The following is a 55,705-nucleotide window of genomic DNA, read 5'->3' as shown; positions in this document are numbered from 1 at the left end:
CGCCGCTCGGGGTCACCGCGAACCAGGTGCCGCCGACGCCCTGGCCCTTGGTGTCGCCGGGCTTGGTGTCCGGCGAGTAGCGGTAGACCGGCCAGCCGTTGACGGTGACCTGCTTGGTGCCGTCGGAGCGGGTGACGGTTCCGACGAGCTTGCTGTCGATGCCCTTGACCGTGACGTCGCCGTTGGCGTGCTCCGGCGGCCAGATCACGGCGCAGCTGCCGTTGCAGTACGACTCCGGCGGGTTGTTCTCGTCCTGGTCGAAGCGGTAGAGCGTGAAGCCGGCACTGTCGGTGACGATGGTGCCCAGCTTGGGGTCGGTGGCGGTCTGCAGGGTCGCACTCGCCGGGGCGCTCTGGCTGCCCGACGTGCTCGGCGCGGCGGACTTGCTCCCGCCGGACGACCCGCAACCGGCGATCAGGGCGGCCACCGCGATGCCGGAGGCGGCCAGCACGGCGGCCCGGCGGGTGCGGGGTTTGCTGGACATGGGTGCCTCCCGCGGTCGGAAACGGACTGGACACCCTTCTGTACGTCCGGTGCCGACCGGCTGCTCAATGCCGGCGCCCGGGCGCCCGGGGAAGGCCGGACGCCCGCGGATCCGTCCACGGAATACCGTGCCGGGTGGCGCCGTTGTGGCGGGCACACGGTCTGTACCGCGGCCTCCGGAAGGGAAGGAAGCGCAAGATGAGCACGGTCGAACTGACCAAGGAGAACTTCGACGACATCGTCCCCGGCCCGGAGGGCAAGGACTTCGTCTTCATCGACTTCTGGGCCGGCTGGTGCGGTCCCTGCCGCCAGTTCGCCCCGGTGTACGAGAAGGCGGCCGAGCGCCACTCGGACCTGGTCTTCGCCAAGGTGGACACCGAGGCGCAGCAGGAGCTGGCCGCCGCGTTCGGGATCCAGTCGATCCCGACGCTGGCGATCATCCGTGAGGGCGTGCTCGTCTTCTCCCAGGCCGGTGCGCTGCCGGAGGCGGTGTTCGAGGACCTGATCGGCCAGGCCCGCGGGCTGGACATGGTCGAGGTGAAGCGCAAGGTCGCCGAGGAGCAGGCGGCCGGCGGCCAGGCCTGAGGCCGGGCCGGTCGGCGAGGGCCCGGGGAGCCGGTGTCTCCCCGGGCCCTCGCCGCACCCGCGGCCCGCCCGATCCGGCGACGCCCGTCGCGCTCCGCCACACCCGTCCCGATCCGCTCCTAGAGTCGTGTCAGCGGCCCCCACCGGGGTCTCCGCGGAGGTACCACCGACGAAGGAGTGATCGCCATGAGCACGTTCGTACTGGTCCCCGGATTCTGGCTCGGCGCCTGGGCGTGGGACGACGTGGCCGCGCCGCTGCGCGCCGCCGGGCACCGCGTCCACCCGGTCAGCCTGCCCGGGGTGGCCGAACGCGCGGTCGAGTCCGGTGGGTTCGGGCTGGAGGACCACATCGCCGACCTGGCCGACCTGCTGGTCCGCGAGGACCTGTGGGAGGTCGTGCTGGTCGCCCACAGCGGCGCCGCCGCCCCGGTGGGCGGGCTGGCCGACCGGATGCCGGAGCGGATGCGCCGGGTGGTCTACCTGGACAGCCGCCCGATGCCCGACGGCTCCTCGGTCTACGACCTCTGGCAGCCCGGGTTCCGCGAGGAGGCCGACGCCACGGTGACGGACGGCCGACTGCCGATGCCGCCCTGGGACTTCCTGTCCTCCCAGGGGGCCGGCCTGGACGGCCTGGACGAGGCCGCGCTGGCCCGGATCCGGGCACGGGCCACCCCGCACCCGGAGGGCGCGTTCCGGGACCGGCTGCGGCTGACCGGCGCCGGGGACGCACTGCCGCAGGCGATGGTGTTCTGCTCCTTCCCGCTCGCCACGGTGCGCGCGCTGATCGACTCCGGGGATCCGGGCTTCGCCGCGCTCGCCGGGCCGAACTGGGAGCTGCGCGAACTGCCCACCGGGCACTGGCCGATGTTCTCCCGCCCGGCCGACACGGCGGCGGTGCTCGCGGAACTCGCCGCGCTCTGAGACCGCCCGGCCGTCCCCCGCGCGCCCCGGTGCTGTCCCCTGCGCGCACGGATGTGTCCCGTGCGCGTCCTGGGCGTGTCCGTCCGTCGCGCGGGCGCGCCCGGCCCGGCAGGATGGGCCCCACACCGTACCCGAGCGGAGAGCGACCCCATGAGCGAGCAGCCCGGCCGTACCGAACCACCCGCCGCCGGGCCCGAGTTCCGGCGGGTCACCACCGCCCTGGTCACCGGGAGCGCCGCCGACGCGCCGTACCACGTGGACGTCAGGGCCGGCACCCACCCGCTGACCTCCGACGAGCCCACGCGGCGCGGCGGCTCGGACAGCGGGCCGGAGCCGTTCGCGCTGCTGCTCTCCTCGCTCGGCTCCTGCACCGCGATCACCCTGCGGATGTACGCCGACCGCAAGAAGTGGCCGCTGGAGACGGTCCGGGTCAGGCTCGGGTACGAGACCGACGGCAGCCGGGGCCGGATCTCCCGCCGGGTCGCCCTGACCGGCGGCCTCGACGGGGACCAGCGCGCCCGGCTGCTCGACATCTGCGACCGCACGCCGGTCACCCTCGCCCTGCGGGCCGGGGTGGCCATCGAGACGACGGAGGACCGGGCATGACCAGCACCGCCGAGGAGTACGACGTCATCGTCCTGGGGGCCGGCCCGACCGGCGAGAACGTGGCGGACCGCACCGTCGCCGCCGGTCTGCGCACGGTGGTCGTGGAGGCCGAGCTGGTCGGCGGCGAGTGCTCCTACTGGGCCTGCATGCCGAGCAAGGCGCTGCTGCGCCCGGTGGCGGCGCTGACCGAGGCCCGCGCGGTGGCCGGCTCCCGGGAGGCGGTCGGCGACGGCAGGCTGGATCCGGCCGCGGTGCTGGCCCGGCGGGACTCCTTCACCTCGCACTGGAAGGACGACGGCCAGGTGAAGTGGCTGCGGGACACCGGCATCGACCTGGTCCGCGGCCACGGCCGACTGGCCGGGGAGCGGACGGTGACGGTGGAGGCCGAGGACGGCAGCGAGCGGGTGCTCACCGCCCGGCACGCCGTCGTGGTGTGCACCGGCAGCCGTCCGGTGCTGCCCGGACACGTGCCGGGGCTGGCCGAGGCCGCGCCGTGGACCAACCGGGAGGCCACCGGCTCGTCGGCCGTCCCCGGGCGGCTGGCGGTGGTCGGCGGCGGCGTGGTCGGGGTCGAGATGGCCACCGCCTGGCGGGCGCTCGGTTCCGAGGTGGTGCTGCTGGTGCGCGGCGGGGGGCTGCTGCCGCGGATGGAGCCGTTCGCGGGCGAGCTGGTCGCCGAGGGCCTGCGCGGGGCCGGGGTGGACGTCCGCTTCGGCGTCGAGGTCGTCGCGGTGGAACGGGCGGACGGCTCCGGGCCGGTGACCCTGACGCTCAAGGACGGCGGCGAGCTGACCGTCGACGAGGTGCTGTACGCGACCGGCCGGGCCCCGCGCAGCGCCGACATCGGGATGGAGCAGGTCGGGCTGAAGCCGGGCGGCTGGCTGGAGGTGGACGACAGCTGCACGGTGCTCGGGGTGGACGGCGAGTGGCTGTACGCCGCCGGGGACGTCAACCACCGGGCGCTGCTCACCCACCAGGGCAAGTACCAGGCCCGGATCGCGGGCGCGGCGATCGCCGCCCGCGCCCAGGGGCGCCCGTTGGACACCGCACGCTGGGGCGCGCACGCCGCGTCCGCGGACCTCGCGGGCGCGCCGCAGGTGGTGTTCACCCAGCCGGAGGTCGCCGCCGTCGGCCTGACGCTGGCCGCCGCCGAGGAGGCCGGGCTGCGGGTCAAGAGCGTCGACCACGACCTCGGCGCCGTCGCCGGGGCCTCGCTGTACGGCGACGACTACCGCGGCCGGGCCCGGGTGGTCTTCGACCTGGACCGCCAGGTGCTGGTCGGCGCCTGCATGGTCGGCCCCGGGGTGGCCGAGCTGCTGCACTCGGCGACCGTCGCGGTGGTCGGCGAGGTGCCGATCGACCGGCTCTGGCACGCGGTGCCCGCGTACCCGACGATCAGTGAGGTCTGGCTGCGGCTGCTGGAGGGCTGCCGGGGGTAGCCCTCCGGGCGGACCGACGGACGACGGGTGAACGGACGGACGGGTGAACGGACCGCCGGGCGAACGGACCGCCGGGCGAACGGACGGCCTTCCGGGTGATCGGCGCGGCGAGGTGTGACCACCGGTGGACGGCGGGACACTGGCAGTCGGGGACCGTCCCGGGGGGCCGTGCTCGTGGACCAGGTGGTGTGAGGCATGACCGAGGTGCTGTTGGCCGTCGGAACCGAGAAGGGCCTCTTTCTCGGCCGCAGCCGCGACCGGCTGACGTGGGAGTTCAGCGGGCCGCACTTCCCGATGAACGCGATCTACTCCGTCTCCGTCGACCGCCGGGAGGGCCGCACCAGGATCCTGGTCGGCGCCGACAGCAGCCACTGGGGCCCGTCCGTCTGGCGCTCCGACGACCTCGGCGCGCACTGGTACGAGCCGCCGCAGCCGGCCATCCGCTTCCCGGAGTCCACCGGCGCCTCGCTCACCCGGGTCTGGCAGCTGCACCCCGCTGGAGCGGAGGCCCCCGGTGTCGTCTACGCCGGCACCGAGCCCGCCGCGCTGTTCCGCTCCACCGACGGCGGCGAGACCTTCGCCCTGGTCGAGTCGCTCTGGGAGCACCCCCAGCGGCCGCAGTGGGGCGCCGGCTACGGCGGCCAGGGCCTGCACACCGTCCTCACCGACCCGCGCGACCCGCAACGGCTGCTGGTCGCCGTCTCCAGCGGCGGCGTCTACCGCAGCAAGGACGGCGGCGACAGCTGGGAGCCCTCCAACACCGGGCTGCGCGCGGAGTTCTTCCCGCAGGAGCGCCAGTACCCCGAGTTCGGCCAGTGCGTGCACAAGATCGCCCCGGACCCGGTCCACCACGACCGGCTCTACCTGCAGAACCACGGCGGCGTCTACCGCAGCGACGACTGGGGCGACAGCTGGCGCTCGATCGTCGACGGGCTGCCCGCCGAGTTCGGCTTCGCCGTGGCCGCCCACCCGCGACGCGGCGGCACCGCGTACCTCTTCCCGCTCGGCGGCTCCGACGACCGCATCCCGCCCGGCCGCCGCTGCCGGGTCTTCCGCACCACCGACGGCGGCAACAGCTGGCGGCAGCTCGCGGCGGGCCTGCCCGGCGAGGACCACTACGGCATCGTGCTGCGCGACGCGCTGCGCACCGACGACGCCGACCCGGCCGGGATCTACTTCGGCAACCGGACCGGCGACGTGTACGGCAGCCGGGACGAGGGCGAGAGCTGGTCGCTGCTGAAGTCCCACCTGCCGGACGTGCTCTGCGTCCGCGCGGCGGTGGTGGCCTGACCCGTCCTCGGACCTGCCGCCGGACCTGCCGCCGGGTCACCGACCACCTGATCACCGGCCGCCGGAAAACCGCTTGCCCGGGCGCCGCGTTCCGACGAGCATGGGCCGCCGACGAACGATCCCGCGGGAACGCACGAAAGGGGTGGGCCGTGGCGGAGGCCGACTGGGTGGTCAGGCACGACGGCGAGGGCACTCCGGTGCTGCGCTACCAGCCGGGCGAGCGGGCGGGCCGGCCCTGGGCCGACCTGCTGGAGGTGCTGGACGGGTCGGTGGACGCGGCCGGGTACATCCGCGCCGAGCTGCCCGGGTGGGTGGTCTCCGGCAGCCCCGAACTCGGGCGGCGACTGGTCGCGGACGGTGCGACGGTGCTGCGGCACGCCCACACCTTCCGTCGGGACCTGCGCGCCGATCCCCCGCCCGCCGACTGGGCCGGGGCGCCACTGCGCGAGGGCCTGCGGGCGGCGCCCTGCGACCGGGCGCCCGAGGAACTGTTCGAGGCCTGGCGGGCCGCCTTCGGTCCCGGGCACGTCGACCACTTCCCGGGCGACGACGCGCAGGCGCTCTCCGAGCGGCTCGCCCTGCTGCTCGCCGGGAACGCCATCGGCCCGGTCCTGCCGTCCAGCGTGCTCGCCGTGGACGCGGAGGACCGCGTGGTCGCCGGGTTGGTCCTGACCGACCGCGACGGCCTGCCGTGGGTCGGCGACGTCTTCCGCCACCCCCATCGCGGCTACCGCGGCCTCGGCGCCGACCTGCTGCGCCTGACGGTCGCGGACGCCGCCGCCCGCGGCCTCGCCGACGTGCACCTGGTGGTGACCGAGGGCAACCCGGCCCGCCGCGTCTACGAGGCGCTGGGCTTCCGCCTGAAGGACACCACGCTGACGGTGATCGTGCCCGACGCCGGCTGAGCCCCCGGACCCGCCCGGCCAACGAACGGCTACGGCCACGGCCGGGCGGGTTCCGATGTCGACGGCTCCGCGGGGGCGTCACCCCGGCCCGCGCGCACCGACGTCACGGGGCGGGCCGGTGCCCGCCCTCGATCCGGGCGCCGCGCACCACGATCATGGTCAGGCCGACGGCGACGAGCAGCTCCGCCCAGAAGAAGGCCGCGTAGTCCAGCACCGAACCGATCGGCGGGCTGCCGGGCGCGGCGTTGCGCATGCCGACCAGGGCGAACAGCGTGGCCGCCATCCAGCCGAGGGCGGGCCAGACGATCCCGCGCCGCTGCCGCACGATCAGCCAGGCCGCCACCAGGACGGACAGCGCCAGCGCCCACATCGCCGCCATCATGAACCAGGCCAGGATGAAGGTGCTGCGCGAACGGCTGATCCGCTCGGTCACCGCGACGGCGCCGCCCTCGCTCTGCCGGGACTCCTGGGCGAAGGCGAAGAACGGGTCGGCCTCCTCGATCGCGATCACCACCGGGGCGGGCTGCCCGCCGATGGTGGCCCGGAAGCCGATCAGGGCGTGGTAGCGGTCGAACGGGTAGTCGGTGACCCGCCCGCCGTACAGGTCGAACGCCACCGTGCCGGTGGCGATCTGCTGGCCGGCCGGGTACCTGAGCGCGGTCTGCTCCAGCGAGGTGGTCTCCAGCAGCACGTCCTGCGCCGGGACCAGCGGGTTGCCGTTCATCTCCAGGGCGCCGTACGGCCGGACCAGGACCTTCGTGGTGAGCGTCTGCGCGGCCGCGTCGACCCGCTGGAGCAGCACGTGCACCTCCAGGTGGTCAGGTCCGGGGGCGGTGCCCACCACCTGGGTGCGGCCCCGGCTCGACCGCTCGTCGAGGTAGAACAGCAGCCCGGCGACGACGAGCAGCACGATGGCCGTCGCCACCGCGTACGCGCTCCAGGGCCTGACCTTCGGCCGGGTCGCGCCGACGGCCCGCTCCCGCGTGCGGACGCGCACGCGCGGCCGGGCGCCGGGACGGGGTGACCGGGTGGTGGCCCGGCGCTGCGGCGTGCTCATCGACCTGCTCCCACGGTCGGCGGCGGCACCGAACGCCGCCCGTCCCGCCAGCCTCGGCACCGCACCACCCGCCCCGCAAGCCCGGACGGCCGATCGGGGCCCTGCGGACACGCGGGAAACCGGCTGGTCGGAGGCGGTGTGTAGGCTCAACGGTCATGGCGAGGGTGACACGGGACGATGTGGCGCGGGCGGCGGGGACGTCCACGGCCGTGGTGAGTTATGTGATCAACGACGGGCCGCGGCCGGTGGCACCGGCGACCCGGGCACGGGTGCTCGCGGCGGTCGAGGAGCTCGGCTACCGGCCCAACAGGGTCGCCCAGGCGATGGCGCGGCGGCGGACCGACCTGCTCGGGATGGTCGTCCCGGACGCCCGCCAGCCGTTCTTCGCCGGGCTCGCGCACGCCGTCGAACAGGCCGCCGCCGACCACGGCCGGCTGCTGCTGATCGGCAACTCCGACTACGCCGACGAACGCGAGGCGCACTACATCCGCGCCTTCCTCGGGATGCAGGTGGACGGCCTGATCCTGGTCACCCAGGACCCGGCCACCCCCGGACTGACCGGCTTCGACGTGGCCGACGGCACCCCGGTCGTGCTGCTGCACCACCGCGCGGAGAGCGCCAACGGCGTCGCCGTGGTCGCGGACGACGAGGGCGGCGCCCGCGAGGTGGTCCGCCACCTGCTCGGGCACGGGCACGCCGAGGTGCACTGCTTCGGCGGCACCCTGGCGCTCAGCCCGCACGACCCGGTCACCGCGCGGACGGCCGGCTGGGCCGCCGCGCTGGAGGAGGCCGGGCTGCCCGTCGAGGGGCGGCTCGCCCCGGCGCCGTTCGACCGCGTCCGGGCGCACGCCGAGGCGCTCGCCCTGCTGGCCCGCCCCGACCGGCCGTCCGCCGTGTTCTGCGCGACGGACGACCAGGCGATCGGCCTGCTGCGGGCGGCCGACGACCTGGGGATCCGGGTGCCGGAGGACCTCGCGGTGGCCGGCTTCGACGACATCGCCGAGGCGGTGATCGCCGGGCCGGCGCTGACCACCGTCACCACCGCGCAGGACGAGATGGCCCGCGCCGCACTGGAGCTCGTCCTCGGCGGGCCCGAGAGCCGCGCCGCGGGCGCCCGGACGTTCCCGGCCCGGCTCGTGGTGCGGCGCTCGTGCGGCTGCCCGGCACCGGACCGGTCGGCCTCGGCCCGAGCCTCGGCCTGACGCCGTCCCGCCCCCGGCCGGGCGTCGGTTCAGCCGGAAGCCGGGCGTCAGTTCAGCCGGAACGTGGCCTCGACCGGGTAGTGGTCGCTGGGCGCGAGGGTGTCGAGCTGCCCCGGCGTCCAGCCCGCCTGCGGGTCGAAGTCGACCTTCACCGTCGACATCCCGGCCGGCACCGGGCGGCCCGGGGCGTTGAGGTAGCCGATGTAGTCGAGGTCGTCCCGGTAGTCCTTGGGGAACGTCTCGACGCCCGACATGTACTGGCACCAGGCGGAGACCGAGCAGTCCATGGTGGTCAGGTTCTGGCCCGGGTCGGTGGCCGGGGTGCCGAGCACGCCGTTCACCGCGTTCTGGGCGTTGGCGTAGTCGCCCCGGCCCTGCCCGTGGACGTACTCGACGTTGAGGTCGCCGCCGATCAGCACCGGGGCGCTGCTGCCGACGATCCCGTCCACCCAGGCGCGGATCTCGGCGAGCTGGCCGAGCCGGGTGGCCTGGGTGGTGTCGGTGGAGACGTCCGACTCGTCGGCCTGCAGGTGGGTGCCGACCACCCAGGCGGTGCTGCCGTTCTTGGTCACCTTGACCAGGTCCGCGCCCTTGTCGGCGTGGTAGTCCCAGGTGCCGTACGTCGAGTTGGCGAAGACGTGGGCGTACTGGGCGGCGATCGGGTACTTGGAGAGGATCATCGTGCCGCCGTTGATGACGAACCACGAGCTGGAGCAGTTGCCGCTGATCCCCGTCCAGCCGCCGCCGGAGCAGGTGCCGCCGACCACCGGGGTGCGGTACGGGTAGAGGTCGGCCAGCTTGGCGTTGATGTCGGCGGTCGAGCTGTTGTTGAACTGCTCGTCCAGGATGACCACGTCGGCGTTGTGCTGACGGACGATCTGCTCGATCACCGGGGTGCGGCGGGCGGCCTGCTCGTTCTGGGTGCTGTCGACGACGGCGGTGCCGAGGTCCACGTTGAAGGCGAAGACGGACAGCGTGGTGGGGCTCGCCGGGGCACCGGCGTTGGCGACCGGGGCGGTGCCGCCGAGCAGCAGTGCGGCGGCGGCCGCCGAGGTGAGGGCGGTGGCCGTGCGACGCGAGAGCATGGGCGTTCTCCTGGGTTCGTCTACCCTGCGGGGCCCGGTGCCGGGGTGACCGGCATCGGGGATGGCGGAGGAACGCTAGCTACCGACCGGTACGTCGGGGAGAACGCCAGGAGATCAGTTCCGACCGATCATGTGGCCATGAGATGTCTGTACAGCTCTGGGCGGGTGGGCGACAAGATGTCTGTACACCCTCGCACCACTGCGGAACCGCCCGCCCGCCCCCACCGAACGGCCTTCAGCCGTCGAGCAGTTCGTCCGCGAGCAGGTCCATCAGCAGGTTGTCGTGCCAGGTGCCGTCCGAACCGCGCTCGTACTGGCGCATGGTGCCGACCGGGCGGAAGCCGACCTTGGCGTAGCAGCGGATCGCGGCCAGGTTGTCCGCGGCCGGGTCGATCACCAGCCGGTGGTAGTGGTGGTCGTGCACCAGGTACCGGGCCATGGTGCGCACCGCGTCCGTCCCCAGGCCCAGGCCGTGCACCGTCGGGTCGAGGTAGAGGTCCATCCCGGCGTGCCGGTACTCGTCGTCGTTGTTGGCGTACCACTGGATGGCGCCGACCACCTGGCCGCCCAGGTCGATCGCGAAGGTCTCCGTGTCGGGCGATTCCAGGTCGTTGGCCACCTCGGCCGGCAGGTCGTCACCGCCCCGCCAGCGGGCGAACACCTCGGGCGTGCCGCGGATGGCCGCCAGGGCCGGGATGTCGTCGGTGGTGGCCGGTCGCAGCGTGACCAGGGCGCCGTGCAGAATCGTCCCCATATGGGGCATGTTGGCACGGAAACCCGGCTCCGGCGAGCGCTTTTACCGCATTGCCCGCACCCATCGCGACCAGGGATGATGCTCCGCCGTGACATACCTCATCCTCGGCCTGCTGATCGTCGGCGGGTACGCCGCCGTCCTCAAGGCCCGGCAGACGAAGGCCCGGAACTGGGCACTGACCGGGTTCGACGCGCCCGCGTACGGCCTGACCCCCCGCGACCGGCTCGACCCGCGCCGCGCCGGTCCGCCGCCGCCCCCGCACCGCCGCCGGGAGTCCCAGGCGGTGGCCGATGCCGCCTGGGCCGGGAACTGGAAGCCGGCCGCCGCGCACGTCGAGGCCGCCGGACGGGACTGGGACGAGCGCTGGTCGCGGCTCGAACTGCTGGACTCCGTCGCCGACCGCGACGAGGGCTGGCTGAAGGCCTGGCGCGCGGCCGACCCGGGCAACTGCGACGCGGCCGCCCTGGAGGCCCTCCGGATGGTGCACGCGGCCTGGGCGATCCGCGGCTCCGGGTACGCGCACGAGGTGCCCGAGGAGGACATGCGGGCCTTCCGGGCCATGCTGCCCGCGGCCGTCGGGGCCGCGAGACGGGCCGCCCTGCTGGACCCGGCCAACCCGGCCCCCTGGGTGGTCATGGTGAGCGCCGCGCGCGGCGCGCGGTACACGCCCGAGCAGTTCGAGGAACTGTGGCGCGGACTGGTCGACCGGGCGCCGTTCCACTACGCGGGCCACTGGCAGGGCCTGCAGTACTGGTGCGCCAAGTGGTTCGGCTCGGACAAGAAGATGCTGGCCTTCGCGAAGCGGGCGATGAAGGACGCCCCGGCCGGCAGCCCGCTGCCCGGCCTCTACCTGCACGCGCTGCACGAGCTGGAGCTGCGCGGGACCCTCGGCACGACGCTGGACGGCGAGCTGGGCAAGCAACCGGTGCGGAAGGTCGCGGCCGCGCTGGCGCAGGTCCGCCCCGACGACGACCGGCTGCCGCTGCTGCGGCACCGGCTCGCGTACTACGCGGGCAAAGCCGGGCTGCACGGCATCGCGCTGGAGCAGTTCCGGGCGATCGGGCCGTGGTGCGGCTGCCCGCCGTGGACCGACACCGACGACCCGGCGCTGGCCTTCCACCTCGCCCGCGGCGCCGCCGTCCGGCTCTCCGGCGCCCGGCCGCTGCCGCCGGAGCTGCGGCCCAAGGCGGCCCAGGCGTAGGACGGCCCAGGCGTAGGACGGCCCAGGCGTAGGGCGGGCACGGCGGGCGCAGCGGCAGGGCGCGCGCGGCAGGAGGGCGGGGCGGCGCTACGCGGTGGGGTGCGCCGGGTCGCCGAGGGGGCCGAGCCAGACGGCGGTGACGGCACTGACGTAGCGGGCACCGCAGTGGTCGTCCGGGACGACGAGCTGCGGGCCGACGGCGTCCAGCCGGGCGCCGTCCATGCTGGTGGCCAGCAGGATCCGCCGGCCGCCGAAGTCCGGGTCGATCTCGGCCCAGGAGACCACCGCCCGGTGACCGTCGGCGCCGACCACGGAGAGCAGGAAGCGCAGCCGCTGCTTGCGACCGGAGAAGTCGATCCGGGGCCGGGCCTCGCGCAGCACGTCCAGCAGCGCCGGGCCCTCGTAGCCGTGCCGCTGCTCGCCCTCCGTCCGGCAGTCGAAGCTGACCTCGACCCGGTGCGCGGGCAGCGCCCGCAGCTGGTCGACGGTCAGCTCGGCGGGCCGGTCGAGGTGGCCGTGCAGCCGGACGGTGGGTCTCGCCGGGGTCATGGTGCACCCTCCTCCCGGACCGCTGCGCCGCAGCCCGGGAGGAGGGCTACCCGAGCGGCGATCCCGTCATTCGCAGTTGCCGGGCTGAAAGCCACTATTCATCCGCACCTGCGATGGCCGGCAACCCGTTCCGCCCGCATCTGCGCTCAGGTCCGGTCGAACCCCGGCGCCCGGCGGACGTACCGCACGTCCCCCGGGGCGCAGCCGATCAGGACCCGGTGCTCGCCCTCCCGGGACCGCCTTCCGCCACCGCCTCCGGAGCGCCGGAAGATTTCTTCGCGGCGGGTGTCGATCCGGCGGCGACCCGTTCGACGCAGGGGTGAGAGGCGGGGAGAGGCCCCGCCCGACCCACCGAGGAGTCACCGTGCCGCGCTTCATGACACTGATCCGGATCAACGAGCAGGACCGCGCCGACTGGGAGTCGGACCCGGAGTTCGACCAGCGGATGGGGGCCCTGTTCCAGCAGATCACCCAGGCCGGGGTGATGCTGGAGACCGCCACGCTCACCCCGACCGCCGAGGGCACCCGGGTGACCTGGCACGGCGGGAAGGTCGGCCACACCGACGGGCCGTTCACCGAGACCAAGGAGGTCATCGGCGGCTACGCCGTCCTGCAGTGCAAGGACCACGCCGAGGCCCTGGAGTGGACCCGGCGCTTCCTCCAGGCCCACTCGGTGAAGTGGAACGTCGAGGCCGAGGTCCGGCAGATCGCCGACCAGCCGGCGCAGTAGCGGCGGGAACGACCGTGCCCGTGCCCGTGGTTGCCTCCCGCCCCGCCGGCTGCTCTGATGGGTGGCCGTGACGGAGAGGGCTGCAGCGAACGGGACGGCGGAGGCGGCCGTCGAGACGGTGTTCCGGATCGAGTCCGCCCGGATCATCGCCGGGGTCGCCCGGATCGTCCGGGACGTGGGCATCGCCGAGGAGCTGGCGCAGGACGCGCTGGTGGCCGCGCTTGAACGGTGGCCGCGGGAGGGTGTCCCGGACAATCCGGGTGCCTGGCTGACGGCCACCGCCAAGCACCGGGCGATCGACCTGGTCCGCCGCCGGGAGGTCTACGCCCGCAAGCTCGCCGAGGTGGGGCGGTCGTTGGAGGACGTGCCGCCCCCGGAGCCGGCCGAACCCGACGGCATCGACGACGACCTCCTGCGGCTGATCTTCACCGCCTGCCACCCGGTGCTGCCGGCGGAGGCACGGATCGCGCTCACGCTCCGGCTGCTCGGCGGCCTGGCCACCCCGGAGATCGCCCGCGCCTTCCTGGTGCCCGAGCCGACGGTGGCGCAGCGGATCGTCCGGGCGAAGCGGGCGCTGGCCAAGGCGTCGGTGCCGTTCGAGGTGCCGTACGGGGAGGACCGGGCGCAGCGGCTGTCGTCGGTGCTGGAGGTCATCTACCTGATCTTCAACGAGGGGTACTCGGCGACCGAGGGGGGCGACCTGCTCCGCCCCCAGCTGTGCGAGGACGCGCTGCGGCTGGCCCGGGTGCTGGCCGCGCTGATGCCGGCCGAGCCGGAGGTGCACGGACTGGCCGCGCTGCTGGAGTTCCAGGCCTCGCGCACGGCCGCCCGGACCGCGGCGGACGGCCGGCCGGTGCTGCTGGCGGACCAGAACCGGGCGCGCTGGGACGGGCTGCTGATCCGGCGCGGCTTCGACGCCCTGCAGCGGGCGGGCACCGGGCCGTACTCGGTGCAGGCCGCGATCGCCGCGTGCCACGCGAAGGCGCGGCGCTACGCGGACACCGACTGGGCGACGATCGCCGCCCTCTACGAGCGACTGCTGGCGCTGTCGCCGTCCCCGGTGGTGGCGCTGAACCGGGCGGTGGCGGTGTCGATGGCCGAGGGCCCGGCCGCCGCGCTGGAGGCGGTGGACGCGTTGGCGGCGGAGCCGGCGCTGCGCGGCTACCACCTGCTGCCGAGCGTCCGGGGTGATCTGCTGGCCCGACTGGGGAGGGCGGCGGAGGCCCGGACGGAGTTCGAGCGGGCGGCGGGACTGACTCGCAACGAACGGGAGCGGGAGCTGCTGCGGGAGCGGGCCGCCACGCTCGGAGGGGGCCAGGCCTGAGCCGGCCCGGAGCGTGGGCTTGGTCCGGCCGGCTCGGGCACGGGCGAGCACGGGCGGGCACGGGCGGGCCGGCTCGGGCGCGGGCGGGCCCGGGCGTCCCTAGGGGGTCTCGTCCAGGCGGAGCCGGGCGCTGACCTCGCCGAGGCCCTCGGCGAGGACGGCCAGCTGCTCGCGGCTGAGCACGTCGATCAGCAGCTCGCGGACCAGGGCGACGTGCCCGGGTGCGGCCTGGCGCAGCATCTCCCGCCCCTGGTCGGTGAGTTCGGCGAAGACCCCGCGCACGTCGCTGGGGCAGGAGCGGCGGGCGACCAGGCCCATCCGCTCCAGCTGGGTGACCTGGTAGGTCAGGCCGCTCTTGGAGGTGACGAGCTTGTCGGCGAGTTCGGTCATCCGCAGCGAGTCGCCGGGGGCGGCGGACAGGTGCACCAGGATCTCGTACTGCTGGTGCGAGAGGCCGGAGTCCTCCTTGAGCTGGCGCTCCAGCCGGCGATTGAGCAGGTTGCTCGCGGTGACGAAGCCCCGCCAGGCGGCCATCTCGTCCGGGTCCAGCCAGCGGGGTTCGTTCAGTGGGGGCATGGGGCCAAGCCTACTCCTGTTGTTCAAATTCGAACGAAGGTGTACCGTCGATCGGAGTAGAGGTTCAAATTTGAACTATCAGTGGATGAACAGTCCGAGGAGGACGCCATGAGCGCCGCGGCCGCCGAGCGCATGCCCGCCCTGTACCTGTCGCACGGCGCTCCGCCGCTGGCCGACGACCCGGTCTGGCCGGGCGAACTGGCCGCCTGGTCCGCCGACCTGCCGCGACCCAAGGCCGTCCTGATGGTCTCCGCCCACTGGGAGGAGGCGCCGCTCGCCCTCGGGGCCGTCACCACCGTCCCGCTGGTCTACGACTTCTGGGGCTTCCCCGAGCACTACTACCGGGTCCGGTACGCCGCCCCCGGTGCGCCGGAGCTCGCCGAGCGCGTGCGCAAGCTGCTGCACGCCCCCGGGACGCCCGTCCAGGACATCCCCGACCGCGGGCTCGACCACGGCGCGTACGTCCCGCTGGTGGAGATGTACCCCGAGGCCGACGTCCCGGTGCTCCAGGTCTCGCTGCCCACCCTCGACCCGCAGCGGCTGCTGGAGATCGGCCGCAAGCTCGCCCCGCTGCGCGACGAGGGCGTGCTGATCGTCGGCAGCGGCTTCTTCACCCACAACCTGCGGGCGCTCAGCAGCGACGGCCGGGTCACCTCGGTGATGGCCGAGTTCGACGACTGGGGCCGGCGCGCCCTGGAGGCCCACGACCTGGACGCGCTGCTCGACTTCGAGCACAAGGCCCCCGCCGGACGCCTGGCCCACCCGCGCACCGAGCACTTCGCCCCGCTGTTCGTCACCCTCGGCGCCGGCGAGGCCGACCTCGGCAGTCAGCGCAGCGTCATCGACGGGTTCTGGATGGGGCTGGCCAAGCGCTCGATCCAGCTGGGCTGAACCCCGCACCGGAAGCAGCCGAGGCACGTGGCCGGGCCGGCCACGTGCCTCGGCTGCGTACCGCGCTTACGCGTCGCCGGTGGCGGCGCGCTCCGTCCGGCTCCGCTCGACGCAGAACTCGTTGCCCTCCGGGTCTCCCGACACACAGAACTGGATGTTCTGGAGTGTGAGAGATGGCAGCGGCATCTGTGCAGGTCAGGGGCTCGGAGTGCGGTACTGGGAAATCTGCCCCCTCCCCACGCAGTATGGAAGACTCCCGCAATCCGTTGTCCGGCACAGTGTTCAACGAGACCCTTCGGGGTGTTCGTTGCGTCCGCCTGTCCGTACTGACGGACGAGACCACCAGCCCCGAGCGGCAGCGCGAGGCGGACGATCAGGCAGCCGCAGCGCTGCACATCGACTTCGGGCAGGGTGCCGCACTCCGGGAGGCGGTGGACCTCGACGTCAGCGCGTCCAAAACGAGTCCGTTCGACCGCCCGCAGCTCGGCCAGTGGCTGAGCAACCCGGAAGCTTCGATGCCCTGGTGTGGTGGCGCTTCGACCGCGCCATCCGGTCCATGGGGCACATGCACGAACTCGCCAAGTGGGCGAGGGAACACCGCAAGGTGCTGGTCTTCGCCGAAGGTATCGGCGGCGGGCGCTTGGTGTTCGACTTCCGCAACCCCATGGACCCCATGGCAGAGCTCCAGATGCTCATGCTGGCGTTTGCCGCACAGGTTGAGTCGCAGAGCATCAGCGACCGCGTGACCGGCGCCATGGCTGCCATGCGCAAGATGCCGCTTCGGTGGCGTGGCGGTGGTCGTCCGCCGTACGGCTACCTGCCCGCCCCGATGCCCGAGGAGTTCGGCGGCAAGGGTCGGACCCTGGCGCCCGACCCCGACGCGGTCAAAGTCATTGAGCGCATCGTCCGGGAGCTGCTGGAGGGTGCCACGGTGTCCGCCATCGCAGTGGGGCTCAACACCGACGACGTACTCAGCCCGCGCGACTACTGGTCCGTCAAGAACGGGCGAAAGCGGGGCGGAAAGACCGGCAGGGCGAAGGGCTCCCACGTCGTGGTGGACGTGTTCAAGTGGACTCCGGCGGTCATTACCCGGATGCTCCGCAGTGAGACGCTGATCGGCTGGAAGATGCACAACGGCGTGCCCGTGCGCGACGACCACGGCAACCCGATCATGTGCACCATGGACCCGATCCTCACCCGCGAGGAGTTCGACCGGATCGGCGCCATCCTTGACGAACGCAGCATCGAGAACAGCGACCGGTCCGACACGGATGCGCTGCTGCTGCGGGTCATCCACTGCGATTCGTGCGGCGGGCGCATGTACTTGAACGCGCAGGAAGGCAGGACCGCTACGTACAAGTGCAACCACCACGCCCGCGGCGATAAGTGCGAGGCACCGTCGAACGTCCGGGGAGACTGGGCAGATGACCACGTGGAAGAGGAGTTTCTGCGGCTGGTCGGCCCCATCCGGACGAAGACCGTCGTAGAGGTGCCCGGGTACGACCCCGAGCCGGAGCTGAACGCCACCGTGGCGGAGTACACGGCGCACCTGAAAATTCAAGGGCAGCAGAAGTCTCGGCACGCTGCGCAGGAGTGGCAGAAGCGACATGACGCACTGGACAGCCGCATAGCTGAGTTGGAGTCCCGGGAGAAGACCGAGCCCACGCGGGTGGTCACGGAGACCGGGCGGACCTACGCGGACGACTGGGCGACCGCGGACGTTGCTGGCCGGCGACGGATGTTGGTAGACGCCGGGGTCCGGCTCGACGTGCGGCGGGGTGTCCGCGGGGGGTGGCGGAAGCTGGACACGCGGCGGGTCACGTTCACCATCGCGGGTGAGCTGGACCCGGCGATCGAGGAGACGGCGGGGCTCCGCACCGAGCTGAGTGCGTCGCCGCAGACCGCCCCCGCGGCAGGCAGTCGGGTCCGCCTCGCCGAGCCCGTCGCGGCGTAGCCAGCGGGGGTGGTGATGGGCGGACGGTACCTATCCACACTTTCCCCGGGATGCGCAGGGGCGGCCTGTGTGGTCGGATGCGCCAATTGGCTTGCCAGTACGCAGTGGTGGGGCGCCAATGCCGCGAGGAACCCAGCAGATGAGCGACCCCAGGCACCCTGGCCGGCTGCTAGCCGTCGACGTGACGCCTAGACGTCCGGACGGCAGCCCGATCGATCCGCCGGTCATTCCGCCGGGCCCGTAGACCGGCTGCACGAGTCGCAAGTCCCCTGTATCAGGAACTCTACGGAATGGCTGATACAGGGGACTCGTCGGCACTACAGCGGCGCCGAGCGGCTTCGCCGGCAGATCGACCGAGCGGGCTCCGCGGTCTGCGGGCTGTGCGGCGAGGGCTTCCCCGCCGAGCTGGTCGACGTTGACCACCGGACCCCGCTCGCCCTCGGCGGCGAGGACACGGACAGCAACGTTCAAGCGCTGTGCCGTACCTGCCACCGAGGGAAGACGGCGACGGACTTCGGGGCGTTCGCGGTTGGGCCCTAACGGGACCGGCTTCGGCTTCGGCGACGCTCGGCCCTTCGCCGAGGTGCTGGGCCATGACGCCGGTCTCGCCTGCGGCGGGCCCACTCCTGCCAAAGCTCTTTGCGATCCGCGGAGTTCTGCGGCCACACGGCCTTTGCGAGTCGGACCAAGCCGAAGAACACGACCGACACCAGGACGACAGCCAGCACGGCACCCCACGGCGCCGATTCCGGCATCTTGAACACGATGAACATGCCTTCCGCGCTGATGGAAGACGGGTCACTCACGCAGCCAGTACGGCGCTCCCCAGCGCGCTGCGGCGGCGCCCGCCCCGGTAAGTACTCACGGGGAAGGCGGAGTTCGGACCTCGGGGCGTGATCTGTGGTGACTCTTCGATGGGCTCGGGCTGCCACGCCGGGACGTGGTCGGCACTAGCTCCACCGAGCAGCCGGGACAGCAGCGCCATCAGCACCAGCGCAAGGAACCCCACCAAGTAGAGGATCAGCTCCGACATGGCGAGCAAAAAGCCCTCTACGGCTACACGGCGAGCGTCCGGCGTGGCAGCCTGGGCAGCTCTTCGGCCGCATCGCGCACGGCGTCCTGGGCGCTATAGCAGGCGCGGTGGGCTGCCTCTAGCTTCGGGTTGAGGCGCTCAAAACACCAGCTCGCGTCTGCGGCCACTGACGACGCAAGGCGCTCGGCGATGGATTGGCGCACGGCGTCGGGTACTTCGGGGCACCCATCAAGGACAAGGGCTACTCGCTGTTCCAAGGTGGCGTTGGGCGGGAGTGCCTTGAACTTGGCCAGCCAGCTTTCGTTTTCCATGTCCCCTCCTCTCCAGGCATGGCCGATACTACCGGGTGCGGCTGTCCCTGAAGGTGTGCCGCACCCTGGCAGCTAGGGTCACCGCCGGCTCAGCAGAGCAACAAGGGTACTGCCGCCCGCCGTGGCAGCAGTGATGAGCCACGCTGGGATGCGCTGAACCGTCAAGTGGACTCCGCCAATGCGGAATTCGAGCTGTGGGCGATCGTCCGCCGGTCGCTGAGTCATGGGACCAACTTGACCAGTTACTGGCGCGTAATACCGATGTTCCAGGCGCCCAATGCCGCTAACGCTGCTAAAGATCTTTAAGGGGGGAGCGCATGCCCCAACAACCCCGCCCCCGTGCTCTGTCCCCGGGTGCCCCGAGCTGACCGCCCGTGGTGGTCGCTGCCCCAAGCACCAGGCCGAGGCGGACGCACAGCGAGGCACACCAGGTGGCAGCGCGTACGGTCCTCGCTGGCCCCGCATCCGTCGGGCCTACCTCTACGCCCATCCGTGGTGCGTGCTCTGCGCTCGCCTCGCGGTGGTCGCTGACCACTTCCCCGAGTTGCGCCGCTCACTGGTCGCCCGAGGCGTGCCCGATCCTGACGCTTGGTCACGGCTCCGCCCGCTGTGCACGTCGTGTCACAGCCGCGAGACGGCCGTTCACCAGCCCGGAGGATGGGCCTCGGAGCGCCAAAAGCCCATGAAAAGCCCCTGACCTGCTGGTTTACCCAGGGGGGTGACTCCCCTCCCAGGGCCCAAAGCGCGGCAGGGAGGGAAAAAACCCTCGCCGCAACTAGACCCGTTTGGCGGAGAGTCACAGATCAAGAGAGTCGCAAAGGCCCCGCCTTGTTCTCCCTCAGGGGGACAAGGCGGGGCCTTTCTGCGTTTGTGAAGAACCTCCCGTACTCAGCGCGGAGCGGCCGGGAGGTGAGCGGCCGAACGCTTGGCCACATCGCGCGCCCGGAATCCGAAGCTGATGAGGGTCACGCGTTCTCCAGCGCCAAGGGGCGTCCTACCGTGCGGGGTGATCGCCCCATCGAACACGACGCACTCGCCCGCCGCGAGATCGCAAGCACGGTAGCCGTCGGCGCCGATGAACACGGTAGTGCTCACGGTGGGAGCCGCCGCGGAACGCTCGTGCTTGAGGCACAGGATCAGGTTGGCCTCGCCGAACCCGAACTCGTCAACATGGAAGTCGAGGAACTGCCCCTCCTCCAGATAGGCGATATAGACGCCGTTGTGCGGCTGCTCGACTTCCAGGCCGGTGGACTCCGTGACGACTGCGGCGAGATCGACTTGCCCGACGAACCGGTTCGCGGCATCGCCCACGGCTGCGTTCCACTTGCCGTTGTGAAGGTAGCCGTTGATGGCCAGGGCCTCCTCGGCCTCCTGCGCCATCGCGGTGATCAGCTCGGCCGGGAACGGCTGGTCGCGCAGGTGTCGCGGGTGGACCCGCTGACGCGCGGTCAGCCCACGTACGGCGCCCCGGATAGCGGGGAAGTCCTCTGCCCACCGGTCCGGGCTGCGGGCCGTGGTGTGGGACTGGAGCCACGTGGTCCACTGACCGTTCCACTGGCGAGGCGCAGTGTCGTCCGCTCCCGGTGCGGCGGCACGGTCGATCAGCAGTTCCACCCGCGAGAGTGCTGCCTGCGTGGACCCGATCAGCTCGGTGTCGCCCTTGGCGATCCGCAGCCGCAGCGCTTCCCGGAGGTGAGCCTCTGCCCCCGCGAGGTCACCGCGCTCCATCAGATACTTCCCGGTGTGCTGGAGCGCGAAGTCCACCAGTTCCGGGTGTTGGCTCCGCGCGGTGCCCAGGGCGCTGCGGTAGAGCGCATCCGCAGTCCGCATGTCGCCGGCGTAGCGGTGGGCGTCGCCGAGGTTGAGCCCCGTGGCGACGACCGCCCTGGTGTTTCCGCTCACTGCGGCCAAGTCGAGCGACTGCCGCAGGAACGTCAGGGCCTCCTCGTGGTGGCCCAAGCACATCTGACCGACACCGATCCATCTGGTCAGGACCCGGGTGCGGGCGGGGTCGGTCCCCTCGGGCAAAGCCCGTAGGTCGTCCTGGAGTTGGCCGACCGCAGTGGCCAACTTGCTCCGGTCGGTCGGGACCATCCGCAGGCCGGCGTCTTGTGTGATGAGGTGCTGGAGCACCGGACCCTCCTCGTTCGGTTCTGCTCAGAGTGGCACTACAGCTGGTCGGTCTGCTGGCGCAGGTCAGCCAGCAGCTCCACCCCGTGCGGGGTGAAGTTCTCACTCAGGAGTTCGAGTTCGCGCATGAGGTAGCGGACGGCGGGCAGGCCCTCGTCGTAGGCGGCCTGAAAGCACGTGCGTTCGGTGGCGGTCAGGTCGTCGCGGTCCAGCTCAGTGCGGCGGAACCTCAGCAACTGGTTGTAGACACAGGTCGCGTGGAAGGACCGGTCCACCTCCCAGTACTGGTTGCGCGCGACGCCCTGACCCGCTCGCCACTTGATCTCGATCTTCGGGGACTCCTTGGACGAGTACCCGTCGGCGAAGACCTGGTGCTGAAGGACGTGGAAGCTGATCGACTGGTGCGTTCCCTCGTGGAGCAGGTTCTCCGCCAGGAACCGGGGGGACGGCTCCGGGCTGACCGTGTTCGGCGGGATGTGGTGTCGGGCCTTGTCGGAGAACACGACGATGTACGGGAGCGCCGGGTCACTGGAACTGGTCAGCGAAGAAGCGCGGACCCCGGGCTTGAGCCCGACCCACAACATCCCACGGACGAACTCGCGCACGCGGGCGAATCCCTCGGGGTGGACCAGCGACAGGCGGTCCAGCGCCTCGGACAGTGCTGCGCGGCGGTCATCGGTGTGCTCGGCGATCTCGTAGCTCGTCAGGTTGATCTCGTTGGCGATCTCGCCGGGAAGCTGGGCGTCGAACCAGTCGAAGGCCGCTCCGGCCACGGTCACGCTCTCGCTGCGCAGGGAACGGGCGTGTTGTGCGCAGGGGGTGCCGGACTTGATGAGGCGTTCCATCAAGGCGAATGGCAGAGTGCTCTCCGCTCCCTCCTCGCGCAGGCGGAGCAGGTCCGGGTCCTTCCGGCCGAGATCGAAGAAGGAGCCAGCCGGGACGCTGGTGGCGATGGTGGTGTTCACTGCGGACTCTCCTTGCTTGGGGCCGTGTGGCGATGCCGCGCGGCGGGCCGGACCGGGTGGTCGTCCGAGCCGACCCGCCATGCCGTCAACTACCCGGCATTAGTTCGGAGTTGCTGTCAGACCTCGGTGGCCACGGGCGCGAAGTCGCCGTCCGGCACCGAGTGGTCCAGCCGCCGCGTCAGGGACTCGACGCCCACCGGCGCGAAGTCGCCGTCCGGCACCGAGTGGTCCAGGCGCCGCGTCAGGTTGCTGACCTGGGTGCTGTCGGACATGGTTGTGCTCCCTCCATAGGTACTGCTGCGGATTGGTGCACCTCCCCGAGGTTCGGGGAGGAGTTCGCCGACCGGTGGCGGGTTCACCGCGTGGCTTGCGGCAGGTGTCGTCATTGCCGTGCCAGTCGACGGGAACCCCCTGGCCTGTCGGTGCAATCAGTGAACAGTCAGTCACGCTCCGGCGGTACGGTGTGAGCACACCGATCCCGTTCAACCCGTTCAAGATCGCAATTGGGGGCGACAGTTGACGGACACTAAGGCGCCGAACGAAGCACTGGCCCGGGTGATCGCGGAGGCCGGATGCACGTACCAGGCCCTGGCGACGACAGTGCGCACGGTCGCTTCGGAGGCGGGGGAGCACTTGGCCACGGCTCCATCGGCCGTCGCTCACTGGGTGGCCGGCGGTACCCCCACCGGGCGCACGCCGCAGTATCTTGCCGAGGCCCTTACCCGGAGGACGCGTCGCAAGGTAACCGTGGCGGAGATCGGATTAGGGTCGGAAGCGATCGGGGAGGTTATGAGCGCCGACCCGCTGGCCACCGCCGCCGACCTCGGGAGAGCCGTGATGCAGTCCCGCCGTGACTTCCTCGCCAGTGCGTTCGCCACCGCCGCCGTGGCGCTGCCGCTGACCTACGATCACCATGCGGTCGCAGCGACCCTGCGAGCGGGAAGGACCGGCGGCCGGGTGGGCGTCGGTGAGGTGGCCACCGTCCGGCACATCACCGGCGTGTTCACCGCCGCTGACGAGCGTCTTGGCGGTGGGCACGGGCTGAGTGCGGTGACCACCTACCTGACCGACACGGTGGTGCCGATGCTCCAGGCCGTGTACCCCTCCGAGGCGATTCGCCGGGACGCCTACGGTGTGGCGGCCGAACTGTCGTACCTCGCCGCGTGGAAGTACCACGACCTGGGCCGGGAGGGTGCCGCACAGCGGTACTACCTCCTCGGCTACCAACTCGCCTGCGAGAGCGATCCGACGGGACACGGAGCCTGGATGATGCGTGCCCTCGCCCATCAGGCCCTCAACCTCAAGCAGCCGGAGTTCTGCGTTGAACTGGCGGAGGAGTCCCTACGGCGAGCCCGCCGGAAGGTGGACCCGCAGACCGAGGCCCTGCTGCTGATTACGAGCGCCAGGGCGTACGGAGCTGTGGGGAACGGACGGAAGGCCGCAGCGGCGCTACTGGCGGCCGAGGACGCCATGCTTGACACCACGGCTCCGCCAGCGTCTTTTACGGCCGCCACCGGGCCGGTAGCGGCAACGGTCGCCTCTCACACCGCTAAGACGCTGGCCGAGCTGAAAGACCACCGGGCGGCCGAACGCCACCACCGCGCAGCCCTCGCCGGTCGTGACCCCGAGGCGTTCCGGCGCATTCACGCCCTGACGCTCGGGAACCTGGCCCGGTCTGTCGCCGCTCAGCGCCGCCACGACGAAGCTGTGGGGATTTGGGGTCAGTCCCTGGACTTCATGGATGGAGTCGCCTCGGACCGACACAAGAAGGACCTTCACAAAGTCCGTACCACGATGACGAGTTGGGCCCGGCGTGGCATTCCCGGCGCCGCAGACCTCGGGCAGCGCGCCGCCGAACTCGTCCGAGCCTGACCTGCGCCCGCCAGACCCCGCCCTGACTGGTCGCGTGAGTGCTGGGCCGTCCCGCACCACCGAGCCGTTCGCACCGAGTTGGTCTCGCCAGACAGCAAAACGCCCCGTTCGGCCAAGCGCCGGGCGGGGCTCTGTCGTTGGTGCTGACCTGCGGCTAAGCTGCACAGAACTGGTAGTCACGTGTGTTGGGGTCCGCCAGGGTGATCCAGCCGGTGCCGTCCGGCCTGCGGTGGTCGGCCAGCACGGTGGCGCCCAGGGCGACCAGCCGCTCCGCCTCCTCGTCCCGGCTGCGGTCCTGCGGCTGCAGGTCCAGGTGGACCCGGTTCTTCACCGACTTGCCCTCGGGCACCCGGATGAACAGCAGCGAGGCGCCGGCCGACTCCACCAGCGCCTCCTCGTCGCCCGGGTTGTCGTCCTCGCCGAGGGTGCCCTCCAGCGCCCGGGCCCAGAAACCGGCCAGGGTGTGCGGGTCGGCGCAATCGATCGTCACATGTCGTACCAGGGAAGCCATCCGCCTACTCTGACCCGCTCCGCTCGGATCCGTCCAGCCGTTTCCGGGAGTGCCGGTGGCCGTCCAGCGGGTAGGGCGGGAACGCCGGGACGATCTCCGTGAACGCATAGCCGCTCTTCTCCGCGACCCGGCAGGAGGCGTGGTTGTCGCCCTCGTGCAGCAGGTCGATCCGGCGCAGGCCGTCCTCGGCGAAGGCGGCGAACGCCCAGGCGGTGAGGCCCTCCACCGCGCGCGGGGCCACCCCCCGGCCGCGCGCCGGGCCCGCCGTCCAGTACCCCACCTCGGCCGTCGCCCCGCCCGGGGTGCCGCGCTTGAGCACGACGGTGCCGACCAGCTCGCCGGCGTCCACGACGGCGAAGGCGTACCGGGTGCCGGCCGCCCGGCCCTCGTGCTGCAGACCCATCCAGTGCGCGGCCTGCTCGGCGTCGTCCACCGGGGTGCGGGTGAAGCGGCGCAGGGTTTCGTCCCGGTAGGCCTCGACCAGGGCCGGCGCGTCGGTGTCCTCGAAGGGTCGCAGCAGCAGGCCGTCGGCCGTCGGGTGGGCGGCGACGGTCACCTCTCCAGCCCCTCCCAGCTCCAGCGCGGGGTCGGGCCGGGATCGCCGAGGTCGGTGCCGGCCGGGGAGGCGGAGACGTCCTCGGCGATCTTCGTGCCCCAGTCGAAGTACTCCAGCACCCGGCGGCGCAGCAGTTCGTCCGCCGGCAGCTCCCGGTCGACGGCCTCGGCCATCAGCTCCATCCAGCGCAGCCGCTGCTCCTCCGTGATCGCCAGGCCCAGGTGGGCGCGCAACAGGGCCTGGTGGCCGCCGAGTTCGTCGGTGAAGGCGGTCGGGCCGCCGAAGATCTCGGCCAGCCAGACCGCGACGTGCTCGATGTGGGTGGGGGTGAAGTCGGCGAAGACCGGCGCGAGCAGCGGGTCGGCGAGGACGCCCCGGTAGAAGGTGTGGCTGAGGCGGCGCAGCGCGTCGATGCCGCCCACGGCCTGGTAGAGGGTGTCGGGCCGTTGGTCGCTCATGGATGTGCTCCCCGTGGGTGGATGACCGTGCGTTGCGACCTTCCTAGCAGGCGGCGGCCCGGACGCCGGGCCGGCGGGCGCGTTGTTCGCGTCGGGCTCAGCAAGCGGACGGCGGTGCTCCTCTCCCCCGCCGCTCGACGCCGGTCCCCCGCCGCTCGACCCCGGCCCCTGGCGCTCGACCCCGGCCCGCCGCCGCTTGACCCTGACGCCTGCGGCAGGGTCGCAGGCTTGCCGCATGGACACTGTGAACGCAGCAGAGGACCGGGTCGTCGTGGTCACCGGAGCCGGGACGGGCATCGGGCGGGAGACCGCGCGGGCCTTCGCGGCCGAGGGGGCGCGGGTGCTCGCGGTCGGGCGGCGGCCGGGGCCGCTGGCGGAGACGGCGGCCGCGCACCCGTCGCTGATCGAGCCGTTCGCCGCCGACCTGACCGGCCCGGACGCGCCGGAGACGATCGTCGGGGCCGCGCTGGAGCGGTTCGGCCGACTGGACGTCCTGGTCAACAACGCCGGGATCGTCCGGAGCGGCCAGGGCCTCGGCGGCTACGACCGGACGGGGATCGAAGAACTGCTGGCCACCAACCTGGTCGCCCCGGTGCTGCTCGGGCAGGCCGCGCTGCCGGCCCTGGCCGACAGCCGGGGCGTGATCGTCAACGTCAGCACCGCCGTCGGACAGCGCGGCTGGCCCGCCAACGCGGTGTACGCGGCGAGCAAGGCCGCACTGGAGACCGTCACCCGCAGCTGGGCGGTGGAGCTGGCGCCGCGCGGGATCCGGGTGGCGGCCGTGGCACCCGGCGCCGTCGACACCCCGATCGCCGACCATTCCGGGTACGACCCCGAGCGGCGGGCGGCCATCCGGAAGTGGCAGATCGAGCACACCCCGCTGGGCCGGATCGGCCGGCCCGCCGAGGTGGCCTGGGCGATCGTGCAACTCGCCTCGCCGCAGGCCTCGTTCGTGACCGGCGTAGTGTTGTCCGTCGACGGGGGCGCCCTGGTGGGCTGACCAGTGGGACGGACGGAGAGGGCCGTACGGGTGCGGATCGGCGAGCTGGCGCGGGCGACGGGGGCGACCGTCCGGGCGCTGCGGCACTACGAGCAGGCGGGGCTGATCGACTCCGCGCGCGAGCCGAACGGCTACCGCGACTACGGAGAGTCCGCGGTCGTCCGGGTGCGCAACATCCGTGCGCTGGTGGGCGCCGGCCTCACCCTGGAGGACCTCCGGCCGCTGCTGGGCTGCCTGGACGGGGACGTGCTGGCGAACCGGCCGTCCGAACGGGTGCTGGCGATCGCCCGGGAGCGGCTGTCGGTGCTGGAGCGCCGGATCGCCGCCCAGACCGAGGCGCGGGACCGACTGGCGGCGGCCCTCGCCGCGGCGCTCCCGGCGGCGGTTCCGGCGGCTCCTGCGGCGGACGGGAGTGCTGCGGAAGGGTGACACCCCCGATCGGGGGTGTGCACGGGGCGCACGGGAGAGGACAGTGAGCGCATGCAGATTCCACTCTCCGTGATGGACTTCATCGACCGGGCCGAGCTGGTCTACGGCGACCGGGTCGGCATCGTCGACGAACCTGTCCAGCCGGCCGAATCCTGGGGCGAGCTGACCTACCGCCGGGTCGCCGAACTCGCCCGCGCCCAGGCGGCCGGCCTGGACCGGCTCGGCGTCGGGCCCGGCGAGCGGGTCGCGATCGTCTCGCACAACTCGGCGCGCCTGCTCACCTCCTTCTTCGGGGTGAGCGGGTACGGCCGGGTGCTGGTGCCGGTGAACTTCCGGCTGAAGGCCGAGGAGGTGTCGTACATCGTCGAGCAGAGCGGCGCCTCCGTCCTGCTGGTCGACCCCGAACTCGCCGACGCGCTGGACGGGGTGGTGGCCGATCACAAGTTCGTGCTCGGCGCGGACAGCGACGCCCTGCTGTACGACTTCGGCAACTCCCCCCGGCGCTACGCGATGTCCGAGAACGACACCGCCACCATCAACTACACCAGCGGAACCACCGCCCGCCCCAAGGGCGTTCAGCTCACCCACCGCAACGTCTGGCTGAACGCGACCCTGATGGGCCTGCACTACGGCGCCAACGACCGCGACGTCTACCTGCACACCCTGCCGATGTTCCACGCCAACGGCTGGGGCCTGCCGTTCTCCCTCACCGGGCTCGGTGCCCGGCACATCGTGCTGCGCAAGGTGGACGGCGCGGAGATCCTGCGCCGGGTCGAGCGGCACGGAGTGACCTTCCTGTCCGGCGCGCCCGCCGTGGTCCAGATGGTGCTGGACGCGGCCGCCGACTGGGACGGCCCGGTGCCCGGCCGGGACCGGGTGCGGATGATCGTGGCCGGCGCCCCGCCGCCGACCTCGGTGGTGCAGCAGGTCGAGGAGGAGCTGGGCTGGGAGTTCATGCAGCTCTACGGCCTGACCGAGACCGCGCCCATCGTCACGGTGAACCGCTCGCGGGCCGAGTGGGACGCGCTGCCGGCCGCCGAGCGGGCCGAGAAGCTGGTGCAGGCCGGCGCACCCGCGCTCGGCACCCGGCTGCGGGTCGACGACGAGGGCGAGGTGCTGGTGCGCTCCAACACCGTGCTGGACGGCTACTGGCGGCAGCCGGAGGCGACCGCCGAGGCGCTGCGGGACGAGTGGTTCCACACCGGTGACGGCGGCACCCTCGTGGACGGCCAACTGACCATCTCGGACCGGAAGAAGGACGTCATCATCAGCGGCGGGGAGAACGTCTCCTCGATCGAGGTGGAGGACTGCCTGTACGACCACCCGGCCGTCGCCGAGGCCGCGGTGATCGGGGTGCCGGACGAGAAGTGGGGTGAGACGGTGAAGGCGCTGGTCGTCCTCCGCGAGGGCCACGGGACGGTCGACGAGGCCGAGTTGATCGCGCACTGCAAGCAGCGGCTGGCCGGCTACAAGTCGCCCACCACGGTGGAGTTCCGGGACTCGCTGCCGCGCACCGCCACCGGGAAGCTGCAGAAGTTCCGGCTGCGCGAGCCGTACTGGACCGGTCGGGAGCGCCGCGTCAACTGACCGGTTCGGGCAGGCGGCCCGGGCGGACGGTTCGGGCGGACGCTTCGGCCGGACGCTTCGGGCGGGCTCAGCCCACCAGGCCAGACTCCCTTGCCGCCAGCGCAAGTTCGGTCCGATTGCGGACGCCGAGCTTGTGCATCGCGGACTTGAGGTAGCCGGTCACGGTGTTGCACGTCAGGCCCAGTCGGGCGGCGATCTCCGGGTTGGTCCGGCCGGTCGCCGCCCAGCGCAGCACCTCGTGCTCGCGCGGGGTCAACGGCCGTACGGGGGCGGCCGGTCGGCCCGGCTCCGGTCGGACCGGCTCCGGTCGGGCTGCCGCGCGGCTCCAGGCGGCCGCCCCGGCCAGCGCCCGGGCCGCGGCCCGGGCCAGCGCGCCGACGGCGGAGATCCGGACGTCCCCGAACGGCACGACGGCACGCACCGAGGCGTACACCACGCCGTGTACGGTGCCGCCGTCCATCAGCGGAACGGTGAGCATCGCGTACAGGTCCTCGGCGGCCACGGCCGCATCGTAGTGGTGCGAAATGGTCGTCGCCGCACGGTAGTCGGGCACCCAGGTGGGCGCGCGCTCGGCGAGCGCGCGGCCGCCGAGGCCGAGGCCGGCCGGGACGGCCACGTCGTGCAGCAGGTCCGCCCGGGTGCCGGCCCAGTGGCGCAGCACCATGCCGTCGTCGCCCTTCCGCAGCCCGGGCAGCGGCTCCGGCACCCCGACCAGCCCGACGTCCGCGCCGCACTCCGCCACCACCCGCCGGGCGAGGTCGCCGAGGACGGCGTCCCGCACCAGCTCGGCGGCCCGGAGGGCGACTTCGACCTCGCCGGGTCGCCCGGCATCCGGTCGCACGGCATCCGGTCGCGCGGCATCCGATCGCACGGCATCCGGCGCGGCAGCGTCGGACCGCACGGCGGCACCGGGTTTCACGACCCCGCCGGATCGCGCGGCAGCGTCACCGGCTCGCGCAGCTTGGGGAGTGTCCGCGCTTTTCATCGCGCGATTCTCACACGCGCCGCGGCCGGTGGCGAGAGTCCTGACGTGCGTGTTCCGCGGAGTGCCGGGCGCCGGTGACGGGGCGGGCGTAGGGTGCGGCCGTGACGACCGGCGGGTGGTGACCGCCTTGATCGGAGGGGAAACCGATGACCGACCCGAACACCCCGGCTCCGCCGCCGAGCGGCGTCCTCGGCGGGCTGCTGGAGGACCTGCGGGCCGAGAGCGCGGTGCTGGACGGGCTGGTGACCGGCCTGCCGGCAGAGGGCTGGGCCCGGTCGACACCCGCCGAGGGCTGGACGATCGCGCACCAGATCGCCCACCTGGCCTGGACCGACGACTGGACGGCACTGGCCGCGCGCGACGCGAAGGGCTTCGCCGCCGCACTCGACGCCCGCTTCGGCAAGCTGTCGGCAGCCGGCGCCGACCCGGTCGAGGAGGGTGCGCGGGACGGCGCGGCCACCGAGCCGACGGTGCTGCTCGCCCGCTGGCGGGCCGGGCGGGAGGAGGTGCTGGCGGCGCTGTCCGCGGCACCGGCCGACGTACGGCTGCCCTGGTTCGGGCCGCCGATGAAGCCCGCCTCGATGGCCACCGCCCGGCTGATGGAGACCTGGGCGCACGGCCAGGACGTCGCGGACGCGCTCGGCGTCACCCGCGAGCCCACCGCCCGGCTGCGGCACATCGCCCATCTGGGGCTGCGCACCCTGGGCTTCGCCTTCGGCGCACACGGCCTGCCCGCGCCGGAGCGGCCGGTCCGGCTCGAACTGACCGCCCCCGACGGCGGGACGTGGGCCATCGGCCCGGCCGACGCACAGGACGTGGTGACCGGCCCGGCCCTGGACTTCTGCCTCCTGGTGACCCAGCGCCGCCACCGGGACGACCTCGCCCTCACCGCGACCGGCCCGGTCGCCGCCGCCTGGCTCCCGATCGCCCAGGCCTTCGCCGGGGCGCCGGGCAAGGGGCGGCAGCCCGGATCGTAGGGTCGGACGGCCCCGGCGGTCCGGCCGTGCGGGTCGCGGCCGCCGCCGCGTGGCCGGCCCGCAGGCCGCGGCCGCCGGGACGTGTCGGACCCCCGGGGTTCAATGGCGGGCATGAACGACCTGATCGGCCGACTGCCCGCCACCCCCGAGCTGCGGGACCGCTGCCGCGCCCTCGCCGTGCTCGACGCGATCCTGAGCCCGGACGACTGGGGCGGCCGGTACTACTCCTTCGATTCCCGCTGGTCCGCGGACAACGCGCTCGGTTCGATGCGCGACGGCCAGGGCAACGACTGGTTCGTGCTCTTCTCCCCCGTCGGCGTCTACGGGCGGAGCTTCGACCACGAGGTGCCGACGGCGCTGAAGCCGCTCGGCGCCGTCCCCGAGGCGTTCCGCGGCTTCGTCGAGGAACTGGGCAGCGGGGACGAGGAGGAGCCGGTCGCCACCGCCTTCTTCTGGCGGACGCACCAGGACGCGGCCTGGCGGGGGGACGCCGTCGACGCGTGCGAGGCCGGCCCGTTCGGACTGCTGCTGGACCCGTCGGCCGAGGCGTACCGGGACTGGGCCGAGGAGTACTTCGAACCCGAGCAGCCGCTGGACCTCGCCGCGATCGAGCACGTCCTGGCGCTGCGCCCGCTCACCCCGGCCGTGGTCGCGGCGCTCAACCCGGACACCGACCTGGAGGAGCTCGCGAAGGACCTCGCGGAGATCGACTTCCCCACAGGCTGACAAAAGGCTGACACATCGCCACATTCCCTGACGAAGGCGGCGTTAGCGACAGAACCACTCATTCTGGCGATAGGCCCGCACATTCGGCGAGTGGTGGAATGCCCGCATGATTCGCACCCCCACCACTCGCGCCGCTCTGGCCGCCGCCACCGCCCTGCTCGCCCTCGCCGGGCCGGCCGCCGCCGCCGCCCGGGCCACTCCCCCGCAGGCCGCCCCGGCGGATGCCGCCACCGTCGTGGCACCCACCCCCGTGATCGGAGCGCCGGTGCGGGCCGGCACTCCGGCCGCCGACCGGGTGGCCGCCTTCCTGGAGGCGTACCGCGCCGCCGTGCTCGGGCAGAGCGACCGGACCCCACGACAGGTCCGCGGCCACTACCTCTCCGCGCACCTGAACCACCGGCTGGACGCCCGGGCCCAGCAGCCCGAAGCCGACCCGGTGTTCCGGGCGCAGGACGTCCCGGCGCGCTGGGCGGCCCAGGAGGTCGGGCAGGAGAAGGGCTTCGCCTCCGTCCGGCTGACCGAGTCCTGGGGCGACGGGAGCGGCCGGGACGTCTGGTACGCCGTCCGCCTCACCGATCTGCGGATCCTCGACCTGGGCGACGAGCCCGCCCTCTAGGGTCCGTCCCTCAAGCCCCCGGTCGGCCCACCCCGCTCAGAGTCCGATCCTGAGCGGGGTGAGCCGGGTGGCGATCAGGTTGGTGGCGCCCCGGTCTCGCTCGATGTGGCCGTGGACCAGCAGCCCGGCCCGGTCCAGGGCGGTACGGCGCTGGGACTCCCAGACCGGGCGGTTGCAGATCACGTTGATCAGGCCGGTCTCGTCCTCCAGGCTGAGGAAGAGCACCCCGCCGGCCGTCGGCGGCCGCTGCCGGTGGGTGACCAGGCCGCCGACCACCACCGCCGTCCCCGGCGGCACGTCCGGGAGCTGGGCGGCACGAAGCGCGCCGCCGCGGTCCAGGCGGTCGCGCAGGTGCTGGAGCGGATGGCTGGTGGCGGAGGTACCGGTGGCCCACAGGTCCGCGATGGTCTCCTCGACCGGGCTCATCCCGGGCAGCTCCGGCGCCTCGGTGCCGGGCGTGGTGCCGGGGATCAGCTCGGCCGAGATCCCGGCGAACGCCCCTGCGGCCCACAGTGCCTGACGTCGCGTCAGCCCGAAGCAGTCGAAGGCTCCCGCCGTCGCCAGCGCCTCCAGGACGGGCGCGGGCAGGCCGGTGCGACGGGCGAAGTCCTCCAGGTCCGCGTACGGCTGTCCGGCCACGACCGCCTCGGCCTGCGGGGTGCCGATGCCGCGGACGGTCTCCAGGCCGAGCCGGATGGCCGGCTGCGGACGCCCGGCGGTCAGCGGCGGTTTCGGGGTCGGCCCCCGGTACGGCTCCAGGGTGGGCCGCGCCCCGCTGGCGTTGACGTCCACCCCGCGCACCCGCACGCCGTGCCGCCGGACGTCCGCGACCAGGCTGAGCGGCGAGTAGAAGCCCATCGGCTGGTTGGCCAGCAGGGCGCAGGTGAAGGCCGCCGGGAAGTGGTACTTGAGCCAGGCGCTGGCGTACACCAGGTAGGCGAAGCTGATCGCGTGGCTCTCCGGGAAGCCGTAGTTGGAGAAGGCCTCGATCTTGCCGTAGACGTCCTCGGCGACCTCCGGCGGGATGCCGCGCTCGGCCATCCCGCCCAGCAGCCGCTCACGCAGCCGGGCGACCCGCTCGTGCGAGCGCTTGGCGCCCATCGCCTGCCGCAGCTGATCCGCCTCGGCCGGGCTGAACCCGGCGCAGTCGATGGCGAGTTGCATCATCTGCTCCTGGAACAGCGGCACCCCGAGGGTCTTGCCGAGCGCGTTCTCCATCAGCGGGTGCGGGCAGCCGGCCGGTTCGACCCCGGCGCGGCGGCGCAGGTACGGGTGGACGGAGCCGCCCTGGATCGGGCCGGGGCGGATCAGTGCGACCTCGACCACCAGGTCGTAGAAGTGGTCCGGCTTGAGCCGGGGCAGGGTCGCCATCTGCGCCCGGGACTCGACCTGGAACACGCCCACGGTGTCGGCCCGGCGCAGCATCGCGTACACGCCCCCGTCGTCGTCCGGGATGGTGGCCAGGTCGTAGCGCAGGCCGTGGTGTTCCGCGACCAGGTCGCAGGCGTCGTGCAGGGCGGCGAGCATGCCGAGGCCGAGCAGGTCGATCTTCACCAGCCCGGCGCCGGCGGTGGACTCCTTGTCCCACTGCAGGACGGAGCGCCCGGGCATCCGGGCCCACTCGGTCGGGCAGATCTCCCCGATCGGCTCCCGGGTGAGCACCATGCCGCCCGAGTGGATGCCCAAGTGTCTCGGCAGACCGTGGAGTTGGGTGGCGAGGGCGAGCACGTCGGCGGGGATGACGGCGTCCGCACCGGGGGCGGAGCGGAAGTCGGTCTGCCGGCTGAACGCGTCCACCTGCCCCTGCGGGTAGCCGAGCACCCGGGCGGCGTCGCGGATCGCCAGCCGGGGCCGGTAGGTGATCACATTGGCGACCTGCGCGGCGTGCTCGCGCCCGTAGCGGCCGTAGACGTACTGGATGACCTCCTCGCGGCGGCGGTTCTCGATGTCCAGGTCGATGTCGGGCGGCCCGTCCCGGGCGGTGGAGAGGAAGCGCTCGAACAGCAGCCGGTAGTGGATCGGGTCGACGGCGGTGATCCCGAGGGCGTAGCAGACCGCGGAGTTGGCGGCCGACCCGCGCCCCTGGCACCAGATCTCCCGGCTCCGGCAGAAGTCCACGATGTCGTGCACGATCAGGAAGTAGCCGGCCAGGTCGAGGTCCTCGATCACGTCCAGCTCCTTGGCGAGCTGGCGGCGGGCGGCGGCGTTGCCCGGACCGAAGCGGGCCGGGCCGCCGGCCGCGACCAGGGCGCGCAGGTGGCTGATCTCGGTCTCGCCCTCGGGAACGGGGAAGCCCGGCAGTTCCGGGTCCAGTTTGGCGAAGTCGAAGGCGCAGGCCCGGCCCAGCTCGACGGTGGCCCGCTGCACACCCGGGAAGCGGGCCAGCCGACCGGCCATCTCGCGGCCCGAGCGCAGGTGAGCGGTGCCGGCCGCCCTGGTCCAGCCGACCGCGTCCTGCAGGGTGCGGCGCTCGTGCAGCGCGGCGAGGCTCTGCGCGAGGCGGCCCTGGGCGGGGCCGGCGTGGTGGGCGTTGGTGGAGGCGACGACGGGCAGTCCCGCTTCGGCGGCGAGGGCGGCGAGGGCGTCGTTGCGCCGGTCGTCGCCGGGCAGCCACTGGTCGATCAGCTCGACGTACACGTTCTCGCGGCCGAACGCCTCGGTGAGGGTGCGCAGCCGGTCCCCGGCCCCGCCCCGGTCGGGGCCGGGCCTCCCGGCGAGGGCGGCGGGGACCCGGCCGAGGCGGCAGCCGGTGAGCACCGCCCAGTGGCCGCCGTGCGCCCCGGCCAGCGCCGCGAGGTCGTACGCCGGGCGGCCCTTCGCACCACCGGCCAGCTGGGCGGCGGCGATCGCGGCGGACAGCCGGCGGTAACCGACCGGGTCGCGGGCCAGGACCAGCAGGTGCTCGGTCTCCTCCGGGGAGCGGCGGTCCGCCGCGTGGCGGAGGGTCAGCTCCGCGCCGAACACGGTGGCCACACCGGTGCCCCGGGCCGCCTCGGCGAGCCGGACGGCGCCGTACAGGCCGTCGTGGTCGGTGATCGCGAGGGTCTCCACGCCCAGCCTGGCCGCCTCGGCGACCAGGTCCTCCGGGTCGCTGGCGCCGTCCAGGAAGCTGAAGGCGGAGTGGACGTGCAACTCGGCCCAGGGTTCGGCGGACTCCTCCGGGGCGGGGGGAGGCCCCTCCGGGGCGGGGCGGCGCAGCGGGACGACCGTACGGTCCGGCGCCGCGCCGGTCAGCCGGCGGTGCAGCTCGCTCCAGGGGAGGTTCGGGTGGCTGGTGAAGCCCATCGGGGGTTGCCTTCGTCGTTCTCGTGCCTGCACTCACCCCCCTCGGTCCCTTGCGGGCCCGGGCTCATTGCGGGTCCGGTCCCTTGCGGGCCCGGCCCCTCGCGGGTCTGGTCCCTCGCGGGCCCCTCCGGTTCCGGGACCGCTAGTCGTAGCCGGCCTCCAGGTACCACGCACCCCCCTCCACGGTGAGCAGCAGCGCCCGGCCGTCGCCCACCACGACCTGGAACCGCGCCCGGCGGCGGGCGAGCGACTGGTCCCACCAGTACTCGACCGCCGGCCAGGGCCCGGTCCAGCCGTCCACCGGCTCCTCCCGCCCCCGGACCACGACCAGGGCCGGACGGGCCGACACCCCCGCCCGGCCGTCCACCGTGACCGGCAGCCCGGCCTCGTCCAGCACCCGCACCGGCGTGGGCTCCCGCAGCACCACGGCCGGCCACACCTCCGGCAGCCGCCCCGGCCAGGGCGCATCGGCCGGCACCGCCGCCTCGTACGGCTCGCCCCACGGCACCTTGACCGCCTGCTCCCCCGGACCGCGCCCGCCGGCCGGCTCGATCCGGCGCAGCCCGGCGTGCCCGAGCACCGCCTGCACCCGGGCGACCGCCCGCTCCACCCGGTCGTCCGCGACCGCCTGGCCCCACAGCGCCAGCTGGCGGCCCTGGTCCGGGGAGAGGCCGTCGGGGGCCAGGCGGAGCAGGGTGAAGCCCTCCTGTCCGTCGGTGAAGGTGCCCATGCCCTGCCAGGCCTGGAGCTGCCAGCGGACCCGCTCGGCCAGCGCCGTCGCCGACAGCCGGCCCTCGTGCCGCCACAGCCGGGAGGCCGACCGACCGTCCGCACAGGCCACCTCGACGGCCACCCGGCGGCAGGTCAGCCCGGCCCCGGCCAGCCGCTGGTGCAACGCCTCGGCCAGTGTGCGGGCGACGAACACCAGCGGCTCGGCCAGCGGCTCCGGCGGGTCGAAGCGCTGCTCGACGGCGAGGTCCGGCTCCTGGTCGCGCGGCACCAGCGGACGCGGCTGCAGCCCGCGGGCCAGCCGGTGCGCGACCGTCCCGGACGGGCCGAAGCGGTCCGCGACCGCCTCCGGCGGCAGCGCGGCGAACGCCCCGACGGTGGGCAGGCCGAGCCGGTCGAGCAGCTCGGCCGGCGCCTCGTGGCCCAGCGCGCTCACCGGGTACGGGGCGAGGAACTCCGCCGTCCGGCCGGCCGGCACCAGCACCCCGGCGCGGGCGGCCAGCACGGCGGCGAACAGGCCGTCGGCGACGCCGACCTGGGCGTGCGGGGCTTCGGGGGGCCGGGGGGCCTCGGGCGCCTCGGAGGGCTTGGGGGTTTCAGGGGCCTTGGGGGTTTCAGGGGCCTCGGGGGTTCCGGAAGCTTCGGGGTTCACCGCGCCTGGGACGGCGTCCGGGACGGGCGGGCGGCCGAGGGCGTCCGCCACCGCCGTACGGACCTTGGCGGCCAGCGCCTCCTCGCCGCCGAAGTAGCGGCCCGGGCCCTTCACCGGGATCGCGCACAGGCCGGGGCGGATCACCTCCACCCGGGGCGTGAACGCCTCCACTGCCGCGACCACCGGCTCGAAGCGGCGGGTCTCCGCCTCCGGGTCGCGGTCGCGCAACTCCAGCTCCGGGCAGAGCCGCTGGGCCAGCTTGAGCCGCTGCCCCTGCCGCACCCCGGCCGCCCGGGCACCCGCCGAGCAGGCGAGGATCCGCCCGCCCTCGGTCACCGCCACCGGGTCGTCGCCGGTGACGGCCACCACCGGCCAGTCCGGGCACCAGACCACCAGCACCCGGGGGGTGCGGTCCTCGGCGGTCCCGGACGGCTCGCTGCCGGACCGCTCGTTCCCGGGCATCTCAGACCACCGCCGCGACGCGTGGTGCCGCCGGCTCCGCCACGGGCTGCGGCTGCGGGTGCTCCCGGACCGGACGCTCCTGGAACGGGCCTTCCTGCAGCGGGCGGTCCAGCAGCGGGCGCTCCTGCAGCGGGCGTTCCAGGACCGAACGCTCCTGCAGCGGGCGCACCGCGCCGTGCTCGTCCGGCAGCCAGAGCCGGGCGGTCCGGCCGCGCACCGCCGAGCCGCGGCCCTCGGCCGCCACCTCGACCTGTCGGCCGGCGAGCTGCCCGTAGCCGTCGCCCAGCCCGAACCAGCGCCCGGAGCGCACCCCCAGCCGTAGTGCCGCGCCCGGCCAGGGTCCGGCCACCAGCAGCACGCAGCCGCTGCGCCGCAGCACCGCCGCCAGCCGGGCGGCCAGCTTCGGCGGCACCGGACCGTCCGGGCGCAGCATGACCAGTTCGACCGCACCGGCCAGCACCGACACCACCTCGGCCCAGTGCGGCCCGGGGTCGTCCGCGACCAGCAGTCGGCGCAGGTCCAGCCCGTACCCCTCGGCGGCGGCGAGCCCGAGGTCCGGCAGCCCGACCGCCGCCGCCCAGCCGCCCTCGGTGTCCCGCACCCCGGCGGCGAGCGCCAGCAGCAGCCCGGTGTCCCCGCCCGCCACCGACACCGCCGTGCCGCGTCGCAGGCCGCCGTCCGGCAGCACCTCCCGCAGCGCGGGCGGCACCGGCAGCAGGCCACGGGCCTCCGTCCGTCCGTCGCCCGGCTCCCCCGGCACGGCAGCCGGGAGCGCCACCGGCCGGAGCGCGGGGCGTGCGGGCTGCTCGGCGGTGGATTCGAAAACAGATTCGAAAACGGGCACAGCCCCAGGATCGAACATTCGTTCGCAAAGATTCAAGTCCGACCCGGTAGCCCCACCCGTCACTCTCCGTGCCAGGTCGCGGCGGGTGCGGGCGGTGGGCGACCGCCGGACGGGCGGCGGGCCCGCAGTGGACGGGCAGGGACGCTCGGCCGACCGGGCGAGACCACTCGGCCGACCGGCCTACCGACAAGCGTTTTTTCCTTGACAAATTTTTTTGTCGGATAAACCCTGGAGGGGTGCTGGATGTCGCCGTCATCGAAGAACCCGCCGCGGCCGAGGCGTCCCTGGACCCGATCCGGGCCCGGATCCTCGCCGCCCTGGCCGAACCCGGCTCGGCCGCCATGCTGGCCGGCCGCCTGGGCCTGCCCCGGCAGAAGGTCAACTACCACCTGAAGGAACTGGAGCGGCACGGGCTCGTCGAACTCGCCGAGGAGCGGCGCAAGGGCAACGTCACCGAACGGGTCTACCGCGCCACCGCGGCCTCCTACGTGATCTCCCCCAGCGTCCTCGCCGCCGTCAGCCCGGACCCCGACCGCTCCCCCGACCAGCTCTCCGCCCGCTGGCTGCTGGCCCTCGGCTCCCGGCTCGTCCAGGAGGTCGGGACCCTGCTGACCGGCGCCGCCCGCGCCCGGCGGCGGGTCGCCACCTTCGGCATCGACGCCCAGGTGCGGTTCGCCTCCGCGGCCGACCGGACGGCCTTCACCGAGGAACTGGCCCAGGCCGTGGCCGCCCTCGTCAGCCGCTACCACGACGAGTCCGCCCCCGGGGGCCGCAGCCACCGGGTGGTCGTCGGACTCCACCAGATCCCCTCGGCAGCACGGCCCGCGTCCCCGACGGAGACGGCCGGGACCGACGCGCAACAGCCCGAGGACGAGCCGAACCAGGAGAACCCGCGATGACCCACCCGTTCGAGATCGAGCTGGAGACCTCCCTGCCCGCGAGCCCCGAGCAGGTCTGGGAGGCGATCGCCACCGGACCGGGGATCGACTCCTGGTTCATGGGCCGCAACGAGCTGGACCCGCGCGAGGGCGGCACCGCCGCCATGGAGGTCGGGGGCCACCGCGAGGAGGCGGTGATCACCGCCTACGAACCCGGCAAGCGCCTGGCCACCCGCACGACCACCGCCGAGGACGGCCGCTTCATGGCCTTCGAGTACCTGATCGAGGGCCGGGACGGCGTCGCCACCGTGCTCCGCGTCGTCCACAGCGGCCTGCTCGGCGACGACTGGCAGGACGAGTACGACGCGCTGCGCCGCGGCTGGCCCTTCCACCTCCACACGCTCCGCGAGTACCTCGCCCACTTCCCCGGGCGCACCGCCACCCCCATCTTCGCCGCGGCGCCGTCCACCGGGCGGCCGGAGCCGGAGGTCCGCACGGTCCTCGCCGACGCGCTGTCACTCCCCCTGCCGGTCACCGTCGGCGCACGGGCCCACGGCGGACCGGCCGACCTGCCGCCGCTGGACGGCGAGGTGGTCTGGGCGGACGACGAGCGCCTGGCGGTCCGCACCGCCGACGGGCTCCACACCTTCCACCACGGCTCGGGCCTGGTCCTGATGTTCCACCACCTCTTCGGCCCGGCACCGGCGGGGGCCGAAGCCTCCTGGCAGCAGTGGCTGAACGGCCTCCTCGCCTGACCGCTCGCCCGCCGGGCCGCTGAACCCTGGACCGCCCGCCCATCTGCACGTCTGCACGCCCCCCGATCCGCACCCGTACGAAGAACAGAGGAACCACCGATGCGCACCCTGATCAGCACCGCCTTCATCTCGCTCGACGGCGTCGTCGACTCCCCCGGCGGCGAACCCGGCTACCGGAACGCCGGATGGACCTTCCAGGACATCGAGTTCGTCCCCGAGGCGTTCGAGATCAAGGGGCGGGAGCAGGAGGAGGCCGGCGCGATGCTGCTGGGCCGGGTCAGCTACCAGGCGTTCAGCCCGGTGTGGCCGGACATGGCGGACTTCGCCCGCTACAAGACCCTGCCCAAGTACGTCGTCTCCACCACCCTCACCGAGGACGACCTGGTGCCGAACTGGGGCGAGACCACCATCCTGCGCTCGCTCGACGAGGTCGCCGCCCTGAAGGAGACCGAGGGCGGCCCGATCATCGTCCACGGCAGCGCCGCCCTGAACCGGGCCCTCTCGGACGCCGGCCTGATCGACCGCTACCACCTGCTCGTCTTCCCCGTACTGCTCGGCGCGGGCAAGCGCCTGTTCAGCGCCACGGACAAGGACGCCCAGAAGCTGAAGCTGGTCGAGTACGCGGCCTACGACAACGGCCTGCAGAAGCAGGTCTTCGACGTGGTCCGCTGATGGCCCCGCAGGGGATCGACGATCGGATCACGGCAGGACGGGATTCGGGCCTGACGATTCGTCAATTCTCCTGCACTTGGCGTGCGGTAGCGGGCGGCAGGCGGAGGGCAGCGGGCGGCGGGCGACGGCGGCAGGGGGCCGAAACCGGTGGACAGGCCTCCGCTCGTCGACAGACTGGTCGCATGACTGCGACGGACGACAAGACCGACCTCCGGATCTACCTCCAGGACGCCCGCGACGCACTGCTCTGGAAGCTCGACGGCCTCTCCGAGTACGACCTGCGCCGCCCGCTCACCCCCACCGGGACGAACCTGCTCGGCCTGGTCAAGCACCTCACCGGGGCCGAGGCGATGTACTTCGGCGACACCTTCGGGCACCCCTTCCCCGAGCCGACCCCGCTGTGGTTCATCGGCGGCACCGAGCCGAACGGCGACCTGTGGGCGCGGGCGGAGGAGGGCGCCGAGGAGATCGTCGGGCGCTACCGGCGGGTCTGGGCGCACTCGGACGCCACCATCGAGGCCCTGCCGCTGGACGCGACCGGCCGACTGCCGTTCGGCGACCGCCCCGAGCAGACCCTGCACCGGGTGCTCGTCCACATGATCGCCGAGAGCCACCGCCACGTCGGCCACGCCGACCTCGTCCGCGAACTCGTGGACGGCGCCGTCGGCCAGCGCCCCGACGGTATCAACACCGCCGAGGGCGACGCGGACTGGTGGCGGGCCCACCACGACCGCGTGGAGCAGGCCGCCCGGAAGGCCGGCGGGCTCGCCTGACCCGCGGGTCGTCCGCCCCCGGTACGGTGCCCGGATGGACCGGGTGGAGTGGATCGATTCCGAGGGCGGGCCGCTGGTGCTCGTCCCCGAGGCGGCGCTGGACGCGTGGACCGGCAGCGAAGGTGCGGACTACGACCGGGCCTGCGGGGTCGACGGTCACGTCGGGCTGCTGGACGTCGGCGGGGCGCAGGCGCTGGTCCTCGGCGACGAGCCGCTGTCGACGACCCACCTGCCGGAGCGGGGACTCCTGCTGCGGTGGATGGCGGCGGAGTCGGAGGAGGCGATCCTCGCCGCCCTGCCGCGGGCGCTGCAACTCGCCGAGTGGGAGCCCGAATTGTCCTGGGAGGTCGACAACGGGCCGGTGTACCAGATGGCGTACTGGCGGGCCCGGCCGGCCGAGCGGGGCATTGCGACGGAGGTCGCGAACGGCTTCGGCCGGGCGTACCGGTACGTGGGGCCTCCGGAGCTGCGGGAGGCCGCGGGCCCGGCGGTCGACCGGTCCGGACGGCCGACGAGCAACGGCCCGAGGCGACAACCCGCGCGGCGATGTCGGGCCGGGCCGCTAGGGTCTGGGGGTCAGGGCCGGGGAGGGGTGGGGTACGTGGGGTGTGAGCAGGTGTCGGGTTCGCCGGGCGGAGTGGTGCACGCCGAGAGCCGGGAGTTCCTGGCCCGGGAGGGGCTGCCGGCCGCGGGGGCGTTCCTGGAGTTCGGCGCGGTGCGGCCGTTCCCGGCGGACGCGGAGCGGCTGTTCGTCCTCGGGGAGACGGACTACTGCACGCCCTTCGCCGCCCTCGGCAACCTCGTCCTGCTGGACGGGGCGACCGGTGAGGTGTTCCTGGACAACGGCGGCCCGCGACGGGACCTGCTGGCCTCCGACCTGACGGCACTGGCCGGCCTGGTGCGGGAGGTGGAGGCCGTCGCCGAGGCGGCCCGGCGGCCGGAGGCGCTGGACGGACGGCGCGGCCCGGCCGTTGTCGCCGAGGTCGTGGCACGGGCCGAGCAGCGGATGCGGGAGGTCGATCCGGGCCTGTTCGCGCACGGCTCCACGCCGCCCGCGCACTGGGGCACCGCACTGCTGGTGCACGCGCTGGGCTGGGGTGCGCTGCCGGGCGGTCCGGGCGGTCCCGCGTACGAGGTCGGCCCGGAGCTGGTGGCGGAGCTCGCGGCACTGACGGACGAGGACGACGGCCCCGGCCGGGTGCACCGCTTCCGGCCCGAGCACCTGCCCGCCGCCCTGGTGCACGAGCCGACCCGGCGGCTGCTGACCGACGTCGGGCTGCCGCTGGGCGGGGCGATGTTCGGGGTGTGCGACGAGCCGCTGGTCACCATGGGCGAGGCGTACCCGGAGTACTTCGACGGCGAGGAGGACCGCCCGTACCAGCGGGACTTCATCGCCCTCGGGGACTGGCCGACGGACCTCACGATCGCCCTGGACGGCGCCACCGGCCGCCTGGAGCTGCCCGACTGGTACGACGACGGCCAGCCCGAGGCGTACCTGAACCGCGACCTGTCCGCCCTGCTCTACGCCCTCTGGACGTACGAGCGGCTGCGCGTCGAGTGGGAGCGCTGGGACTACGGCCGGGGCCACGACACCTGGGCGGTGTTCGACCCGCAGTCGCTGCTGAGCACGGTGGTGGACCGGCTGGTGGAGGCCGTCGACCCGGAGGCCTTCGCCTCGCCCGGCTGCTCCTGGCGGCTGCTCGCCGAGGACGGGCACATGGGCGGCATGCTGGGGTGACACCGCTCCCCGCCCGGTCGGCCACTGCGCAGCGACCGGGCCTACGCCGGGCCGATTTCTGATCATCCGGAAGGGCGGACGAAGATGCACAACGATACAGGGGACCTCTACCGGGGCTTCGCGGAGCGGGAGGCGCGCGGCAACTCGGCGGCCTACCAGGACCTGGCCGAACGCGTCGCCGAGGACGGGCAGGTGCGCGCGCTGCTGGACGGGCTGCCGGCCGCCAAGCGGCAGCCGAACCTGCTGTTCGGCGCCGTCCGCCACCTGGGCGGCCCGGTGACGGAGGGCTGGCCGGCCTTCCGCGCCTGGGTGACGGCCCACTGGGAGGAGGCGTCGGCCACCATGCTGGAGCGCCGGACGCAGACCAACGAGTCGGGCCGCTGCGCCACCCTGCTGCCGCTGCTGGCGACGCTGCCGCAGCCGCTCGCGCTGATCGAGGTGGGCGCCTCGGCCGGGCTCTGCCTGTACCCGGACCGGTACCGCTACCGGTACCTGCCGGCCGACGGTACGGGCGGCGTCCCGGTGGCCGAGTTCGGCGCCGCGGCGAGCCCGGTGACGCTGGACTGCGCGGTGAGCGGGCCGGTGCCGCTCCCTGCGACCCTGCGGGAGCGACTGCCGGAGGTGGTGTGGCGGGCCGGGATCGACCTCGACCCGCTGGACGTCCGGGCCGAGGAGGACGTGCGCTGGCTGGAGTCGCTGGTCTGGCCGGAGCAGACCCACCGGCTGGACCGGCTGCGCGGCGCCGTGCAGGTCGCCCGCGCCGAGCCTCCGCTGCTGGTGCGCGGTGATCTCAACGCGACGGTGCGGGAGTTGGTGGCGCAGGTACCGGGGGGGGCCACCCCGGTGGTGTTCCACAGCGCCGTGCTCGCGTACCTGTCGCCGGAAGCGCGGGAGGAGTTCGCGGCGACCGTGCGCGAGCTGCCCGGGCACTGGATCTCCAACGAGGCGGTCTCCGTGCTGCCGGCCGTCGCCCGGCGCCTGCCCCGCCCGGCCCCGCCCGGATCCGGACTGTTCGCGCTGGCCCTGGACGAACGGCCGGTGGCCTTCACCGGGCCGCACGGGCAGTCCCTGGACTGGTTCGGCGACGCGTAGGCGCCGCGGGCGGGACGTAGGCGCCGCGGGCGGGACGTAGGCGCCGCGGGCGGGACGGGCGGGATGGGCAGGGCGGGACGGGCCGCCGAGGCCCGGCTCGGGCGGGAAGCGGCCGGCTCGGGCGGGAAGCGGCCGGCTCGGGCGCGTGGCCGGCCCGGCTCTGACGGACGCCGGCGAGTCCGGACTTGAAGCTGCCGCAGCGGCAACTTCTACCGTCGTGACCACGGCCGGAAGAACCGGCCCGGTACGACGAACGTGGAACCCGGGAACGGACCCGGGAGCGAGGGAGGCGGCCATGGCCTGGCCGATCGCGGAAGTGGCCCGGATGTCCGGGGTGACCGCCCGGACCCTGCGGCACTACGACGAGATCGGCCTGCTGCCGCCGGCCCGGATCGGCTCCAACGGCCACCGCTACTACGAGGAAAGGCAGTTGCTGCAGCTGCAGCAGATCCTCGTACTGCGGGCGCTGGGCGTGGGGCTGCCCGAGATCGCCCGGATCCTGGGCGACCAGGTGGACGAGCTGGACGCCCTGCGGGGCCACCACCGGCGGCTGGTCACCGAACGCGACCGGCTGGACGCCCTGGCCGCCACCGTCTCCCGCACGATCGCCGACCTGGAACACCGTCGGAAGGACGGCACGCCCATGACCATCAATCGCCCCGAGAACCTGTTCGAGGGCATCCGGCCCGCCGACGTCGACGCCAGCCTGCGGGACTTCCCCGAGCACGTCGAGGCCACCCGGCGCGCGACGGCCGCGATGAGCCCGGAGGAGATCGAAGCCGGCCAGCGCGAGCGGACCGCACGCATGATCCACCTGGCCGAACTGCTGGCGGCCGGCCACCCGGCCGACGCCGAGCCCGTGCAGAGCACGATCGACGAGGAGTACCGGATGCTCGGCACCCTCCGGCCGGTCCCGGTGGAGGAGTACCTGGCGATCGCCCGTTCCTGCACCGAGAACGACCGGTGGAGCGCCGCGTACGAGGCCATCGCCCCGGGCCTGGCCGCGTACCAGCGGGCCGCCATGGAGGCGTACGCGGCGGCGCGACTGACCTGAGTGCGGCCGACCACGCCGGGTGAACCGAACCCGCCGGAGTGGGCCGGCCGCTCCGGGTGAGCGGCCCCCGCCGGGTGGGCCGTTCCTGCCGGGCGCCCTTCCACCGGTCGGCCGGTGGAAGGGCGCGCCGCCGGGTTCCTCCCCCCCCGTCGTCATTCCGTCCGCAGGGCCGTGACCGTCCGGGTCCGGGCCGCCCAGGTGGCGGGGAGGGCGGCGCCGAGCAGGGCCAGCGCCACGCCGCCGAGGACCAGCGGCCCCACCACCGAGGGACCGAACACGCCGAGGTCCGCGTCGGGCACACCGATCCCGGCGGCGCGGGCCATCGCGGGCATCACCCAGTGGTGCACCGCGACCCCGAGCGGTACCCCTAGCAGCCCGGCCACCAGCCCGCTGCCGCTGACCGAGGTGAGCACCATGCCGACGGTCTGCCGCGGCGACATCCCGAGCGCCTTGAGCACCCCGAGGTCGTGCACCCGCTCCCGGGTGTCCAGGAGCACCGTGTTGAGCACCCCGAGCCCCGCGACGGCGGAGAGCAGCAGGGTGAGCACCCCCGCCAGGGTGTTCATCGCCAGCACCACGATGTTGACGTGCTGCTCGCCGGGCTCGGCGCTCAGCCCCATCGGCCGGACCGCGCCGTCGAGCGCGTCGGCGTACGCCTTCGGGTCGGTGCCGGGGGTGAGGTCGATGTGGAAGGCGATCGCCTCGGCGGCGACGGCGCCGCCGAGCGGGGCCAGCGTGGCGCGGTCCACGTACACGAAGTCCTCGGTGGCCAGGACCTCGCCGGTGATCCTCGCCGGGGTGGTGCGCCCGTGGTCGGTGAGCGTCACGGTGTCACCGACCTTCGCCTGGTTGGCGCGGAGGAAGGCCGATCCGACCACGACCTCGCCGGGGCCGCCGAACCAGCGGCCGGAGACCAGCTGGTAGCCGGCCCGCGAGACGTCGCCGCTGAACGCGACCACCTCGGAGCGGCCGGTGTTCCCGGCCACGGCGGCCTGCGCCGGGACGCTGCTGTACCAGGCCCCGGTCCCCCGGCGGGCATCGATCGCCCGGGCCACGGCCGCCTCGTCCACCTGCTCGGCGGGCATCGTGCCGCCCTCGATCGGGGCCTGGACCACGACCTTTCCGCCGCGCCCGGCCTCCAGGCCCTCCTGCAGCAGGCCGAGCGAGAGCGTCAGGCCGACGCAGAGGGTGACGCCGGCCGTGCCGAGCACCACCGCGGCCCCCGTGGTCGCCGAGCGGCCCGGCCGGTTGAACGGGCTCGCCAGCCCGAGGCTCAGTGAGCGCGGCACCGGCAGCCGACCGATCCCGTTCCGGGCCCGCGCCGACAGACCCGGCACTCCGGCGTCGCCGGGTCCGCCCCGGGCGGCCAGGGCGGCGGCCCGTTTCGCGCCCGGCGCCGTCCGGCCGACCGCGAGCGCCTCCACCGTGCGCAGCCGTCCGGCCCGCAGCGCCGGCACCAGCGCGGTGCCCGTCACGGCGGCCAGGGCCGCCAGCGGGACGGCGAGGTCCACCCAGAGCGGGATGCCGAGCAGGCCGCCGCGCAGTGCCTTGCGGGCGATGCCGAGGACCGGTACGGAGAGCACGTTGCCGCCGAGCACGCCGAGCGCCGTGCCGGTGCCGGCCGGGATCAGCGCCTGGCCGACGTAGGCGCGCGCCACTTGGGCCGGGGTGAAGCCCAGGGACTTGAGGATGCCGATCCGCCGGGTGGCGGCGGTGACGGCGCCGCTGACCACGACGCCGATGATCAGCACCGACATGGCGAGGCCGAGCACCCCGAAGGCCGTGACGAACGGGACGAAGGTCGAGGCCGTCCGGTCGGCCTCCTGCTGGGCGGGCCGGTAGGAGGTCGCCCGGACGAGCGCGCCGGCCGGCACCGCGGCGGCGAGCGCGGCGTGGTCGGCCTCCACCTCGGCGTCGGTGCCGGCGCGGGCGAAGCGGTAGAGGTACTGGGCGGCGGCCGTGGTGCCCGGCGCGGTCAGCCCGGCGACCTGCTCGGGCGCGATCCAGCCGTCCGCGCTCCAGGAGACGGAGGAGGCGAGGCCGACCACCTTGAGCGTCGGGCGCCCCGGCAGGTCCGGGAACTGCATGCCGTCGCCGACGGCCAGCGGCGAGCGGCCGTCCGGCAGCACCACCTCGCCGGGGCCCGCGACCCAGCGGCCCGTGGTGATCCGCAGGCCGTCCAGCGGGCCGTCCTGCGCCCGGCCGACCAGTGTCATCGGCGGGAGCAGGCTGCCGGGCGGCGGCAGCTCGGTGCCCTCCCCCGAGCGCGGCCGGACGGTGACCGCCGGGTACGGGCCGGCCGAGGCCGTGACACCGGGCGCGTGGGCGGCCGCGGCGAGCCGGTCGGGACTCGCCGCGGTCGGGTCGTAGAGCACGTTGAGGTGCGCGCCGTGCTGGTCGGTGAAGGACCGCTGGTAGGGGCCCCGGGCGGCGACCAGCAGACCGACCGCGAGGATGCACGCCGTCACGGACATCATCGCGGTGAGCACCATGACCAGGGTCTGCACCCGCTTGCGGCCCACCCCGGCCCGGACCACCTTGCCGAGGAAACTCATGCGTCCACCCCGCTCCGCTCGCCGGGGGCCGGTACGGCCGCGCTGTCCCGGACCAGCCGGCCGTCGAGCAGTTCGATCGTCCGGTCCGCGCAGGAGTCGGCGAGCGCGGTGTCATGGGTGACCAGGACGATCGTCTGTCCCTCCGCGTTGAGCCCGCGCAGCAGGTCGCGGACGTCGGCGGCCGAGGCGGTGTCCAGCGCGCCGGTGGGTTCGTCGGCCAGCAGCACCGGCGGACGGTTCATCAACGCCCTCGCCACCGCGACCCGTTGGCGCTCGCCGCCGGAGAGCCGGCCGGGGAACGCCCTGGCGTGCCGGGCCACCCCCAGCCGCTCCAGCAGCTCGTCGGCCCGGGCCCGGGCCGGCTCCCGCCGCATCCCGGCGAGCTGGGCCGGGAGCAGCACGTTGTCCTCGACGTTCAGGTCGTCCAGCAGGTTGAAGAACTGGAACACCATGCCGATCCGCCGCCGCCGGAACTCGGCCAGCGCGGCCTCGCCGAGCCCGTGGACGGCCACCCCGTCCACCTCCACCGTGCCCTCGCTCGGGCGGTCGAGGCCGGCGATGAGGTTCAGCAGGGTGGACTTGCCGCTGCCCGAGCGGCCGAGCACGGCCAGCGCCTCGCCCGCCCGCACCTCCAGGTCGAGCCCGGCCAGGGCGGGGCGGGCGGCGTCGGATCGGTCGTACGTCCTGCTGACGCCGCGGATCCGGATGATCGGCGCGTTCACTGGCCCTCCACGGTTCTCGGTCCGGCCCCGGGCGGACCAGGACCGGCTGACGGGACACGACGCTACGAACCGGCCCGGGGGCCCGGCCAACCGTCTGGACGGCGTCTTGGGGGTGTATCCAGATACACCCCGAACTGGGTGTCCAGGCCTAGAGCGCCGGCCGCCGCGGCCCGGCAGACTGAGCCACCGTAAAGATCGGAACCGGGGTCCGCAGGGCCCGCGGGGGCTCCGGGACCGAGGGCTTCGAAGCCCCGGGCGGAGGCTCCGGGACGGCGAGGGGGCGCTTCATGGGTGTGCAGGCGGTGACGGACGTGACGGCCCGGGTGGGCCGGGCCTGCGTCGACGGCGTACGCGCCTGGTACGTGGTGACGCTGGCCGTGACGGGCCTGGTCTCGCTGCTGTCCGGGCCGCTGCTGCTGGCCTCCGCGCTGTTCGGCCCGGAGGAGTCCGGGCGGTTCGGGCCGGGCGGCCCGTTCATCCTGCTGGTCCCGTTCGGAGTGGTCGCCCTCTGGGCGCTCTGCTGGGCCACCGGGGGCGGCGGCCGGGCCGTCGGCGCCGCCCTGTTCGCCCCGGGCGCGCTCGCGGTGATGGCGACGCACCTCTACGGCGGCGCCGCGCCCGGCGGCCGGTCCGTCTCGCTCTGGCTGTCGCCCGCGCTGCTGATGCTCGCGCTGTTCGGCGCGCGCTGGATCGCGGGGGAGAGCAGGCGGGTGGTCGGGAAGTGGAGCGGGCGGCCGGTCCCGGTGCCGTACCACCGCCCGCCCGGCGTCACCGGCCCCTGGCAGCGGCTGCGGGCCGGCGGCTGGCTGGCCGACCCGGCGACCTGGCGTGACCTGCTCTGGGCGCTGCTCACCGGCTTCGCGGTGCTGCTCACCGCCGCGGTCGTCGTGCTGACCCCGGTCGCCCTGGAGGTCTTCGGCCGGAACGGGCCGTTCTTCCCGCTCGGCGTGATCTACGGGATGGGCCTGTACGCCGCGCCGGCCGCCGCCCTGTGGGCCGCCCCGTCGGTCCTGCGGATCCACGAGCAGGCCGCCCGGGCCCTGCTCGGGCCCTCCCGGCGGGCACAACTCGCCAGCCAGGTCAGCCACCTGGCGCGGACGAGGGCGGACACCATCGACGCCGGGGCCGCCGAACTGCGCCGGATCGAGCGGGACCTGCACGACGGGGCGCAGGCCCGGCTGGTGGCCCTCGGCATGCTGCTGACCGTGGCCGAGCAGCTGAAGGACGACCCGGACGCCCTGGCCCCGCTGCTGGCCGAGGCCCGGACGTCCTCGGTGAAGGCACTGGGCGAGCTGAGGGACCTGGTCCGCGGCATCCACCCCCCGGTGCTCGCCGACCGCGGACTGGCCGACGCGGTGCAGGCGACGGCGCTGGACCTGCCGCTGCCGGTCACCTTCACCGGCACCCTGACCGGCCGGGCACCGGAACCGGTGGAGTCGGCCGCCTACTTCGCGGTCACCGAGCTCCTGGCCAACGTGGTGAAGCACGCGGGCGCCTCGCGCGTCTGGATCGAGATAGGGCACAGTGACGGGCTGTTGCGGATATCGGTCACCGACGACGGGCGCGGCGGCGCCGACCCGTCCCGGGGCACCGGTCTCAGCGGAACCGAACGCCGACTGGCCGCCTTCGACGGAGTGCTCGCGATCAGCAGCCCGTCCGGCGGGCCCACCATCGTGAACCTGGAGATCCCGTGCGCGTTGTCATCGCCGAAGACCTCTTCCTCCTCCGGGACGGCCTGACCCGGCTGCTGGAGGCCAACGGGATGAAGGTCACCGCGGCGGTCGAGAACGGCGACCAGCTGCTCGCCGCGGTGGCCGCCGACCGGCCCGACATCGCCGTGGTCGACGTCCGGCTGCCGCCCGGCTTCACCGACGAGGGGCTGCGGGCCGCGCTGGCTGCCCGTCAGGCCCACCCCGGCCTGCCCGTCCTGGTGCTGTCGCAGTTCGTGGAGCAGCTGTACGCGCGCGAGCTGCTGGCCGGCAGCACCGGCGGGATCGGCTACCTGCTCAAGGACCGGGTGATGGACGGCGCCCAGTTCATCGACGCCGTCCGACGGGTCTCCCAGGGCGGCACCGCGATGGACCCGGAGGTGATCACCCGGCTGCTCACCCACAACTCCTCGGCCGGCCCGGTCGCCACCCTCTCCCCGCGCGAGCGGCAGGTGCTGGCGCTGATGGCGGAGGGCCGCTCCAACGCCGCCATCGCCCAGCAGCTGGTGATCACCGAGCGGGCGGTCGCCAAGCACACCGCGTCGATCTTCGTCCGGCTCGACCTCCAGCCGTCCGACGACGACAACCGCCGGGTGCTGGCCGTCCTGGCCTACCTCAACAACGCCTGAGGGGCCGCCGACCACGCCTGAGGGAAGCCGTCCACCGCGTCGGACGGGACCGCCGGCGACACCGCGCCCTCGACCGAGAACCGGCACTTGATCGTTCACCAACAAGTGGTGGGCGGCCCTCCGCTGCAGGGGGGTCGCCCGCCGCCGAACCAGTCATTTAAGCTGGTGAAGTGCTCATCCTTGTTCGCCGTCGCCACGTGGACCTGCTCCGCGTGACCAGCATGTCCTGTCGACGCTCCGGCTGAACCTCGCTCCACCCACCCTCAGGCGGCCCCACCACCCGGCCGCCCCCGCCTCCCGGCTCCCGGGGCACCCGCCGCACCAGGCGTGGCTCCGGCGCCCCCGGTCGACCACCGGACCAGGCCGGGACGAGACCCAGCGGATGTCACACATGACGCAGCAGTACACGCCCGTACCCGAAAACGGCTCCGGCTCCGACCTCGCGGACACCCTCCCGGTGATCGACCTCTCGCTCGCCGACGGCAGCCCGGAGGAACGCCGCCGCCTGCACGACGAACTCCGCGCCGCGGCCACCGGCGTCGGCTTCTTCCAGCTCGTCGGCCACGGCGTCACCCCCGAGGAGACGGCCGCGCTCACCCGGGCCATGCGCGCCTTCTTCGCCCTCCCCGAGGCCGACCGGCTCGCCGTGAGCAACCTCAACTCCCCGCACTACCGGGGCTACACCCGCACCGGCGACGAGCGCACCGGCGGCAGCCAGGACTGGCGCGACCAGCTGGACATCGGCGCCGAGCTGCCCCCGCACGTCCCCGGCGCCGGCGAGCCCCCGTACTGGTGGCTGGAGGGCCCCAACCAGTGGCCCGAGGCGCTCCCCGCGCTGCGCACCGCCGCGCTCGGCTGGATCGACCACCTCGGCGGGGTCGCCCGGCGACTGCTGCACGAACTCCTCACCGCGATCGGCGCCCGCCCCGACTTCTACGACGACGCCTTCGCGGGCCACCCCCACCTGCGCCTCAAGCTGGTCCGCTACCCCGGCACCGCCCCGGACGGCGCCGGCCAGGGCGTCGGCGCCCACAAGGACTACGGCTTCATCACCCTGCTGCTCCAGGACACCGTGGGCGGCCTCCAGGTCGAACGCCAGGACGGCACCTTCCTGGACGTCCCGCCGCTCGCCGGCGCCTTCGTCGTCAACCTCGGCGAGCTGCTGGAGGTGGCCACCGACGGCTACCTGAAGGCCACCAGCCACCGCGTGGTCAGCCCGCCCGGAGCCCGCGAGCGCTTCTCCGTCCCGTTCTTCTACAACCCGCGCCTCGACGCCCACATCGCGCCGCTGGACTTCCCGCTCGCCCACCACGCCCCCGGCGCCACCGAGGACCCGGACAACCCCCTCTTCGCCGACTTCGGCCTCAACGAGTGGAAGGGCTACACCCGGGCCCACCCCGAAGTCACCCGCCGCCACCACGCCGCCCTCGCCTGACCGACCGGGGCCGCCGGGAAGCCCCGGTGGCCCCGGGTTCGGCCCCGACGAACCGATGGGCCACACCCGGGCGCACTGGACCCGCCACCACCCCGTACGACGGCCCCGGGCGGGCCACCGGGACCCGCACGCAACGCCCCTGCCCCGAGCTGCCCCCGGCAGACGGGCGGGGGCCTCGCCGTACCCACCCGCCGCCTGCCCGCGCTCCCCCGCCCAACCCGGCCCCGACAGCCGACGACGAGCGCCCCACCGACCCGACCGCGCGCCATCCCGGTGGACCGGCTCCGGCCGCACTGTCACACTGCTGCTGTCACAGCAGGAGTGTGCCAGCGCGGGAGGCAGCAGATGGGGGAGCACGGTGCCGGGGCGGGCGAGGTGCGGCTGACGGTGGACGAGTTGGCGGCGCGGGCCGGGGTGACCGTGCGAACCGTGCGGTTCTACGGGACGAAGGGGCTGCTGCCGCCGCCGGAGCTGGGGCCGCGGCGGGTCGGCCTGTACGGCGCGGCGCACCTGGACCGGCTGGGGCTGATCGAGGAGTTGCAGCGGCAGGGGCTGACACTGGCGGCGATCGAGCGGTACCTGGCGCGACTGCCCGAGGACAGCACGCCGCTGGACCTCGCGATCCACCGGGCGCTGGTGGCGTCCTGGACGCCGGAGGCCGCCGAGGAGCTGGGTCGGGCGCAGCTGGAGCGGCGGGCCGGGCAGGGGTTGTCGCCGGCGCAGGTCGAGCGGCTGGCGGCGATGGGCGTGTTGGAGCGGACCGCCGACCCGGAGGTGTTCCGGGTGGATCCGGGCCTGCTGCCGCTGGGCGTGCGGATCCTGGACGTGCCGATCCCGCTGGAGACGCTGCTGGCGGCCCGCGAGGTGGTGCTGGAGCACAGCCGGGCGACGGCGCGGGAGTTGCAGCGGCTGTTCCGGGAGACGGTGTGGAAGCCGTACCGGGAGAGCGAGCCGGAGCCGGCGGAGCTGGTCCGGATGAAGGCGCTGACGGACCACATCCAGCCGATGGTGGCGCAGGCCCTGGTCACGGCGTTCCAGCGCTCGCTCCGGGAGGAGCTCGGCGAGGAACTGAACGAGGACCCGAACGAGGAAATGACCCAGGCCCCGGGCGGGTACCCGAGCGAGGAACCCGGCGAGGCCTAGGAGCCCGGGTGGGGCCGCGACGCGCGCGGCCCCACCCGGCCCCACAGGCCCGCCCCGGCCCCACAGGCCCCACCCGGCCCCACCGGCCTCACCCGGCCCCGGGCAGGCTCCCCGGTCAGTCGGTGAACGTCCGGCCCTCCGCCGCGATCCGCTCCAGCAGCGCCGGGGGCGCGAACCGCTCGCCGTACGCGGCGGCGAGTTCGCGGGCGCGGGCCGCGAAGCCGGCCGGGCCGCCCTCGTACCCGTTGATGTACTGGAACACGCCGCCGGTCCAGGCCGGGAAGCCGATGCCGAGGATCGAGCCCACGTTGGCGTCGGCGACCGAGGTCAGCACGCCCTCCTCCAGGCAGCGCACCGAGTCCAGGGCCTCGCTGAACAGCATCCGCTCCTTGAGGTCCTCGAAGGGCACCTCGGCCGGGTCGGTCCCGGCACCGGAAGCGGTACCGGAGCCGGAGCCGGAAGCAGCACCGCCGCCGGAGCCGCCGAAATGCTCCAGCAGCCCGGGCCAGAGCCGCCCGCGCCTGCCGTCCGCGCCGTACTCGTAGAAGCCGGCGCCTCCGCTGCGTCCCGGGCGGCCGAACTCGTCGACCATCCGGTCGACCACCGCGTCCGCCGGGTGCGGGGTCCAGGTGCCGCCGCCGGCCTCGGCCGCGCGCCGGTACTCGTCGCGGATCTTGCGCGGCAGGGTCAGGGTGAGCTCGTCCATCAGGGAGAGCACCTTGGCGGGGTAGCCGGCCTGGGCGGCGGCCTGCTCGACGGAGGCCGGGTGGATGCCCTCGCCGACCATGGCGACGCCCTCGTTGATGAACTGGCCGATCACCCGGGACGTGAAGAAGCCCCGCGAGTCGTTGACCACGATCGGGGTCTTGTCGATCTGGCGGACCAGGTCGAAGGCCCGGGCGAGGGCCTCGTCGCCGGTCTGCGGGCCGCGGATGATCTCCACCAGCCGCATCTTGTCGACCGGCGAGAAGAAGTGCAGGCCGATGAAGTCGTCGGTGCGCCGCACGCCTTCGGCGAGCAGGCCGATCGGCAGGGTGGAGGTGTTGGAGCAGAGCAGCGCGTCGGGGGCGACGACGCCCTCGATCTCCTGGAACACCTTGTGCTTGAGCTCGGTGTTCTCGAAGACGGCCTCGATCACCGCGTCGCAGCCGGCCAGGTCGGCGGCGTCGCCGGTGGGGGTGATCCGGGCGAGCAGTTCGTCGCGCTTGGCCTCGGTCGAGCGGCCGCGGGCGACGGCCTTGTTCAGCAGGCCTTCGGAGTAGGCCTTCCCGCGCTCGGCGGCCTCGGTGCTGACGTCCTTGAGCACGACCTCGATGCCGGCCTTGGCGCAGGCGTAGGCGATGCCCGCGCCCATCATGCCGGCGCCGAGCACGGCGACCTTGCGGACCAGCCGCTTCTCGACGTCCTTGGGGCGCCCGGCACCGGAGTTGACGGCCTGCATGTCGAAGAACAGCGCCTGGATCATGTTCTTGCTGGTCTGGCCGCAGGCGAGTTCGGTGAAGTAGCGGGCCTCGATCACCATCGCGGTGTCGACGTCCACCTGGGCACTCTCCACCGCGGCGGCCAGGACGTTGCGCGGGGCCGGGTAGGGCGCGCCGTTCAGCTGCTTGCGCAGGTTGGCCGGGAAGGCGGGCAGGTTGGCGGCGAAGGCCGGGGTCGCGGGGGTGCCGCCGGGGATCTTGTACCCCTTGACGTCCCAGGGCTGGACGGCGGTCGGGTTGGCGTCGATCCAGGCGCGCGCCCGGGTGGTCAACTCCTCCTGGGTGTCGACCAGTTCGTGCACCAGTCCGTGCTCCATCGCCTGCCCGGGGCGGTACTGGCGGCCCTGCAGCAGGAACTTCAGCAGGGCGTCGGTGATGCCGAACAGCCGCACGGTGCGGACGACTCCGCCGCCGCCGGGCAGCAGGCCGAGGGTGACCTCGGGCAGGCCGATCCGGGCGGCCGGGGTGTTCAGCGCGATCCGGTGGTGGCAGGCGAGGGCGATCTCCAGGCCGCCGCCGAGCGCGCTGCCGTTGACGGCGGCGACGACCGGCTTGCCGAGGGTCTCCAGCGTGCGCAGCGAGCGCTTGATCCGCATGGACTTCTCGAAGACGGCCTCGGCGTCCTCGGCGCGGGCGGCGGAGAGCATCCGCAGGTCTCCCCCGGCGAAGAAGGTCTTCTTGCCGGAGGTGATCACCACGCCGCGCAGCGCGTCGCCGAGGCCGGCCAGGCGCGCGACGACGGCTTCGAAGTCGGCCGTGAAGGCCTCGTTCATGGTGTTGACGGACTGGGTGGGGTCGTCGAGGACGAGGGTGACCACGCCGTCCTGGTCCTGCTCCCAGCGGATGGTGGTGGTGTCGCTCATGAGTTCAGGGTCTCCGAGGGGATCCGAGGGACGGGGGGGTCAGATGCGCTCGACGATGGTGGCGATGCCCATGCCGCCGCCCACGCAGAGGGTGACCAGGCCGTAGCGCAGGTCGCGCCGCTCCAGCTCGTCGATCACGGTGCCGAGCAGCATCGCGCCGGTGGCGCCGAGCGGGTGCCCGAGGGCGATCGCGCCGCCGTTGACGTTCACCTGGTCGTGGCGGAAGCCGAGTTCGCGGACGAAGCGGAGCGCGACGGCGGCGAAGGCCTCGTTGATCTCGACCAGGTCGATGTCGGCGGCGGTGAGCCCGGCCTTGGCGAGCGCCTTGTGGGTGGCCGGGGCGGGGCCGGTGAGCATGATGGTCGGCTCGGAGCCGGAGACGGCGGCGGAGACGATCCGGGCGCGCGGGCGCAGCCCGTACCGCTCGCCGACCTCGCGGCTGCCGATGGCGACGAGGGCGGCGCCGTCCACGATGCCGGAGGAGTTGCCCGCGTGGTGGACGTGGTCGATGGCCTCCACCCAGTGG

Annotated in this window: 52 protein-coding genes (2 of these 52 cut by a window edge); 31 read left to right on the top strand and 21 right to left on the bottom strand. The window is 73.8% G+C overall.

Features of this window, described 5'->3' with window-relative positions:
* Positions 1 to 484 carry the 5' portion of a hypothetical protein gene (locus tag ACIGG8_RS26650; protein WP_396551339.1) on the bottom strand. 77 nt of this gene lie to the left of the window's left edge, so the window shows 484 of its 561 coding nt (coding positions 1-484); the start codon lies at positions 482 to 484; its stop codon lies beyond the left edge, outside the window.
* Positions 485 to 681: 197 nt separating this feature from the next.
* Between ACIGG8_RS26650 and ACIGG8_RS26645 the strand changes: the two genes are divergently transcribed.
* The 6 genes from ACIGG8_RS26645 (at position 682) to ACIGG8_RS26620 (ending at position 6,229) form a co-directional block, all read left to right on the top strand.
* Positions 682 to 1,068: a thioredoxin family protein gene (locus ACIGG8_RS26645; RefSeq protein WP_396551338.1), complete on the top strand. Its 387-nt coding sequence runs from the start codon at positions 682 to 684 to the stop codon at positions 1,066 to 1,068.
* Between the two features lie 186 nt (positions 1,069 to 1,254).
* Positions 1,255 to 1,989 (top strand): alpha/beta fold hydrolase, encoded by a 735-nt coding sequence (locus ACIGG8_RS26640; RefSeq protein ID WP_396551337.1) that lies wholly within the window; start codon positions 1,255 to 1,257, stop codon positions 1,987 to 1,989.
* Positions 1,990 to 2,139: 150 nt separating this feature from the next.
* Positions 2,140 to 2,595 (top strand): OsmC family protein, encoded by a 456-nt coding sequence (locus tag ACIGG8_RS26635; RefSeq protein WP_396551336.1) that lies wholly within the window; start codon positions 2,140 to 2,142, stop codon positions 2,593 to 2,595.
* Positions 2,592 to 4,034 carry a dihydrolipoyl dehydrogenase family protein gene (locus tag ACIGG8_RS26630; protein WP_396551335.1) on the top strand — a complete coding sequence of 481 codons (1,443 nt, stop codon included), beginning with the start codon at positions 2,592 to 2,594 and terminating at the stop codon, positions 4,032 to 4,034. Before ACIGG8_RS26635 ends, ACIGG8_RS26630 begins: the two co-directional genes overlap by 4 nt.
* Before the next feature lie 195 nt (positions 4,035 to 4,229).
* Positions 4,230 to 5,324 (top strand): WD40/YVTN/BNR-like repeat-containing protein, encoded by a 1,095-nt coding sequence (locus tag ACIGG8_RS26625; protein ID WP_396551334.1) that lies wholly within the window; start codon positions 4,230 to 4,232, stop codon positions 5,322 to 5,324.
* A gap of 149 nt (positions 5,325 to 5,473) precedes the next feature.
* Positions 5,474 to 6,229 (top strand): GNAT family N-acetyltransferase, encoded by a 756-nt coding sequence (locus ACIGG8_RS26620; protein ID WP_350524311.1) that lies wholly within the window; start codon positions 5,474 to 5,476, stop codon positions 6,227 to 6,229.
* A gap of 103 nt (positions 6,230 to 6,332) precedes the next feature.
* Here the strand turns inward: ACIGG8_RS26620 and ACIGG8_RS26615 are convergent, their stop codons facing one another.
* On the bottom strand, positions 6,333 to 7,286 hold the full coding sequence (locus ACIGG8_RS26615) for a DUF4436 family protein (protein WP_396551333.1): 954 nt from the start codon (positions 7,284 to 7,286) through the stop codon (positions 6,333 to 6,335).
* A 155-nt stretch (positions 7,287 to 7,441) separates the two neighbouring features.
* On the opposite strand from ACIGG8_RS26615, the gene ACIGG8_RS26610 reads away from it, so the two are divergent.
* Complete coding sequence (locus ACIGG8_RS26610) at positions 7,442 to 8,488, top strand: LacI family DNA-binding transcriptional regulator (protein ID WP_350524313.1); 1,047 nt, start codon at positions 7,442 to 7,444, stop codon at positions 8,486 to 8,488.
* A 47-nt stretch (positions 8,489 to 8,535) separates the two neighbouring features.
* Here the strand turns inward: ACIGG8_RS26610 and ACIGG8_RS26605 are convergent, their stop codons facing one another.
* Both ACIGG8_RS26605 and ACIGG8_RS26600 read right to left on the bottom strand, forming a co-directional pair.
* Positions 8,536 to 9,573, bottom strand: a complete 1,038-nt coding sequence (locus ACIGG8_RS26605) for a sphingomyelin phosphodiesterase (RefSeq protein WP_396551332.1) — start codon at positions 9,571 to 9,573, stop codon at positions 8,536 to 8,538.
* Positions 9,574 to 9,808: 235 nt separating this feature from the next.
* Entirely contained in the window at positions 9,809 to 10,327 is a 519-nt protein-coding gene (locus ACIGG8_RS26600) for a GNAT family protein (RefSeq protein WP_350524315.1), read from the bottom strand.
* A gap of 88 nt (positions 10,328 to 10,415) precedes the next feature.
* Here ACIGG8_RS26600 and ACIGG8_RS26595 point away from each other — a divergent pair, with 88 nt between their 5' ends.
* Positions 10,416 to 11,528, top strand: a complete 1,113-nt coding sequence (locus ACIGG8_RS26595; protein ID WP_396551331.1) for a hypothetical protein — start codon at positions 10,416 to 10,418, stop codon at positions 11,526 to 11,528.
* Positions 11,529 to 11,615: 87 nt separating this feature from the next.
* Here the strand turns inward: ACIGG8_RS26595 and ACIGG8_RS26590 are convergent, their stop codons facing one another.
* Entirely contained in the window at positions 11,616 to 12,077 is a 462-nt protein-coding gene (locus ACIGG8_RS26590; protein ID WP_396551330.1) for a molybdopterin-dependent oxidoreductase, read from the bottom strand.
* A gap of 364 nt (positions 12,078 to 12,441) precedes the next feature.
* Here ACIGG8_RS26590 and ACIGG8_RS26585 point away from each other — a divergent pair, with 364 nt between their 5' ends.
* Both ACIGG8_RS26585 and ACIGG8_RS26580 read left to right on the top strand, forming a co-directional pair.
* On the top strand, positions 12,442 to 12,807 hold the full coding sequence (locus ACIGG8_RS26585; RefSeq protein WP_396551329.1) for a YciI family protein: 366 nt from the start codon (positions 12,442 to 12,444) through the stop codon (positions 12,805 to 12,807).
* A 67-nt stretch (positions 12,808 to 12,874) separates the two neighbouring features.
* On the top strand, positions 12,875 to 14,131 hold the full coding sequence (locus tag ACIGG8_RS26580) for an RNA polymerase sigma factor (RefSeq protein WP_396551328.1): 1,257 nt from the start codon (positions 12,875 to 12,877) through the stop codon (positions 14,129 to 14,131).
* Between the two features lie 99 nt (positions 14,132 to 14,230).
* Here the strand turns inward: ACIGG8_RS26580 and ACIGG8_RS26575 are convergent, their stop codons facing one another.
* A complete protein-coding gene (locus tag ACIGG8_RS26575; protein WP_396551360.1) occupies positions 14,231 to 14,698 on the bottom strand; it encodes a MarR family winged helix-turn-helix transcriptional regulator in 468 nt (155 codons plus the stop codon).
* A gap of 117 nt (positions 14,699 to 14,815) precedes the next feature.
* Between ACIGG8_RS26575 and ACIGG8_RS26570 the strand changes: the two genes are divergently transcribed.
* The 3 genes from ACIGG8_RS26570 (at position 14,816) to ACIGG8_RS26560 (ending at position 18,092) form a co-directional block, all read left to right on the top strand.
* Positions 14,816 to 15,598, top strand: coding sequence for a dioxygenase (locus ACIGG8_RS26570; protein WP_396551327.1), 783 nt, complete (start codon positions 14,816 to 14,818; stop codon positions 15,596 to 15,598).
* A gap of 490 nt (positions 15,599 to 16,088) precedes the next feature.
* A complete protein-coding gene (locus ACIGG8_RS26565) occupies positions 16,089 to 17,552 on the top strand; it encodes a recombinase family protein (protein WP_396551326.1) in 1,464 nt (487 codons plus the stop codon).
* 249 nt (positions 17,553 to 17,801) lie between these two features.
* Positions 17,802 to 18,092, top strand: a complete 291-nt coding sequence (locus tag ACIGG8_RS26560; protein ID WP_396551359.1) for an HNH endonuclease — start codon at positions 17,802 to 17,804, stop codon at positions 18,090 to 18,092.
* Positions 18,093 to 18,608: 516 nt separating this feature from the next.
* Here the strand turns inward: ACIGG8_RS26560 and ACIGG8_RS26555 are convergent.
* From ACIGG8_RS26555 to ACIGG8_RS26540, 4 genes are all read right to left on the bottom strand, one after another.
* Positions 18,609 to 18,896, bottom strand: coding sequence for a hypothetical protein (locus ACIGG8_RS26555; RefSeq protein WP_396551325.1), 288 nt, complete (start codon positions 18,894 to 18,896; stop codon positions 18,609 to 18,611).
* Positions 18,897 to 19,784: 888 nt separating this feature from the next.
* Positions 19,785 to 21,029, bottom strand: coding sequence for a hypothetical protein (locus ACIGG8_RS26550; protein ID WP_396551324.1), 1,245 nt, complete (start codon positions 21,027 to 21,029; stop codon positions 19,785 to 19,787).
* A gap of 35 nt (positions 21,030 to 21,064) precedes the next feature.
* Positions 21,065 to 21,991, bottom strand: coding sequence for a hypothetical protein (locus ACIGG8_RS26545; RefSeq protein ID WP_396551323.1), 927 nt, complete (start codon positions 21,989 to 21,991; stop codon positions 21,065 to 21,067).
* Between the two features lie 116 nt (positions 21,992 to 22,107).
* Complete coding sequence (locus tag ACIGG8_RS26540) at positions 22,108 to 22,263, bottom strand: hypothetical protein (protein ID WP_209414820.1); 156 nt, start codon at positions 22,261 to 22,263, stop codon at positions 22,108 to 22,110.
* A gap of 244 nt (positions 22,264 to 22,507) precedes the next feature.
* On the opposite strand from ACIGG8_RS26540, the gene ACIGG8_RS26535 reads away from it, so the two are divergent.
* Complete coding sequence (locus ACIGG8_RS26535) at positions 22,508 to 23,863, top strand: tetratricopeptide repeat protein (protein WP_396551322.1); 1,356 nt, start codon at positions 22,508 to 22,510, stop codon at positions 23,861 to 23,863.
* Between the two features lie 154 nt (positions 23,864 to 24,017).
* On the opposite strand, the gene ACIGG8_RS26530 is transcribed toward ACIGG8_RS26535, so the two are convergent.
* From ACIGG8_RS26530 to ACIGG8_RS26520, 3 genes are read right to left on the bottom strand one after another with little or no spacing between them, the layout of a single operon-like run.
* Positions 24,018 to 24,374: a VOC family protein gene (locus ACIGG8_RS26530; RefSeq protein ID WP_396551321.1), complete on the bottom strand. Its 357-nt coding sequence runs from the start codon at positions 24,372 to 24,374 to the stop codon at positions 24,018 to 24,020.
* 4 nt (positions 24,375 to 24,378) lie between these two features.
* Positions 24,379 to 24,930 (bottom strand): GNAT family N-acetyltransferase, encoded by a 552-nt coding sequence (locus ACIGG8_RS26525; protein ID WP_396551320.1) that lies wholly within the window; start codon positions 24,928 to 24,930, stop codon positions 24,379 to 24,381.
* Positions 24,927 to 25,388 carry a group II truncated hemoglobin gene (locus ACIGG8_RS26520; protein ID WP_396551319.1) on the bottom strand — a complete coding sequence of 154 codons (462 nt, stop codon included), beginning with the start codon at positions 25,386 to 25,388 and terminating at the stop codon, positions 24,927 to 24,929. Before ACIGG8_RS26520 ends, ACIGG8_RS26525 begins: the two co-directional genes overlap by 4 nt.
* A gap of 235 nt (positions 25,389 to 25,623) precedes the next feature.
* Here ACIGG8_RS26520 and ACIGG8_RS26515 point away from each other — a divergent pair, with 235 nt between their 5' ends.
* The 3 genes from ACIGG8_RS26515 to ACIGG8_RS26505 are packed head-to-tail and all read left to right on the top strand — an operon-like array spanning position 25,624 to position 28,404.
* A complete protein-coding gene (locus ACIGG8_RS26515; RefSeq protein ID WP_396551318.1) occupies positions 25,624 to 26,388 on the top strand; it encodes an SDR family NAD(P)-dependent oxidoreductase in 765 nt (254 codons plus the stop codon).
* 30 nt (positions 26,389 to 26,418) lie between these two features.
* Entirely contained in the window at positions 26,419 to 26,817 is a 399-nt protein-coding gene (locus ACIGG8_RS26510; protein WP_396551358.1) for a MerR family transcriptional regulator, read from the top strand.
* A 51-nt stretch (positions 26,818 to 26,868) separates the two neighbouring features.
* Complete coding sequence (locus tag ACIGG8_RS26505; protein ID WP_396551317.1) at positions 26,869 to 28,404, top strand: AMP-binding protein; 1,536 nt, start codon at positions 26,869 to 26,871, stop codon at positions 28,402 to 28,404.
* 67 nt (positions 28,405 to 28,471) lie between these two features.
* Here the strand turns inward: ACIGG8_RS26505 and ACIGG8_RS26500 are convergent, their stop codons facing one another.
* Complete coding sequence (locus ACIGG8_RS26500) at positions 28,472 to 29,245, bottom strand: LuxR C-terminal-related transcriptional regulator (protein WP_396551316.1); 774 nt, start codon at positions 29,243 to 29,245, stop codon at positions 28,472 to 28,474.
* Positions 29,246 to 29,535: 290 nt separating this feature from the next.
* Between ACIGG8_RS26500 and ACIGG8_RS26495 the strand changes: the two genes are divergently transcribed.
* The 3 genes from ACIGG8_RS26495 to ACIGG8_RS26485 all read left to right on the top strand — a co-directional run bounded on the left by ACIGG8_RS26495 (position 29,536) and on the right by ACIGG8_RS26485 (position 31,708).
* Positions 29,536 to 30,366, top strand: coding sequence for a TIGR03084 family metal-binding protein (locus ACIGG8_RS26495; protein ID WP_396551315.1), 831 nt, complete (start codon positions 29,536 to 29,538; stop codon positions 30,364 to 30,366).
* Positions 30,367 to 30,477: 111 nt separating this feature from the next.
* Complete coding sequence (locus tag ACIGG8_RS26490; protein WP_396551314.1) at positions 30,478 to 31,092, top strand: hypothetical protein; 615 nt, start codon at positions 30,478 to 30,480, stop codon at positions 31,090 to 31,092.
* Positions 31,093 to 31,198: 106 nt separating this feature from the next.
* Positions 31,199 to 31,708 carry a hypothetical protein gene (locus ACIGG8_RS26485; RefSeq protein WP_396551313.1) on the top strand — a complete coding sequence of 170 codons (510 nt, stop codon included), beginning with the start codon at positions 31,199 to 31,201 and terminating at the stop codon, positions 31,706 to 31,708.
* A gap of 36 nt (positions 31,709 to 31,744) precedes the next feature.
* Here ACIGG8_RS26485 and ACIGG8_RS26480 read toward each other — a convergent pair whose 3' ends face one another.
* The 3 genes from ACIGG8_RS26480 to ACIGG8_RS26470 form a co-directional block, all read right to left on the bottom strand.
* Positions 31,745 to 34,993, bottom strand: coding sequence for an error-prone DNA polymerase (locus ACIGG8_RS26480; protein WP_396551312.1), 3,249 nt, complete (start codon positions 34,991 to 34,993; stop codon positions 31,745 to 31,747).
* Between the two features lie 142 nt (positions 34,994 to 35,135).
* Positions 35,136 to 36,836 (bottom strand): DNA polymerase Y family protein, encoded by a 1,701-nt coding sequence (locus ACIGG8_RS26475; RefSeq protein WP_396551311.1) that lies wholly within the window; start codon positions 36,834 to 36,836, stop codon positions 35,136 to 35,138.
* 1 nt (position 36,837) lies between these two features.
* Positions 36,838 to 37,680 carry a hypothetical protein gene (locus ACIGG8_RS26470; RefSeq protein WP_396551310.1) on the bottom strand — a complete coding sequence of 281 codons (843 nt, stop codon included), beginning with the start codon at positions 37,678 to 37,680 and terminating at the stop codon, positions 36,838 to 36,840.
* 236 nt (positions 37,681 to 37,916) lie between these two features.
* Between ACIGG8_RS26470 and ACIGG8_RS26465 the strand changes: the two genes are divergently transcribed.
* From ACIGG8_RS26465 to ACIGG8_RS26435, 7 genes are all read left to right on the top strand, one after another.
* A complete protein-coding gene (locus tag ACIGG8_RS26465; RefSeq protein ID WP_396551309.1) occupies positions 37,917 to 38,579 on the top strand; it encodes an ArsR/SmtB family transcription factor in 663 nt (220 codons plus the stop codon).
* Complete coding sequence (locus ACIGG8_RS26460; protein WP_396551307.1) at positions 38,576 to 39,313, top strand: SRPBCC domain-containing protein; 738 nt, start codon at positions 38,576 to 38,578, stop codon at positions 39,311 to 39,313. The genes ACIGG8_RS26465 and ACIGG8_RS26460 overlap by 4 nt, the downstream gene beginning before the upstream one ends.
* A gap of 99 nt (positions 39,314 to 39,412) precedes the next feature.
* Positions 39,413 to 39,985: a dihydrofolate reductase family protein gene (locus ACIGG8_RS26455; RefSeq protein ID WP_396551305.1), complete on the top strand. Its 573-nt coding sequence runs from the start codon at positions 39,413 to 39,415 to the stop codon at positions 39,983 to 39,985.
* A 182-nt stretch (positions 39,986 to 40,167) separates the two neighbouring features.
* Positions 40,168 to 40,758 (top strand): DinB family protein, encoded by a 591-nt coding sequence (locus tag ACIGG8_RS26450; RefSeq protein ID WP_396551303.1) that lies wholly within the window; start codon positions 40,168 to 40,170, stop codon positions 40,756 to 40,758.
* A gap of 34 nt (positions 40,759 to 40,792) precedes the next feature.
* Positions 40,793 to 42,496, top strand: a complete 1,704-nt coding sequence (locus tag ACIGG8_RS26445; RefSeq protein WP_396551301.1) for an Imm21 family immunity protein — start codon at positions 40,793 to 40,795, stop codon at positions 42,494 to 42,496.
* 84 nt (positions 42,497 to 42,580) lie between these two features.
* The gene (locus tag ACIGG8_RS26440; RefSeq protein ID WP_396551299.1) at positions 42,581 to 43,588 is read left to right on the top strand and encodes a DUF2332 domain-containing protein; all 1,008 of its coding nucleotides are present in this window, start codon (positions 42,581 to 42,583) and stop codon (positions 43,586 to 43,588) included.
* A gap of 295 nt (positions 43,589 to 43,883) precedes the next feature.
* Entirely contained in the window at positions 43,884 to 44,642 is a 759-nt protein-coding gene (locus ACIGG8_RS26435; protein ID WP_396551297.1) for a MerR family transcriptional regulator, read from the top strand.
* A gap of 152 nt (positions 44,643 to 44,794) precedes the next feature.
* Here ACIGG8_RS26435 and ACIGG8_RS26430 read toward each other — a convergent pair whose 3' ends face one another.
* Both ACIGG8_RS26430 and ACIGG8_RS26425 read right to left on the bottom strand, forming a co-directional pair.
* Positions 44,795 to 47,197, bottom strand: coding sequence for an FtsX-like permease family protein (locus ACIGG8_RS26430; protein ID WP_396551295.1), 2,403 nt, complete (start codon positions 47,195 to 47,197; stop codon positions 44,795 to 44,797).
* A complete protein-coding gene (locus ACIGG8_RS26425) occupies positions 47,194 to 47,919 on the bottom strand; it encodes an ABC transporter ATP-binding protein (protein ID WP_396551293.1) in 726 nt (241 codons plus the stop codon). Before ACIGG8_RS26425 ends, ACIGG8_RS26430 begins: the two co-directional genes overlap by 4 nt.
* A 287-nt stretch (positions 47,920 to 48,206) precedes the next feature.
* Between ACIGG8_RS26425 and ACIGG8_RS26420 the strand changes: the two genes are divergently transcribed.
* The 4 genes from ACIGG8_RS26420 to ACIGG8_RS26405 all read left to right on the top strand — a co-directional run bounded on the left by ACIGG8_RS26420 (position 48,207) and on the right by ACIGG8_RS26405 (position 52,835).
* Positions 48,207 to 49,658 (top strand): histidine kinase, encoded by a 1,452-nt coding sequence (locus ACIGG8_RS26420; protein ID WP_396551291.1) that lies wholly within the window; start codon positions 48,207 to 48,209, stop codon positions 49,656 to 49,658.
* Positions 49,610 to 50,257 (top strand): response regulator transcription factor, encoded by a 648-nt coding sequence (locus ACIGG8_RS26415; RefSeq protein WP_396551289.1) that lies wholly within the window; start codon positions 49,610 to 49,612, stop codon positions 50,255 to 50,257. The genes ACIGG8_RS26420 and ACIGG8_RS26415 overlap by 49 nt, the downstream gene beginning before the upstream one ends.
* 391 nt (positions 50,258 to 50,648) lie before the next feature.
* Positions 50,649 to 51,692: an isopenicillin N synthase family dioxygenase gene (locus ACIGG8_RS26410; protein WP_396551287.1), complete on the top strand. Its 1,044-nt coding sequence runs from the start codon at positions 50,649 to 50,651 to the stop codon at positions 51,690 to 51,692.
* A gap of 345 nt (positions 51,693 to 52,037) precedes the next feature.
* Positions 52,038 to 52,835: a MerR family transcriptional regulator gene (locus ACIGG8_RS26405; protein ID WP_396551285.1), complete on the top strand. Its 798-nt coding sequence runs from the start codon at positions 52,038 to 52,040 to the stop codon at positions 52,833 to 52,835.
* 115 nt (positions 52,836 to 52,950) lie between these two features.
* On the opposite strand, the gene ACIGG8_RS26400 is transcribed toward ACIGG8_RS26405, so the two are convergent.
* Entirely contained in the window at positions 52,951 to 55,179 is a 2,229-nt protein-coding gene (locus ACIGG8_RS26400; RefSeq protein ID WP_396551283.1) for a 3-hydroxyacyl-CoA dehydrogenase NAD-binding domain-containing protein, read from the bottom strand.
* A gap of 39 nt (positions 55,180 to 55,218) precedes the next feature.
* A protein-coding gene (locus ACIGG8_RS26395) for an acetyl-CoA C-acetyltransferase (RefSeq protein ID WP_350524352.1) crosses the window boundary here: on the bottom strand, positions 55,219 to 55,705 show its 3' portion. It continues 728 nt past the right edge of the window; the window shows 487 of its 1,215 coding nt (coding positions 729-1,215); its start codon lies off the right edge, out of view; its stop codon occupies positions 55,219 to 55,221.

It is taken from the genome of Kitasatospora sp. NPDC085464, assembly GCF_044541955.1.
Taxonomy (GTDB): domain Bacteria; phylum Actinomycetota; class Actinomycetes; order Streptomycetales; family Streptomycetaceae; genus Kitasatospora.
The sequence above is the reverse complement of the archived record's forward strand: the minus strand, read 5'-3'. Positions and strand labels throughout refer to the sequence as shown.

Excerpts from the sequence above, each read along its gene's own strand:
- ACIGG8_RS26445 (WP_396551301.1), top strand. The coding sequence starts at position 40,793 with ATGGACCGGGTGGAGTGGATCGATTCCGAGGGCGGGCCGCTGGTGCTC.
- ACIGG8_RS26645 (WP_396551338.1), top strand. The coding sequence starts at position 682 with ATGAGCACGGTCGAACTGACCAAGGAGAACTTCGACGACATCGTCCCC.
- ACIGG8_RS26440 (WP_396551299.1), top strand. The coding sequence starts at position 42,581 with ATGCACAACGATACAGGGGACCTCTACCGGGGCTTCGCGGAGCGGGAG.
- ACIGG8_RS26455 (WP_396551305.1), top strand. The coding sequence starts at position 39,413 with ATGCGCACCCTGATCAGCACCGCCTTCATCTCGCTCGACGGCGTCGTC.
- ACIGG8_RS26475 (WP_396551311.1), bottom strand. The coding sequence starts at position 36,836 with ATGCCCGGGAACGAGCGGTCCGGCAGCGAGCCGTCCGGGACCGCCGAG.
- ACIGG8_RS26515 (WP_396551318.1), top strand. The coding sequence starts at position 25,624 with ATGGACACTGTGAACGCAGCAGAGGACCGGGTCGTCGTGGTCACCGGA.
- ACIGG8_RS26520 (WP_396551319.1), bottom strand. The coding sequence starts at position 25,388 with ATGAGCGACCAACGGCCCGACACCCTCTACCAGGCCGTGGGCGGCATC.
- ACIGG8_RS26405 (WP_396551285.1), top strand. The coding sequence starts at position 52,038 with ATGGGGGAGCACGGTGCCGGGGCGGGCGAGGTGCGGCTGACGGTGGAC.
- ACIGG8_RS26400 (WP_396551283.1), bottom strand. The coding sequence starts at position 55,179 with ATGAGCGACACCACCACCATCCGCTGGGAGCAGGACCAGGACGGCGTG.
- ACIGG8_RS26505 (WP_396551317.1), top strand. The coding sequence starts at position 26,869 with ATGCAGATTCCACTCTCCGTGATGGACTTCATCGACCGGGCCGAGCTG.
- ACIGG8_RS26610 (WP_350524313.1), top strand. The coding sequence starts at position 7,442 with ATGGCGAGGGTGACACGGGACGATGTGGCGCGGGCGGCGGGGACGTCC.
- ACIGG8_RS26640 (WP_396551337.1), top strand. The coding sequence starts at position 1,255 with ATGAGCACGTTCGTACTGGTCCCCGGATTCTGGCTCGGCGCCTGGGCG.
- ACIGG8_RS26540 (WP_209414820.1), bottom strand. The coding sequence starts at position 22,263 with ATGTCCGACAGCACCCAGGTCAGCAACCTGACGCGGCGCCTGGACCAC.
- ACIGG8_RS26600 (WP_350524315.1), bottom strand. The coding sequence starts at position 10,327 with ATGGGGACGATTCTGCACGGCGCCCTGGTCACGCTGCGACCGGCCACC.
- ACIGG8_RS26430 (WP_396551295.1), bottom strand. The coding sequence starts at position 47,197 with ATGAGTTTCCTCGGCAAGGTGGTCCGGGCCGGGGTGGGCCGCAAGCGG.
- ACIGG8_RS26480 (WP_396551312.1), bottom strand. The coding sequence starts at position 34,993 with ATGGGCTTCACCAGCCACCCGAACCTCCCCTGGAGCGAGCTGCACCGC.
- ACIGG8_RS26570 (WP_396551327.1), top strand. The coding sequence starts at position 14,816 with ATGAGCGCCGCGGCCGCCGAGCGCATGCCCGCCCTGTACCTGTCGCAC.
- ACIGG8_RS26490 (WP_396551314.1), top strand. The coding sequence starts at position 30,478 with ATGAACGACCTGATCGGCCGACTGCCCGCCACCCCCGAGCTGCGGGAC.
- ACIGG8_RS26435 (WP_396551297.1), top strand. The coding sequence starts at position 43,884 with ATGGCCTGGCCGATCGCGGAAGTGGCCCGGATGTCCGGGGTGACCGCC.
- ACIGG8_RS26495 (WP_396551315.1), top strand. The coding sequence starts at position 29,536 with ATGACCGACCCGAACACCCCGGCTCCGCCGCCGAGCGGCGTCCTCGGC.
- ACIGG8_RS26625 (WP_396551334.1), top strand. The coding sequence starts at position 4,230 with ATGACCGAGGTGCTGTTGGCCGTCGGAACCGAGAAGGGCCTCTTTCTC.
- ACIGG8_RS26485 (WP_396551313.1), top strand. The coding sequence starts at position 31,199 with ATGATTCGCACCCCCACCACTCGCGCCGCTCTGGCCGCCGCCACCGCC.
- ACIGG8_RS26615 (WP_396551333.1), bottom strand. The coding sequence starts at position 7,286 with ATGAGCACGCCGCAGCGCCGGGCCACCACCCGGTCACCCCGTCCCGGC.
- ACIGG8_RS26635 (WP_396551336.1), top strand. The coding sequence starts at position 2,140 with ATGAGCGAGCAGCCCGGCCGTACCGAACCACCCGCCGCCGGGCCCGAG.
- ACIGG8_RS26605 (WP_396551332.1), bottom strand. The coding sequence starts at position 9,573 with ATGCTCTCGCGTCGCACGGCCACCGCCCTCACCTCGGCGGCCGCCGCC.
- ACIGG8_RS26460 (WP_396551307.1), top strand. The coding sequence starts at position 38,576 with ATGACCCACCCGTTCGAGATCGAGCTGGAGACCTCCCTGCCCGCGAGC.
- ACIGG8_RS26630 (WP_396551335.1), top strand. The coding sequence starts at position 2,592 with ATGACCAGCACCGCCGAGGAGTACGACGTCATCGTCCTGGGGGCCGGC.
- ACIGG8_RS26555 (WP_396551325.1), bottom strand. The coding sequence starts at position 18,896 with ATGGAAAACGAAAGCTGGCTGGCCAAGTTCAAGGCACTCCCGCCCAAC.
- ACIGG8_RS26410 (WP_396551287.1), top strand. The coding sequence starts at position 50,649 with ATGACGCAGCAGTACACGCCCGTACCCGAAAACGGCTCCGGCTCCGAC.
- ACIGG8_RS26450 (WP_396551303.1), top strand. The coding sequence starts at position 40,168 with ATGACTGCGACGGACGACAAGACCGACCTCCGGATCTACCTCCAGGAC.
- ACIGG8_RS26420 (WP_396551291.1), top strand. The coding sequence starts at position 48,207 with ATGGGTGTGCAGGCGGTGACGGACGTGACGGCCCGGGTGGGCCGGGCC.
- ACIGG8_RS26590 (WP_396551330.1), bottom strand. The coding sequence starts at position 12,077 with ATGACCCCGGCGAGACCCACCGTCCGGCTGCACGGCCACCTCGACCGG.
- ACIGG8_RS26530 (WP_396551321.1), bottom strand. The coding sequence starts at position 24,374 with ATGGCTTCCCTGGTACGACATGTGACGATCGATTGCGCCGACCCGCAC.